Annotated in this window: 56 protein-coding genes and 1 tRNA gene (1 of these 57 running past the window's edge); 34 read left to right on the top strand and 23 right to left on the bottom strand. The window is 73.7% G+C overall.

Annotated elements, in window-relative coordinates; translation table 11 throughout:
* Positions 1-342, top strand: the final stretch of a protein-coding gene (locus tag C229_RS0126645) for a hypothetical protein (RefSeq protein WP_155885070.1). Its footprint begins 423 nt before the window's first position; the window shows 342 of its 765 coding nt (coding positions 424-765); its start codon lies off the left edge, out of view; the stop codon is at positions 340-342.
* A gap of 83 nt (positions 343-425) precedes the next feature.
* Here C229_RS0126645 and C229_RS0126640 read toward each other — a convergent pair whose 3' ends face one another.
* The 7 genes from C229_RS0126640 to ligD (C229_RS0126610) all read right to left on the bottom strand — a co-directional run bounded on the left by C229_RS0126640 (position 426) and on the right by ligD (C229_RS0126610) (position 5591).
* Positions 426-707, bottom strand: a complete 282-nt coding sequence (locus C229_RS0126640; protein WP_026314188.1) for a GlsB/YeaQ/YmgE family stress response membrane protein — start codon at positions 705-707, stop codon at positions 426-428.
* 184 nt (positions 708-891) lie between these two features.
* A complete protein-coding gene (locus C229_RS0126635; RefSeq protein WP_018658179.1) occupies positions 892-1122 on the bottom strand; it encodes a DUF3107 domain-containing protein in 231 nt (76 codons plus the stop codon).
* A 132-nt stretch (positions 1123-1254) separates the two neighbouring features.
* The gene (locus C229_RS0126630) at positions 1255-1881 is read right to left on the bottom strand and encodes a TetR/AcrR family transcriptional regulator (protein ID WP_018658178.1); all 627 of its coding nucleotides are present in this window, start codon (positions 1879-1881) and stop codon (positions 1255-1257) included.
* Between the two features lie 193 nt (positions 1882-2074).
* The gene (locus C229_RS0126625) at positions 2075-2287 is read right to left on the bottom strand and encodes a hypothetical protein (RefSeq protein ID WP_018658177.1); all 213 of its coding nucleotides are present in this window, start codon (positions 2285-2287) and stop codon (positions 2075-2077) included.
* Complete coding sequence (locus C229_RS0126620) at positions 2284-3627, bottom strand: dihydrolipoyl dehydrogenase family protein (protein ID WP_155885069.1); 1344 nt, start codon at positions 3625-3627, stop codon at positions 2284-2286. The genes C229_RS0126625 and C229_RS0126620 overlap by 4 nt, the downstream gene beginning before the upstream one ends.
* A 94-nt stretch (positions 3628-3721) precedes the next feature.
* Entirely contained in the window at positions 3722-4627 is a 906-nt protein-coding gene (ligD, locus tag C229_RS0126615) for a non-homologous end-joining DNA ligase (RefSeq protein WP_018658175.1), read from the bottom strand.
* Positions 4614-5591: a non-homologous end-joining DNA ligase gene (gene ligD / locus C229_RS0126610; protein WP_018658174.1), complete on the bottom strand. Its 978-nt coding sequence runs from the start codon at positions 5589-5591 to the stop codon at positions 4614-4616. Before ligD (C229_RS0126610) ends, ligD (C229_RS0126615) begins: the two co-directional genes overlap by 14 nt.
* Before the next feature lie 92 nt (positions 5592-5683).
* Between ligD (C229_RS0126610) and ku the strand changes: the two genes are divergently transcribed.
* Positions 5684-6520: a non-homologous end joining protein Ku gene (gene ku / locus C229_RS31955; protein ID WP_018658173.1), complete on the top strand. Its 837-nt coding sequence runs from the start codon at positions 5684-5686 to the stop codon at positions 6518-6520.
* A 21-nt stretch (positions 6521-6541) separates the two neighbouring features.
* On the opposite strand, the gene C229_RS33220 is transcribed toward ku, so the two are convergent.
* Both C229_RS33220 and C229_RS0126595 read right to left on the bottom strand, forming a co-directional pair.
* A complete protein-coding gene (locus C229_RS33220) occupies positions 6542-7057 on the bottom strand; it encodes a superoxide dismutase family protein (protein ID WP_018658172.1) in 516 nt (171 codons plus the stop codon).
* 196 nt (positions 7058-7253) lie between these two features.
* Positions 7254-9422 carry an MMPL family transporter gene (locus C229_RS0126595; protein ID WP_018658171.1) on the bottom strand — a complete coding sequence of 723 codons (2169 nt, stop codon included), beginning with the start codon at positions 9420-9422 and terminating at the stop codon, positions 7254-7256.
* Between the two features lie 110 nt (positions 9423-9532).
* Between C229_RS0126595 and C229_RS0126590 the strand changes: the two genes are divergently transcribed.
* Together C229_RS0126590 and C229_RS0126585 are read left to right on the top strand one after the other, a co-directional pair.
* Positions 9533-10249: a TetR/AcrR family transcriptional regulator gene (locus C229_RS0126590; RefSeq protein WP_018658170.1), complete on the top strand. Its 717-nt coding sequence runs from the start codon at positions 9533-9535 to the stop codon at positions 10247-10249.
* Positions 10246-10584 (top strand): hypothetical protein, encoded by a 339-nt coding sequence (locus tag C229_RS0126585; protein WP_018658169.1) that lies wholly within the window; start codon positions 10246-10248, stop codon positions 10582-10584. Before C229_RS0126590 ends, C229_RS0126585 begins: the two co-directional genes overlap by 4 nt.
* Positions 10585-10599: 15 nt before the next feature.
* On the opposite strand, the gene C229_RS0126580 is transcribed toward C229_RS0126585, so the two are convergent.
* The gene (locus C229_RS0126580; RefSeq protein ID WP_026314187.1) at positions 10600-12741 is read right to left on the bottom strand and encodes a hypothetical protein; all 2142 of its coding nucleotides are present in this window, start codon (positions 12739-12741) and stop codon (positions 10600-10602) included.
* A gap of 110 nt (positions 12742-12851) precedes the next feature.
* Positions 12852-14033 carry an adenylyltransferase/sulfurtransferase MoeZ gene (moeZ, locus tag C229_RS0126575; protein ID WP_018658168.1) on the bottom strand — a complete coding sequence of 394 codons (1182 nt, stop codon included), beginning with the start codon at positions 14031-14033 and terminating at the stop codon, positions 12852-12854.
* A 179-nt stretch (positions 14034-14212) separates the two neighbouring features.
* On the opposite strand from moeZ, the gene C229_RS31945 reads away from it, so the two are divergent.
* The 14 genes from C229_RS31945 (at position 14213) to C229_RS0126505 (ending at position 31187) form a co-directional block, all read left to right on the top strand.
* The gene (locus C229_RS31945) at positions 14213-14407 is read left to right on the top strand and encodes a hypothetical protein (RefSeq protein WP_033424826.1); all 195 of its coding nucleotides are present in this window, start codon (positions 14213-14215) and stop codon (positions 14405-14407) included.
* A 45-nt stretch (positions 14408-14452) separates the two neighbouring features.
* Entirely contained in the window at positions 14453-14647 is a 195-nt protein-coding gene (locus tag C229_RS0126565; RefSeq protein ID WP_018658166.1) for a CsbD family protein, read from the top strand.
* Positions 14648-14768: 121 nt separating this feature from the next.
* Positions 14769-15584 (top strand): hypothetical protein, encoded by an 816-nt coding sequence (locus C229_RS0126560; RefSeq protein WP_018658165.1) that lies wholly within the window; start codon positions 14769-14771, stop codon positions 15582-15584.
* Entirely contained in the window at positions 15578-16807 is a 1230-nt protein-coding gene (locus C229_RS0126555; protein WP_018658164.1) for a S8 family peptidase, read from the top strand. The genes C229_RS0126560 and C229_RS0126555 overlap by 7 nt, the downstream gene beginning before the upstream one ends.
* A 96-nt stretch (positions 16808-16903) precedes the next feature.
* Positions 16904-17674, top strand: coding sequence for a hypothetical protein (locus tag C229_RS0126550; protein WP_018658163.1), 771 nt, complete (start codon positions 16904-16906; stop codon positions 17672-17674).
* A 303-nt stretch (positions 17675-17977) separates the two neighbouring features.
* Positions 17978-19105 (top strand): S8 family serine peptidase, encoded by a 1128-nt coding sequence (locus tag C229_RS0126545; protein ID WP_018658162.1) that lies wholly within the window; start codon positions 17978-17980, stop codon positions 19103-19105.
* Complete coding sequence (locus C229_RS0126540; protein ID WP_018658161.1) at positions 19092-19409, top strand: MGMT family protein; 318 nt, start codon at positions 19092-19094, stop codon at positions 19407-19409. The genes C229_RS0126545 and C229_RS0126540 overlap by 14 nt, the downstream gene beginning before the upstream one ends.
* Positions 19410-19490: 81 nt before the next feature.
* On the top strand, positions 19491-20207 hold the full coding sequence (locus tag C229_RS34555; RefSeq protein WP_018658160.1) for a PucR family transcriptional regulator ligand-binding domain-containing protein: 717 nt from the start codon (positions 19491-19493) through the stop codon (positions 20205-20207).
* A gap of 119 nt (positions 20208-20326) precedes the next feature.
* Complete coding sequence (locus tag C229_RS0126530; protein ID WP_018658159.1) at positions 20327-23479, top strand: ATP-dependent helicase; 3153 nt, start codon at positions 20327-20329, stop codon at positions 23477-23479.
* Entirely contained in the window at positions 23476-26796 is a 3321-nt protein-coding gene (locus tag C229_RS0126525; protein WP_018658158.1) for a UvrD-helicase domain-containing protein, read from the top strand. The genes C229_RS0126530 and C229_RS0126525 overlap by 4 nt, the downstream gene beginning before the upstream one ends.
* A 155-nt stretch (positions 26797-26951) precedes the next feature.
* Positions 26952-28301 carry a fibronectin type III domain-containing protein gene (locus C229_RS0126520; RefSeq protein WP_155885067.1) on the top strand — a complete coding sequence of 450 codons (1350 nt, stop codon included), beginning with the start codon at positions 26952-26954 and terminating at the stop codon, positions 28299-28301.
* A gap of 62 nt (positions 28302-28363) precedes the next feature.
* The gene (locus C229_RS0126515; RefSeq protein ID WP_018658156.1) at positions 28364-29143 is read left to right on the top strand and encodes a class I SAM-dependent methyltransferase; all 780 of its coding nucleotides are present in this window, start codon (positions 28364-28366) and stop codon (positions 29141-29143) included.
* Between the two features lie 63 nt (positions 29144-29206).
* Positions 29207-29500, top strand: coding sequence for a hypothetical protein (locus C229_RS0126510; protein ID WP_018658155.1), 294 nt, complete (start codon positions 29207-29209; stop codon positions 29498-29500).
* A gap of 85 nt (positions 29501-29585) precedes the next feature.
* Entirely contained in the window at positions 29586-31187 is a 1602-nt protein-coding gene (locus tag C229_RS0126505) for an AMP-binding protein (protein WP_240487402.1), read from the top strand.
* On the opposite strand, the gene C229_RS0126500 is transcribed toward C229_RS0126505, so the two are convergent.
* The 3 genes from C229_RS0126500 to C229_RS0126490 are packed head-to-tail and all read right to left on the bottom strand — an operon-like array spanning position 31184 to position 35444.
* Positions 31184-32791: an IucA/IucC family protein gene (locus C229_RS0126500; protein WP_018658153.1), complete on the bottom strand. Its 1608-nt coding sequence runs from the start codon at positions 32789-32791 to the stop codon at positions 31184-31186. The two genes, C229_RS0126505 and C229_RS0126500, sit on opposite strands and share 4 nt — an antisense overlap.
* Positions 32782-34314: an IucA/IucC family protein gene (locus C229_RS0126495; RefSeq protein ID WP_018658152.1), complete on the bottom strand. Its 1533-nt coding sequence runs from the start codon at positions 34312-34314 to the stop codon at positions 32782-32784. The genes C229_RS0126500 and C229_RS0126495 overlap by 10 nt, the downstream gene beginning before the upstream one ends.
* Positions 34311-35444, bottom strand: coding sequence for an ATP-grasp domain-containing protein (locus C229_RS0126490; RefSeq protein WP_018658151.1), 1134 nt, complete (start codon positions 35442-35444; stop codon positions 34311-34313). The genes C229_RS0126495 and C229_RS0126490 overlap by 4 nt, the downstream gene beginning before the upstream one ends.
* A 124-nt stretch (positions 35445-35568) precedes the next feature.
* Between C229_RS0126490 and C229_RS0126485 the strand changes: the two genes are divergently transcribed.
* Positions 35569-36177 carry an HD domain-containing protein gene (locus C229_RS0126485; protein ID WP_018658150.1) on the top strand — a complete coding sequence of 203 codons (609 nt, stop codon included), beginning with the start codon at positions 35569-35571 and terminating at the stop codon, positions 36175-36177.
* Here C229_RS0126485 and C229_RS0126480 read toward each other — a convergent pair.
* Complete coding sequence (locus tag C229_RS0126480; protein ID WP_018658149.1) at positions 36158-36439, bottom strand: DUF4031 domain-containing protein; 282 nt, start codon at positions 36437-36439, stop codon at positions 36158-36160. The genes C229_RS0126485 and C229_RS0126480 overlap by 20 nt on opposite strands.
* Positions 36440-36510: 71 nt before the next feature.
* Between C229_RS0126480 and C229_RS0126475 the strand changes: the two genes are divergently transcribed.
* Together C229_RS0126475 and nudC are read left to right on the top strand one after the other, a co-directional pair.
* A complete protein-coding gene (locus C229_RS0126475; RefSeq protein WP_018658148.1) occupies positions 36511-37896 on the top strand; it encodes a dipeptidase in 1386 nt (461 codons plus the stop codon).
* Between the two features lie 8 nt (positions 37897-37904).
* Positions 37905-38816: an NAD(+) diphosphatase gene (gene nudC, locus C229_RS0126470; protein WP_018658147.1), complete on the top strand. Its 912-nt coding sequence runs from the start codon at positions 37905-37907 to the stop codon at positions 38814-38816.
* Positions 38817-38865: 49 nt separating this feature from the next.
* Here the strand turns inward: nudC and C229_RS0126465 are convergent, their stop codons facing one another.
* On the bottom strand, positions 38866-39135 hold the full coding sequence (locus C229_RS0126465) for a mycoredoxin (RefSeq protein ID WP_018658146.1): 270 nt from the start codon (positions 39133-39135) through the stop codon (positions 38866-38868).
* A 132-nt stretch (positions 39136-39267) separates the two neighbouring features.
* Between C229_RS0126465 and C229_RS0126460 the strand changes: the two genes are divergently transcribed.
* Both C229_RS0126460 and C229_RS0126455 read left to right on the top strand, forming a co-directional pair.
* Entirely contained in the window at positions 39268-41343 is a 2076-nt protein-coding gene (locus C229_RS0126460; RefSeq protein WP_018658145.1) for an ATP-dependent DNA helicase UvrD2, read from the top strand.
* A gap of 54 nt (positions 41344-41397) precedes the next feature.
* Complete coding sequence (locus C229_RS0126455; RefSeq protein WP_018658144.1) at positions 41398-41934, top strand: hypothetical protein; 537 nt, start codon at positions 41398-41400, stop codon at positions 41932-41934.
* A gap of 5 nt (positions 41935-41939) precedes the next feature.
* On the opposite strand, the gene C229_RS0126450 is transcribed toward C229_RS0126455, so the two are convergent.
* A complete protein-coding gene (locus tag C229_RS0126450) occupies positions 41940-42488 on the bottom strand; it encodes an RDD family protein (protein WP_033424823.1) in 549 nt (182 codons plus the stop codon).
* 157 nt (positions 42489-42645) lie between these two features.
* Here C229_RS0126450 and tesB point away from each other — a divergent pair, with 157 nt between their 5' ends.
* From tesB to C229_RS35120, 4 genes are all read left to right on the top strand, one after another.
* Positions 42646-43506, top strand: coding sequence for an acyl-CoA thioesterase II (gene tesB, locus C229_RS0126445; RefSeq protein WP_018658142.1), 861 nt, complete (start codon positions 42646-42648; stop codon positions 43504-43506).
* A 257-nt stretch (positions 43507-43763) separates the two neighbouring features.
* Complete coding sequence (locus C229_RS0126440) at positions 43764-44054, top strand: hypothetical protein (RefSeq protein WP_026314184.1); 291 nt, start codon at positions 43764-43766, stop codon at positions 44052-44054.
* 138 nt (positions 44055-44192) lie between these two features.
* Positions 44193-44453, top strand: coding sequence for a WhiB family transcriptional regulator (locus tag C229_RS0126435; RefSeq protein WP_018658140.1), 261 nt, complete (start codon positions 44193-44195; stop codon positions 44451-44453).
* A gap of 53 nt (positions 44454-44506) precedes the next feature.
* The gene (locus C229_RS35120; RefSeq protein WP_155885066.1) at positions 44507-44692 is read left to right on the top strand and encodes a hypothetical protein; all 186 of its coding nucleotides are present in this window, start codon (positions 44507-44509) and stop codon (positions 44690-44692) included.
* Positions 44693-44928: 236 nt separating this feature from the next.
* On the opposite strand, the gene C229_RS0126425 is transcribed toward C229_RS35120, so the two are convergent.
* Positions 44929-46269, bottom strand: a complete 1341-nt coding sequence (locus tag C229_RS0126425; RefSeq protein WP_026314183.1) for an ABC1 kinase family protein — start codon at positions 46267-46269, stop codon at positions 44929-44931.
* Positions 46270-46430: 161 nt separating this feature from the next.
* Here C229_RS0126425 and C229_RS0126420 point away from each other — a divergent pair, with 161 nt between their 5' ends.
* Complete coding sequence (locus tag C229_RS0126420; RefSeq protein WP_033424831.1) at positions 46431-47231, top strand: enoyl-CoA hydratase/isomerase family protein; 801 nt, start codon at positions 46431-46433, stop codon at positions 47229-47231.
* A 15-nt stretch (positions 47232-47246) separates the two neighbouring features.
* Here C229_RS0126420 and C229_RS0126415 read toward each other — a convergent pair whose 3' ends face one another.
* Positions 47247-47570 carry a hypothetical protein gene (locus C229_RS0126415; RefSeq protein ID WP_018658136.1) on the bottom strand — a complete coding sequence of 108 codons (324 nt, stop codon included), beginning with the start codon at positions 47568-47570 and terminating at the stop codon, positions 47247-47249.
* A gap of 327 nt (positions 47571-47897) precedes the next feature.
* Here C229_RS0126415 and C229_RS0126410 point away from each other — a divergent pair, with 327 nt between their 5' ends.
* Positions 47898-48410, top strand: a complete 513-nt coding sequence (locus tag C229_RS0126410) for a M48 metallopeptidase family protein (RefSeq protein WP_018658135.1) — start codon at positions 47898-47900, stop codon at positions 48408-48410.
* A 168-nt stretch (positions 48411-48578) separates the two neighbouring features.
* Here C229_RS0126410 and C229_RS0126405 read toward each other — a convergent pair whose 3' ends face one another.
* Genes C229_RS0126405 through C229_RS0126400 form a run of 3 tightly spaced genes read right to left on the bottom strand, consistent with a single transcriptional unit; the run spans position 48579 to position 50724 of the window.
* Positions 48579-49151, bottom strand: a complete 573-nt coding sequence (locus tag C229_RS0126405; protein ID WP_018658134.1) for an NUDIX hydrolase — start codon at positions 49149-49151, stop codon at positions 48579-48581.
* Complete coding sequence (locus C229_RS34550) at positions 49148-49327, bottom strand: hypothetical protein (protein ID WP_155885064.1); 180 nt, start codon at positions 49325-49327, stop codon at positions 49148-49150. Before C229_RS34550 ends, C229_RS0126405 begins: the two co-directional genes overlap by 4 nt.
* Positions 49324-50724 (bottom strand): zinc-dependent metalloprotease, encoded by a 1401-nt coding sequence (locus C229_RS0126400; RefSeq protein ID WP_018658133.1) that lies wholly within the window; start codon positions 50722-50724, stop codon positions 49324-49326. Before C229_RS0126400 ends, C229_RS34550 begins: the two co-directional genes overlap by 4 nt.
* Before the next feature lie 130 nt (positions 50725-50854).
* On the opposite strand from C229_RS0126400, the gene C229_RS0126395 reads away from it, so the two are divergent.
* Positions 50855-51898 carry an NAD-dependent epimerase/dehydratase family protein gene (locus C229_RS0126395; protein ID WP_018658132.1) on the top strand — a complete coding sequence of 348 codons (1044 nt, stop codon included), beginning with the start codon at positions 50855-50857 and terminating at the stop codon, positions 51896-51898.
* A gap of 52 nt (positions 51899-51950) precedes the next feature.
* On the opposite strand, the gene C229_RS0126390 is transcribed toward C229_RS0126395, so the two are convergent.
* Positions 51951-54842: a UPF0182 family membrane protein gene (locus C229_RS0126390; protein WP_018658131.1), complete on the bottom strand. Its 2892-nt coding sequence runs from the start codon at positions 54840-54842 to the stop codon at positions 51951-51953.
* Positions 54843-54961: 119 nt separating this feature from the next.
* Between C229_RS0126390 and C229_RS0126385 the strand changes: the two genes are divergently transcribed.
* The 4 genes from C229_RS0126385 to C229_RS0126370 all read left to right on the top strand — a co-directional run bounded on the left by C229_RS0126385 (position 54962) and on the right by C229_RS0126370 (position 57171).
* Complete coding sequence (locus C229_RS0126385) at positions 54962-55498, top strand: PPA1309 family protein (RefSeq protein WP_026314181.1); 537 nt, start codon at positions 54962-54964, stop codon at positions 55496-55498.
* Between the two features lie 9 nt (positions 55499-55507).
* The gene (locus tag C229_RS0126380) at positions 55508-55972 is read left to right on the top strand and encodes a molybdenum cofactor biosynthesis protein MoaE (RefSeq protein WP_155885063.1); all 465 of its coding nucleotides are present in this window, start codon (positions 55508-55510) and stop codon (positions 55970-55972) included.
* A gap of 26 nt (positions 55973-55998) precedes the next feature.
* On the top strand, positions 55999-57045 hold the full coding sequence (locus C229_RS0126375) for a YlbL family protein (protein ID WP_018658125.1): 1047 nt from the start codon (positions 55999-56001) through the stop codon (positions 57043-57045).
* Positions 57046-57097: 52 nt separating this feature from the next.
* Positions 57098-57171: transfer RNA gene (locus C229_RS0126370), tRNA-Met, on the top strand.
* Positions 57172-57311 lie beyond the last annotated feature (140 nt).

The raw sequence follows: 57311 nt of genomic DNA, 5'->3' as shown, positions 1-57311 counted from the left end.
GCGCTGACCCCCGAGGACGTCCTGGCCGCGAAGACCCTCACCGCGCCGGGCCTGGCGCAGCTCTGGCAGCGGCTGGACGGTCCGCGCGGCGACTGGGCCGACTGCGAGCTGGAGCCGCTGCGCCGCGCCGACCTGTTCCCCGGCCGCCGCGACGGCGACCCGGCCGACTCCCCGGCCCCGGCCGGGCTGCTGCTCGCCCCGGGCGGCCTCGAACTGATCTGGTCCACGACCGGGACCGACTGCAACAACTTCACCTTCAAGGCGCCCTACGCCAAGGTCAAGGATCTGCTGAACCCGTCCCTGTACGGGCGCCTGGCCGCGTCCGGCGCGACCGGGACGTGAAACGGGAGCGACCCCCCGCCCGGAGTCCGGGCGGGGGGTCGCTCCCCGGCGCCCGCGCGAGGCGGGCGCGTCATGTCTGAACGTCAGTGGCTGCGGCCGAAGCGGCGGCCACGGGCGGCGCCACCGTGCTTCGGACGCTGGAGGGCGGTGAGCGCGGCGACACCGACGGCGGCGATCACGAGCGCGAACACGAACTCCAGCACGTTCCCGACGCCGAGGGCGTTGGCGACGACGCCGCCGAGGACGGCGCCGACGATACCGACGAGGATCGTCAGCACGATGCCGATCGGGTTACGGCCGGGGATGATGAGCCGCGCCAGCGCACCGACGATGGCGCCCACCACGATGAAACCGAGAACCGTCATGACCATTGTCGATCACCATTCCGCGTCGGGGTCGCACCTCGGGGCGGCGCGACCGTTCGGTCGGTGATCGGTATGCCCGTGTCGTCCGGTTGAAACGTGGAGGACCTTCGCGATTCCCGCACGCACCGAGATCCGCGCAGGTCAACGCCGTGGTATCGGGTCTTGAAATCGGCGCCGTAAAGCGCTAGATGGACCCGCCGAAGCCCACCGAGCGGCCCTCGTCCTCGCCGAACTCCAGATAGCCGATCCGCGCGGCCGGGACGACGACGCGCCCGCCCTTGCGGTCCTGGAGGACCAGGACGCCGCCGTCGAGCGCGAGCGCCGTCGTCAGCGCCTGCTGGACCTCGTCCGCGCTCTGCGCGGTGTCGACGACCAGTTCCCGCGCCACGTACTGAACCCCGATGCGCACCTGCACGCGCTCTCCCCTCACCGGCCCGCCGTGGCACGGCGGGGCTCGCCTGCTACCAGAGTGACACGGGGCACAGGCGTCCCGCGCGCCGGCCGGTTCGCCAGAAGCGAACACCGGCGCGTGGCGGGGACGCCCGCGTCAGTTCGTGCGGGGGAAGCCGGAGATGCCGCGCCACGCCAGCCGCGCGATGATCGACTCGGCGGTGTCCTTGGAGATGGCGCGCTGCTGCCCGCCGCCCAGCCAGTACCGGGCCGAGACCTCGGCCATGCCGACCAGGCCCATGCCGAGCAGGTGCGCCTCGTCCTGCGGGCAGCCGGTGTCCTCCATGATCACCTGGGCGATCATCTCGGCGCACTGCTGGTTGGCGCGCTCGACGCGGGCGCGCACCGGCGCCACGTTCCGCAGGTCGGACTCGAAGACGAGCCGGTACGCCTCGCCGTCACCGGCGACGAAGTCGTAGAACGCCTGCATGCTGGCCTGCACGCGCATCTTGTTGTCGGAGGTGGAGCCGAGCGCGTCGCGGACGGCCTTCACCAGCGCCTCGGCGTGCTCGTCCAGCAGCGCCAGGTACAGCTCCAGTTTGCCCGGGAAGTGCTGGTAGAGCACGGGCTTGCTGACCCCGGCCCGCTCGGCGATCTCGTCCATCGCCGCGGCGTGGTAGCCCTGGGCGACGAACACCTCCTGGGCCGCGCCGAGCAACTGCCTGCGGCGCGCCAGCCGCGGCAGTCGCGTGCCACGGGGGCGGGCGTCCGGGGTCGCGGTCACCACACACTCCGATCACCGAATCAGTGCGACGGAAGGGGTACCCGTCGCGCGAACCAACGTGCACAGTCTACGCGCGGGTAACCTCCCGGTCACCAACATCACGCCGGGGTCATCGTCTCAGCCCGCCGCCCGCCCCCGTGGCAGAACCGCAGGAAGAGCCCGCCGCGCGGGCGTTTCCGACGGTTCGCGACGGCTAGCGGTACTCCTCCTCGCCGTCCGCGATCTCGTGGCTCTGCTCGGCCACGTCGCCCTCGTCGGCCTCCAGCGGGACGCCCTCGGGCCAGCGCGCCGGCTCGGCGTCGCCGTTGAGGCCCGCGCGCTGCTCGGCCGCGTCGGCCTCCGGCGCGTCGTCGGCGGGCGGCTCCCGGTCGGCTCCGCCGCGTTCGATCCCGTTCGTCTCGCTCATACGTGTGTCCCCTCCAGACGTTCGGCCAGGTCGCGGAGCGGCGCCTCGATCGCCTCCCCGTAGGTCGGGAAGGCGTGCACGACGTCGGTGAGCAGGCTCAGCGGCGTCCCCGACCTGATCGCGAGCGCGATCTCGCTCATCCACTCCTCGGCGTCCGGCCCGGCCGCGGCGGCGCCCACCAGCACCCCGGCGGCCCGGTCGGCGTACAGCTCCACCCGGCCCCGTTCGTTGTCGTCCACCACCGCGCGGGCGGTCGCTGCCAGGTCGTACCCCGCGCACAGAAGGTCGATTCCCCCCGCCCGCGCCTCGTTCGGGGTCAACCCCACCGCATACACCGTCGGGACCGTGTAGACGACGCGCGGGATCGCCCGGTAGTCGGCGGCGCGCGGCCGTCCCAGCAGGTTCGCGACGACGACGCGCGCCTGGTAGCGGGCGGCGTGCGCGGTGCGGGCGACGCCCGTCACGTCCCCGGCCGCCCAGACGCCCGCCGGGCCGTCGGCCGGGACGCGGCACGCGTCGTCCACCGGCAGCCCGTGCCCCGGCGGCACCTCGATCCCGAGCGTCTCCAGCCCGAACCCGGCGACCCGGGGCCGCCGCCCGGCCGCGACGAGCACCCGGTCGGCGTCCACCCGGCCGCCGTCCAGCAGCCACGTGCGCACACCGGTCTCGCACCGCTCGATCCGCGCCGGGCGGGCGCCGAAGCGCAGATCGACGCCCATCCGGCGCAGCGCGTCGGCCAGGATCTCGCCGGTGAACGGCGCTTCGTGGATCAGCAGCCCCCCGGCCGGTTCCACGATCGTGACGTGCGAGCCGAACGCCGCGTACACCTGCGCCAGCTCGCAGCCGACCGGGCCGCCGCCGAGCACCACCAGGCGGCGCGGCAGGTCGGGCAGCGTCAGCGCCTCGTCGGGCGTCCAGGCGGGGACGTCGGCGAGACCGTCCACGTCGGGGATCGCGGGTTCGCTGCCGGTCGTCACGACCAGGTCGCCGTACGTCCACTCGGCCCCGTCGATCTCCAGCCGGCCCGGTCCGGTGACCTGGCCCCAGCCGCGCACCACGCGGACGCCGTCGGCGGCGAGCCCGGCCACGCCCGCGTCGTCGTCGAGGTGGCCGGTGACCTCGTCGCGGCGCGCGACGGCCAGCTCCCACGTCTCGCCGCGCCGCGCCGAGGCCAGCAGCGACTTGGACGGCACGCACGCGAAGTACGGCGACTCCCCGCCGACCAGCCGGTTCTCCACGAGCGCGACGTCGCGCCCGGCCCGCGCCAGTTCCCCCGCGACGAGCCCGCCCGCCGAGCCCCCGCCCAGCACCACGACGTCGTGATGTCGTCTCTGCGTCACCTGGTCGTCCCCCTCCGTGTGCGTCCCCGCGCCCCCATGGTGGCGGACGGGGACGCCGGAGAGTGGCGCTTTCGTCACACTGGAGTGCCATCGCTCAGGGGACGGCGGCGGTGTGCTCCTCCAGCAGCGGCGCCAGCAGGTCGCCGTCCTTCCCGACGCGGGCGAGCACGTCGGCGGGGGAGAACGTGAGGTCGGCCAGGGTGGACGCGGCCTCCAGCTCGTCCCAGGTGACCGGCGTGGAGACCGACGCGGCGGGCGCCGCGCGCAGCGAGTACGGGGCGACGGTCGTCTTGGCCGGGTTGTTCTGGCTCCAGTCGACGAAGACCTTGCCCTTGCGCAGCTTGCGCTCCATCTTCGCCACGACGAGCGCCGGGTGCTCCTCGGCGAGCCGCTGCGCCGCCGTCTTGGCGTACTCGGACGTGCGGTCGCTCTCCTTGACCGGCACGTACAGGTGCAGGCCCTTCTTGCCGCTCGTCTTGACGTAGGCGGTGAGCCCGGAGGCGGCCAGCACGTCGCGGAGCAGGAACGCCACCTCGCGGGCCTGCGCGATCGTCGCGGGCTCGCCCGGGTCGAGGTCGAAGACGAGCAGGTCGGGGCTGTGCAGCCGGCCGCGCGGGCCGACCTTCCACTGCGGGATGTGCAGCTCCAGCGCGGCCAGGTTCGCGAGCCACACCAGCGTCGGCAGGTCGTTCACGACGACGAAGTCGAGCGTGTCGCGGCCGCGCGAGCTGCCCGGCGTCGGGATCGTGACCGTGCGGACCCAGCCGGGGGTGTGCGAGGGCGCGTTCTTCTCGAAGAACGAGCCGCCGTCCACGCCGTCGGGGTAGCGCTTGCGCGTCGCCGGGCGGGCCGCGAGGTGCGGCAGCAGCACCGGGGCGATCCGGGCGTAGTAGTCGATCACCTCGCCCTTGGTGAACGACGGGTACAGCTCCTTGTCGAGGTTGGACAGCGACAGCTCGCGGCCCTCCACCTCGACGGTCGTCTTCTCACGGCTGCTCACGGGTCACCTCGTGGGGCTCCTTGTCGTCGCGCAGACCCCGCCACGACGGGAAGCGCAGCCGCCCGTCCCTGGTCAGGGCGCTGTAGGCCACGTCCCCGACCAGGCGCGGTTCAACCCACTGGGCGTCGCGGGCGACGTCGGGCGGGACGGCCTCGTCGAAAGGGCTCGCCGGACGGCGAAGCGGCCAGAGCAGGCGGTACAGCTCGTCCAGCCCGCGATCGGTGAATCCCGTGCCGACATGGCCGAGAAAGCTCAGACCGCCCTTGTCGTCGTAGGCGCCGAGCAGCAGGGAGCCGACGCCGCCCTCGCGGCGGCCCCGGCCGGGCTGCCAGCCGCAGACGATCGCCTCCCGGGTCAGGAAGTTCTTCACCTTCCGCCAGAAGTCGACCCGGCGGCCGGGCCGGTACGGCGAGTCGAGCCGCTTGGCCAGCAGCCCCTCCAGTCCCTGCTCGCGGGTGAACCGCAACAGGTCGGTGACCTGCGCGGCGTCGCCGCCGTCCAGGTAGGGGGGCACCTCGACGGGGCCCGCCGCGCCGAGTTCGAGCCCGTCGAGCAGGGCGCGGCGCACGGTGTAGGGCTGGTCGAACAGGGACCGGCCGTCCAGGCCGAGCAGGTCGAAGACGACGTACCGGACGGGCACCTCGCGGACGAGCCGGGCGGGGGGACGTTCGAGGTGCATCCGGCGCTGGAGCCGCTCGAAGCTCGGGTGGCCGTTCCGGAACGCGACGATCTCGCCGTCCAGGACGGCGTCGTAGGCGGGCAGCAGGTCGGCGAGCGAGGACAGCTCGGGGTAGCGGCGGGTGACGTCGGCGCCGGAGCGGCCCAGCGCCCGCACCCCGCCCGGGCCCGCGCGCGCCACCGCGCGGACGCCGTCCCACTTGAGTTCGTAGGCCCATTTCAGACTGTCGTCGGGAAGATCGCCGGCGACGGCCGTCATCGGCTCGACCGGCCACGGCAGGCTCATGCCCGGAGGTGTACCCCGCGCGGGCGTCCCGGAAAAAGGATGCAGAACCAATCGTGGTCTAACCGGGGGATCGGCCCGGGTATGCGGCGATCATGCGCAGCATCTGGAAGGGCGCCATCTCGTTCGGGCTGGTCACCATCCCGGTGAAGGTGTACGCCGCCACCAGCCAGAAGGACGTGTCGTTCCACCAGGTGCACCGCACCGACGGGGGCCGCATCCGGTACAAGCGCGTCTGCTCGGTGGACGGCGAGGAGGTGCCCTACGCCGAGATCGCCAAGGGCTACGAGCTGTCCGACGGCGAGGTCGTCGTGCTCACCGACGAGGACTTCGCCGACCTGCCGCTCACGTCCAGCCGCCAGATCGACGTGCTCCAGTTCGTGGAGTCGCAAGAGGTCGACCCGATCTACTTCGCCAAGTCGTACTACCTCGAACCCGACAAGCAGGGCACCAAGCCGTACGTGCTGCTGCGGAACGCGCTGGACGACTCGGGCCAGGTCGCGATCGTCAAGGTCGCGCTGCGGCAGCGCGAGTCGCTGGCGACGCTGCGCGTCCGCGAGGGCGTGTTCGTGCTGGAGACGATGCTGTGGCCCGACGAGGTCCGCGCGCCCGACTTCGCGTTCCTCGGCGAGGACATCGAGGTCCGCAAGCAGGAGCTGACGATGGCGACGTCGCTGATCGACTCCATGTCGGGCGACTTCGACCCTTCGCAGTACAAGGACGCCTACCGCGAGGCCCTGGAAGCCGTCATCGAGGCCAAGATCGAGGGCCGCGAGGTCACCCGTCCCGAGCCCGCGACCGACGAGGCCCCGGCCGCCGACCTGCTCAGCGCCCTGCGCGCCAGCGTCGAGGCCGCCAAGCAGAGCCGCGGCGACAAGAAGCCCGCCGCCAAGAAGCCGGCGAGCAAGTCCCGCTCCCGCAAGTCGGCCTGACGCCGGGGTTCCGCGCGCCGGTCAGGAACCGAACGGGACGGTGGTGCAGAGCAGGCGGGCGCCCGCGTCGCCGGTGTGGTGGTCGGTGCCGCGCTCGTGCACCACGACGGAGTTGGCCGCGCCCTGGGCGATCGTCCACGGGACGTAGGTGTCGGCGGAGCCGCTGCCGTCCGCGCGGATCGTCAGGTCCAGCCAGATCTCCCGCGCCGCGAGCGGGACGTCCTCCGGGAGGGCCGGGTTCCGGTAGTGCGGGCCGGAGGCGGCCGGGTCCTCGCCGCAGCGCCCGGTGTGCACGTGGGCGCCGAAGCGGCGGCCCGCCGCCGACTCCGGGAAGCCCGTCACCTCCAGGCGGACGGTGCCGACGTCGTGCGGGAGCGTCGTCGTCGTGACGCGGGTCGTGGCCCGGGCGTAGGCGGCGTCGTGGACGAACGTCGGGCCCCGGACGTCCAGGCCGGGCGCGGCGGAGGCGGCGGCCGGGACGGCGAGCGCGGCCCCGAGCACGGCGGCGGACACGACGGCCCTGCTGGTCGGCGACATGGTTCCCCCTGAAGTGGCGTGGGTTCGATCATGCCGCCGCGCGGCGCCGGAACCCGGCTTCCCCGACTCGGGCGATTCACGGCGGTCCCGCCCGGGTGACCGTGGCGGCACGGGCCCTCCGCACCGCGCCGCCACGGAGTCATCACCCCTCAGTCTCCGGGTGGGTCCGCGCAGATCACAAGCACTTTCCGTGATGTCACACCGACACACGGTCCGTGCTGAACGTGCTCTCGGTCCCCGTCTGAGCGGGAGCGGCCGGTTCCTCCTTGATGCCGTACCGCCGGTAGAGGCGGGCCAGCGGGCCGGGCGCCCACCAGTTGAACCGCCCCATCAGCCGCATCGCCGCCGGGACCAGCAGGAGCCGGACGATCGTCGCGTCCAGCGCGATCGCCAGGACCATCCCGATACCGGTCATCTTGATGAACGTGATGCCCGACGTCGCGAACGCGCCCATCACCACGATGAACAGCACCGCCGCGCCGGTGATGATGCGGCCCGTGTGCTGAATGCCCGACGCCACTGACGCCGCGTTGTCGCCCGTCGCGTCGTAGCGCTCCCGGACGCGCGACAACAGGAACACCTCGTAGTCCATCGTCAGGCCGAACAGCATCGCCAGCATGAGGATCGGCATCGCGGGCGCGAGCGCGCCGGTCGCGGTGAAGCCGAGCACGCCCGCGCCCCAGCCCTCCTGGAAGATCAGCACCAGGACGCCGAACGTCGCCGCCAGCGACAGCGCCGTCATCGTCATCGCCTTGAGCGGCAGCACCACGCTCCCGAACGCCAGGAACAGCAGCACGAACGTCGCCAGCCCGATCGTCAGCGCCAGCCACGGCAGCCGCTCCCCGATGCCGGTCAGCGTGTCGGTGAGCATCGCGGTGGAACCGCCGACGGCGGCGTGCGCGCCCGGCGGGGTGGGCAGCGCGCGGACGTCGTCGACGAGCGCGCGCGTGGCGGGCGCGTAGGTGTCGCCGTCGTAGCCGACCGCGACCTCCGCCGCGCCGCCCCGCGACCGGACGACGTTCGCCTCGGTGACGCCGTCGAGGTCCGCCGCGCTCCGCGCGAACGCCGTCGCCTCCTGCGGGCCGCGCAGCCCGGTCAGCACGACGGTGATGGGGGCCGTCGTCGTGGTGAACCCGGTCTCCAGCCGCTCGGCGACCACGCGCGCCTGCGTGCCGTCGGGCAGGACGCGCGCGTCCACCTCGCCCCACGTCAGCCGCAGCAGCGGCGCCGCCATGATCAGCAGCACGGCGGTGAGGCCGACCAGCACGGCGACCGGGCGGCGCATGACCGCGCGGGCCGCCCGCGCCCACCGGTCGGTGACCGGCGCGGGACGGCGGCGCAGGCTCAGCGCGTTGACGCGCGGGCCGAGGACGGCCAGCAGCGCGGGCAGCACGGTCAGCGCGCCGAGCATGCAGACCAGCACGGTGGCCACGCCGCCGAAGCCCATCGAGCGCAGGAACATCTGCGGGAACAGGACGAGCCCGGCGAGCGACACCGCGACCGTCACGCCGGACACCAGGACGGTGCGTCCCGCCGTCGCCATCGTCCGGGCGAGCGCGCCGGAGGTGCCGCCGGGGCCGTCCAGCTCCTCGCGGAACCGGGACACGATGAACAGGCCGTAGTCGATCGCCAGGCCGAGGCCGAGGAACGTCGTGATGTTGATCGCGAAGACCGAGACGTCGGTGACGAGCGTCAGCAGGTGCAGCGCGGTGAACGAGCCGAGGATCGCGACGCCGCCGACGACCAGCGGCAGCGCCGCCGCGATCAGCCCCCGGAAGATCAGCACCAGCAGCACGAGCAGGATCGGCAGCGACAGCATCTCGGCGCGCGCGATGTCGGACCCGACGCGGTCGTTCACCGCCGTCTGCGTGGCGACCTGGCCGCCGAGCGCGACGCGCACGCCGCCGTCGGCGCGTTCGAGCCGGTCGCGCAGGTCGGCGTAGTGGTCGGAGCGGGCCTGGTCGTCGGCGCCCGCGAGGCGGATCGCGGCGTAGGTGGCGGTGCGGTCGCCGCTGACGAACGCCGGGGAGCCGGTGGACCAGAACGTGGCGACGCCGGCGACCTTGTCGCGCGGCAGCCCGGCCAGCGCGCCGGTGACGGCGGCGCGGACCTTCGGGTCGTCGATCGTCGTGCCGTCCGGGGCCGTGTACAGGGCGATGACGTCGACCTGGTTCCGGCCGAGGTGGCGTTCGGCGAGCGCCGTGGCGCGGTCGCTCTCGCTGCCGGGGGTGTCGAAGCCGCCGGCGGAGGTGAGGGCGCCGAAGACGCCGGTGCCCCAGAGGGCGGCGACGACCAGCGCGAGGGCGGAGAGGACGAGGACGGGGCGGCGGCGCCGGTGCAGCAGCCGCCCCCAGGACTCCAGCATGGGGGGACCTTTCGTGAATGCTGTTCGTTTTGGTTAACACCGTTAACTCGTGAACGGTGTTAACCTCGCATGAGCCGCCCCGGTTCGTCAAGCCTCCGAAAGGACGCCGCATGGACACCCGTCGCGACCGCCGCCGCGCCGCGACCGTCGAGGAGATCACCCGCACGGCCCGCCGCATCCTGGTCGAGCAGGGGCCGTCGGCCGTCACGCTGCGCGCCATCGCCCGCGAGATGGGCATGACGGCGCCGGGCCTGTACCGCTACTTCGCCAGCCACGCGGAACTCGTCCGGCACCTGGTGGGGGAGCTGCTGACCGAGGTGACGGCGGCGATGGTCGACGCGATGCACGCGCTCCCCGACCCGGACATGAGCGCCAAGTTCCTCACGGTCTCCCGCGAGTTCCGCCGCTGGAGCCTCGCCCACCCGCAGGAGTTCACGCTCGTCTACGGCGCCCCGCTACCGCCGCTGGGCCGCCCCGACGAACCCGACGCGGCCACCGAGCAGGGCCGGCGGTTCGGCTGGGTCTTCCTGGAACTCTTCCTGGAACTGTGGTCCAAGGCCCCGTTCCCGATCCCGTCCGACGACGAGATCACCCCGTCCCTCCGCGACCAGCTCACCGAGTACCGAACCCGCGTGGCCCTGACCGACGTCCCCCTGGGCCTCCTCCAACTCTTCCTGGAATGCTGGGCCCGCCTGGAGGGCGCCGTGAGCCTGGAGGTCTTCGGCCACCTGGACTTCGCCCTCCAAGACCCGTCCCCCATGTTCGAACTCATGCTCCAGGACGTAGCCCCCCGCCTCCACCTCACCTACCACCCCGAAACGCCGTGACCGCCCGCCACCACGCACCCGAGCCGGTCGTCGTACAGATGCTCGAAGTCCGCGAGCAAGCGGGGGAGAGGGCTGTATGCATCATGCGGGGGCTCGACGGGGTGTTCTCCGTGGGCACGGTCTTCACGGCGGTGGCCCCCGAGATCCGCGTCGCCGGGAATCTGGCGGTCGGTACGCCGGAGCCGGTCGCGTTGCGGGTCGACGGGCTGTGGTTCTACGAGAGACCGCTGGTCCAAGCCGACCCGGGCCTCACCGTAAAGGTCGTGCTGGTGGGCAGGGGCGCCGGGCGTCTCACGGACTACGTCCGACTCTTCACGGGCGGGACCGCCGACTAGAGCCCGCCCGGTAGATCATGGCTGCGCGCTCTGGGACGGATGCCAAACCTCCGCCAGATCGACGTCCCAGAAGGACACGGGCCGTCGAGGATCAGGGACGGGCTTGGCGGGAAAGGCGCGATACGCCGCGTACCTGCGATATTCCTCGTGTGGCACTTCGCTCACCCGGGTGATCCATGTCGTGGGCATGGTGAAGGACAGTCCGTCGATCAACTCGATGGCCAGCACGACGCCACCGGTGACCAGGATGATCTCGGCGAGTGTCGTCCAGGACCGGCCGCGTGGATCACGAACGTCGAGTCTGCGGACGTTCCCGTTTGACAGCTCGGCCGCCGCCGCGCGCAGCACGGCGATCTTGTGCGGTTCCCGAGCCGGCGGGTTCGGGTGGCGGTCGGCCTGACGCCAGGCGTGCACGATCAGCGCACGTTCGGCGTCGTCCGGCTCCCACCGTGGCTCCGGCCGGTACCGTCTGCTCTCCGGTTCCGGCACCGCGTACCGCGAGGCATGGACACGCCGCTCCCGCAGATCGGCGAGCGCGGCGGCCGTGCGCGGTTCCCGTCGTGGGGGGCGCACGATGGCGGGAAGCAGGCGGTCGAGTGCGCGCAGGTCGGTATCGCCGCTCAGCAGCCCGCGTGCGTAGGAGGTCAGGGCATCCCGGCCGATGAGCCCCAGCGCGGCGGCTTCTTGAGCGGCTTGCAGGACACGGGCCGGGGCGTCGTAGCGATAGCAGGTGTTGCGCCAGTCCAGGAGCGCGACGACGCGGCCGGGCGCTGCCGCGTGGCCGGGCAGCAGTTCGGCGAGCACGCCCAGCAGAGCCCGCCGTTCGCCGGGATCAGTGCTGCGAACGGGACCCAGGACCGGCCCCTCGTCATCGGCGGCGGTGCTGTGGTGCGTCGAGCGACGCATGTCGATCCACGTTCGCGCCAGCATGGTCCAGCGGGCCGACGGACGGTCACTCAGCCACGTCTCGTGCGCGGGTGTGGGCAGCCACATCTCCTCGTCGGGTGTCAACGTCAGCAGACCGGCCTCGGCGCATACCTCCAAGAGCAGTGGCAGGACACCCGTGTCGATACCGGTGGCCGCGGCGAGACGGTCCAGTTCCCGTTCGTCGATGCCAGCGGACGGGATGGGCTCCCGATCGTGCGGTCGGCGGCGCCACCTCCGGTTGGTAGGTGGGTCAGACCCGCACACCGCCAGCAACCGGGCGGTCGTCTCCAGCGTCGCGAGGACTTCGGCGGCGCCGGCTCGATCCACGATCCCCACGCCGACGTCCACCGCGTCCAGCGCGGGCGCGCGCGGATGCAGCCGACCGTAGGGGGACGGCCCACGCAACGCCAGACCCACCTCACGAGGGAGTTCCACGTTCAGCAAGCGCGCGCCGAAGTCGGCGACTTTTTCCCCGGAGCCGGGTACGGGCAGCAGCAACGCCCGGTCGGCCAGTTCATCGACGAGTGAACGGGCATCGCGGCCGTCTACCTGGTCGAACAGCGCCTCCTTGCCGTAGTTCGAGAACTCGTCACCGTGGAGCCAGCACGAGGACTGTGCTTCCGTCGTGGCCAAGACCTCCACCAGTTTCCGCGCGCGAGGATCCAGCGCGGCCACCAGACGGCGCACCGCATCGGCGTCGGTGAACGCGATGGCGATCGCGTCCACCGGATCTTCCCCGTGCAGACCTTGGGCGCGGGCGATCCTGTCGAGCCGCTCGCGCGGTTGTACGGCCAGTAGGGCCCTTACCGGACGGCCCAGTCCGGCCATCTTGCGGTCCTGGATCGTAGGGTCGGCGTGGACGTCGAGCAGGTGCACGCCGTCGGCGTCCTCCCAGGCCAGCCCCGAGCCGAGAAGACGGCCGATCACCTCGTTCAGCGCCCGCCGGTCGCAGGTGGGCCCGAGCTCCGCCGCGAGTTCGCCACGCGGTACGCCGCGTGGCCCGAGAATGCGCAGGCAGTCGCGAACCTCCAGTTCGAACCGGTTGAGGCGCGGTTCACTCCCGAAGCTGAGCCCGAGACGGACCATTTCGGCGGCCAGCCTGGGGAACGTCTGTGGGACGGGCGGCGAGCACAGCAGCCAGTGCTCGGCGAGCAGGGCGACGAGCGCCCGGTCGGGGAGCGAGCGCAGATGGTCGATATAGGCGGGCGGAGGCGGGGGCGTCTTCTCCACGTTGCCAGATTATGCAGAGACCGCCGGGCCGCGAAGCCGTTCGCCGCAAGCGGCGGGTGCGGGCGTGCGAGAGCCCCGGCCCTTGCGGGGCCGGGGCTCTCGGGTTTGGGTCAGTAGGAAGGCTGGGACGGGTCGATTTGGTTGACCCAGGCCAGGACGCCGCCGCCTACGTGGACGGCGTCGGCGAAGCCGGCGTTCTTGACGACGGCCAGGGCCTCGGCGGAGCGGACGCCCGACTTGCAGTGCAGGACGATCTTGCGGTCCTGCGGGAGGCGCTCCAGGGCGCTGCCGTTGAGGAAGTCGCCCTTGGGGATGAGCGTCGCGCCGGGGATCGACACGATCTCGTACTCGTTGGGCTCGCGGACGTCCACCAGGAAGATGTCGTCGCCCGCGTCCTGCATGGACTTGAGGTCGCGGACGGAGATCGTCGCGTCCTTGGCGGCCTCGGTGGCCTCCTCGGAGACGGCGCCGCAGAACGCCTCGTAGTCCTCCAGGAGCTCTGTCTGCGTGGGGTTCTTGCCGCACAGCGGGCACTCGGGGTCCTTGCGGATCTTCACCGAGCGGTACGTCATCTCCAGGGCGTCGTAGATCATCAGCCGCCCGACCAGGGGCTCGCCGATGCCCGCGAGCAGCTTGATGGCCTCGTTCGTCTGGATGGAGCCGATCGACGCGCACAGCACGCCGAGGACGCCGCCCTCCGCGCAGGACGGCACCATGCCGGGCGGCGGGGGCTCGGGGTAGAGGCAGCGGTAGCAGGGGCCGTGCTCGGCCCAGAACACCGACGCCTGGCCGTCGAACCGGTAGATGGAGCCCCACACGTACGGCTTGCCGAGCAGCACGGCCGCGTCGTTGACCATGTAGCGCGTGGCGAAGTTGTCGGTGCCGTCCACGATCAGGTCGTACTGACCGAAGATGTCCATGATGTTGTCGCGGTCGAGCGCCGTGTTGTGCACGACGACGTCGATCAGCGGGTTGATCTCGCGGACGGTCGCCGCCGCCGACTCGGCCTTGGGCAGGCCCAGTGTGGACTGGCGGTGGATGATCTGCCGCTGGAGGTTGGACTCGTCGACGACGTCGAAGTCGATGACGCCGAGCGTGCCCACACCGGCGGCGGCGAGGTACATGAGGGTGGGGGAGCCGAGGCCGCCCGCGCCGACGCACAGCACGCGCGCGTTCTTGAGGCGCTTCTGACCGGACATCCCGACGTCGGGGATGATCAGATGCCGCGAGTAACGATTGACCTCGTCGCGGGTGAGCTCCGCTGCGGGCTCGACCAGAGGTGGCAACGACACGGTGCTGGCTCCTGTGCTGGCGCTTGGGGCGATTACGGGGGCGGACTCCATCGTCCTGTCACGGCACAACCTTCCCACGAACCGTCGCATTCCCGAACCCCGTCCGCGCATGTCACAGGGCATCTGCGCATGAACCGCCATAAGCGGGGCACCCCGCCTGCCGAGCGGAAGGAGCGGACATGCGTCTGCGAGGTAAGGGCAAGTCGGCCGAGCGACGAGCGGCGCGGAGCGAGCGCCGGCGGACGCCGAGCCTGCGGGAGATGCGGGCCCGGCTGCGGACCGAGAAGGCCGAGGCCAAGCTGCTGGACACCGAGGTGCAGATCCACACCGAGGCCGCGAAGATCAGGCGCGATCTCCGCTCCGGCGCCCTCTGAGGCGCACCGCGACAGACCGCCGCACGCGAGACAGGGAGAGAGACGATGAGCCTCCTCGACAAGATCAAGAACACCGCCCAGCGCGCCAAGGGCCGCGGCAAGGAGCGGGCCGGCCGCCAGTCCGGCGACCCGTACCTGGAGGCCGAGGGCAAGAAGGACCGGGTGTCCGGCGGCGCCAAGCAGGTCGGCGAGCGCATCAAGGACGCCGGCAAGGAGGCCCGCCGCACCACCGAGCGGTGAGGCGAGCCGAACGCCGTACGCGCGGAGCGGCGGGCCCGGACGGGCCCGCCGCTCCGCGCGTACGGGGTGTGTCATCCGAGAAAGAGAAGATTGGTCTTGCTCACGGCTAATCTTGGTTCTTGTGGCGTTCCTGCCTCCCCCTTCGCAGCTCCCGGCACCCCCGCCCGGAGCCCCGCCGCGACCCCGGCCGCCGACGAACCGGCGCCTCGGCCTGACCGCGCGCGCCTGGGCGCTGCTCGCGGGCGCGCTGGCCGTGCTGCTGCTCGTCACGACGTGCGTCGCGCTCGGCGCCGGATACCGCGAGTACACCCGCGCCCCGACCGCCGCCGAGGTGGAACGCGCCGCGAACGCCGAGGTGGCGCGCCGCTGGCGGACCTGGGCCACCGGACGCGTCTTCCCCGACGTCCTGCGCTACCGCGCCGGTGACAAGACCGAGGAGGCGACGCGGCTCGGCGTCGTCCCCGGCACCGAGTGCGCCGAGGCCGTCGACTCCGAGATCGGGTCCGTCCTGGACGAGAACGGCTGCCGCGCCGTGCTGCGCGCCACCTACGCCGACCGGCTCCAGGGCGTCGTCACGACGATCGGCGTCGTCGCGCTCCCCGACCCGCAGCGCGCCGACCGCGCCCTGCGGGCGCTGCCGCAGCCGGCCGACACGCCGAACGGCGCCAAGGGCCCGGCCGTCCGCGCGGCGGCCTTTCCCGGCACGGCGTCGGCCCGGTTCAACGACGCCGCCCGCCAGGGCCGCACCCAGACCCGCGCCGGCCCCTACCTCGTGCTGACCACGTCCGGCCAGTCCGACGGACGCGCCGCCGCCGCGATCGTCAAGAGCCGCCCGGGCCGTCTGTTCGCGCACGCGGACCAGCTCGCCGCCGGGGTGCTCGCGCCGCTCGCGGCGCGCGGCCTGCCCCGCTGCGGCGCGAAGGAGTGGACGTGCTGAGACGCGCCGCCGCCGGGGCCGTCGCCGTCGCGCTCGCGGTGGTTGCCGCGCCGCCGCACGCCGCCGCCGACGAGGTCCGCGAGGGGCAGCAGGACGCGCTGCGCCGGTTGCAGACCGAGCAGGCGTGGCGGACGACGCGCGGCACGGGCGTGACCGTCGCCGTCGTGGACAGCGGCGTGGACGCGGGCCAGCGCGACCTGGCGGGCGCCGTCACCACCGGCCCCAACATGATCGCCTCGATCGACCGGGGCGCCGCGCCCGCGCGCCTGCACGGCACCGGGATGGCGTCGCTGATCGCCGGGCGGGGTCACGGCCCCGGCCGCCGCGACGGCGTCATCGGGGTGGCGCCGCAGGCGCGGATTCTGGCGATCCGCGCCATCGCCGAGCCCGAGGACGCCGGATACGCCCGGTACCGGGTCGCGGACGAGGCGCGGGACTCGGTCGCGCGCGGCATCCGGTACGCGGTCGACAACGGCGCCGACGTCATCAACCTGTCGCTGGGCAAGCAGCGGGAGGGCCCGGCCGAGCGGGAGGCGATCGGCTACGCGATCTCCAAGAACGTCGTCGTGGTGTCGGCGGTCGGCAACGACGGCGACGAGACGTTCCGCCTCGATTCCGACGGGTTCGCGCCGTACTCCTACCCGGCGTCCTATCCGGGGGTGATCGCCGTCGCGGCGACCGCCGGGCCGGACGACCGCGCGCCGTTCTCCAACCGGAACTACTCGGTGCTGGTGGCGGCTCCGGGCGTGGCGCTGCCCGTCGCGGCGCCGGGGAACCGGTACTTCCGCAGCAGCGGGACGAGTTCCGCGAGCGCCATCGTGTCGGGCGTCGCCGCTCTCATCCGGTCGAAGCACCGCGAACTCGCCCCCGCGCTCGTCGCGCAGGCGCTCGTCGAGGGCGGCCGGGCGGGCGCCGACTACAAGCCCGACCTCGGCTACGGCGAGATCAGCGCGTCCCGCGCGCTCGCCGCCGCCGACCGCATCGCCGCGTCCCCGCCCGACGCGGGCAAGAAGCCCGGCGACCGCTTCGGCGCGACGGCGCCGGGCCCCGTGGCGATCATCGAGCGTCCCGCGTGGACGAAGCCGCTCCTGCTGGTCATCACGATCGGCGGCGTCCTGGGCGCCGCCGCGGCCGTGATCGTCGCGCTGACCCTCGTCCGCCGCCATCCCCGCACCCGCCGCGCGCTCGCGCCGCCGCCGCACGCGGGCGGCCCGCCCCGCTGACCCTCGATCCGTGGTTTTTCATGGGTCTGTGCCAAGTGTCGGGGATGCGGCGGGAGATGGCTGTCCGGGGGACGGCCGGTCGGTTACGCTCCGGTCGTGTCGCGCGTCGAGATCACCGTTCCCCCGCTCGGCCCGGAGGCTCCGCCGGACCAGGACGGACCGGACGGTCGCGCGCTGCCGCGCACGGTGCTCGCGGTGCTCGCGGCGGGCTGCGCCGCCGTCCTCGTCGTCGCGGGCGCGCGGCTGGCCGGTGAGCTGACCCGCGCGCCGACGCCGGGCGAGGTCGCCGCCGCCCGCGTCGCGGAGGTCGCCGCGCGGTACCGCGCCTGGCCCGCCGGCCGCATCTTCCCCGCGACGCTCGGCTACACCCTCGACCTGGGCTCCGCCGAGCACGCCCGGCGCGTCGGCATCGCGCCCGGCACCGGCTGCGCGGACGGCGTGGACGCCCCGCTCGGCGAGTCGCTGACGGCGCGCGGCTGCCGCGCGCTGCTCCGCGCGACCTACCTGGACCAGCCGCAGGGCCTCGCCGTCACGGTCGGCGTGATCGTCTTCCCGGACGGCGGCGCCGCCCGCGACGCCGCCAAGTGGATCGCCCCCGGCGGCGTGCGGCCCGGCCTGCGGGCGCTGCCGTTCCCCGGCACGGCCGCCGAGCGCTTCGGCGACGCCGCCCGGCAGACCGCCGCCGTCCGGCACGCGGGGCCGTACGTCGTCGCCGCGACCGCCGGTTACGCCGACGGCCGCCCGGCCACCCGCGCCCCCCGGCAGGCCGACCTGGCGAGCATCGCCCCCCGGCTGGCGGCAGCCGTCCTGGACCCGCTGGCGACCCCGGGAACCGTCGACTGCGACGCCCGGGAGTGGGCATGCTGAGCGTCCCGCGACCGCTGGCGACGCGGGGCGCCGTCGACTGCGCGGCGGCGGAGCGGGCGTGCTGAGCGTCCTCCGACTGCGGGCGGCGACCGCTGGCGACGCGGGGCGCTGTCGACTGCGCGGCGGCGGAGCGGGCGTGCTGAGCGTCGCGCGGCTGCTGGCGGTGGTCGTCCCGAGAGCGCCGGCGACGCGGGGTGCTGTCGGCTGCGCGGGAGCGGTGTGGGCGTGTTGAGGGTCGTGCGGGTGTTGGCGGCGGTGCTCCTGCTCGTTGGTGTCGGGGCGGTTCCGGCGTGGGGTGATCAGGTGCGCGATGACGCGGCGGCGGTGCTCGGCGCGCTCAGCGTGCCGCGCGCGTGGGGCAGTACGCGCGGCGCCGGGGTGACGGTCGCGGTGCTCGACTCGGGCGTCGACGGCGAGCAGGCCGACCTGGCGGGCGCCGTCACGCAGGGGCCCGACCTCACCGAAGGGGCCAACCCGCCCGGCGTCGCGCCCCGCCGCGTGCACGGCACGAGCATGGCGTCGATCATCGCGGGACGCGGCCACGGCCCCACCGGCGCCGAGGGCATGGTGGGCGTCGCGCCCGAGGCGCGGGTGCTGGCCGTCCGCGTCATCCTGGAGCGGGACGAACCGGGCTTCGCCGCTTTCACCGGTGACCGCCGGTACGAGTCCACCATCGCGCGCGGAATCCGGCACGCGGTCGCACACGGCGCGGACGTCATCAACCTCTCCCTCGGCCGCTCGTATCCGACACGCGCCGAACGCGAGGCCGTCGCGTACGCGATCGGGCGCGGCGTCGTCGTGGTGGCGGCGGCGGGCAACGGCGGCGCCGACGCGACGGTCCGCAAGGCGCGCGGCGGGACGTTCACCTATCCGGCGTCGTTCCCCGGCGTGATCTCGGTCGCGGCGGTCGACGGCCAGGGCCGCCATGCGGGCTTCTCCAACCGCAACTCGGCGGTGAGCGTGTCGGCGCCCGGGGTGCGGATCGTCGGCGCGGGCCCGGGCGGGCAGTACTGGGTCGGCGACGGGACGAGCCCGGCGACGGCGTTCGTGTCGGGCGTCGCGGCGCTGGTCCGGGCGCGGCACCCGAAGCTGCCGCCCGCGCTGGTCGCGCAGGCGATCACGCGCGGCGCCCGGGAGCGTCCCGCCGGAGGCTACGACCTCGGCGTCGGGTTCGGCCGGGTGGACGCCTGGGGCGCGCTGGCCGTGGCCGACCGGATCGCCGCGAACCGCGCCGACGGCGCCGGCCTGGCACCCGGCCGCCGGTTCGCGGCGGGCGAGGCGCCCGCGACGCGGGTCGTGCACCGCTCGCCGGGGCTGATCATCGTGTCGCTGGTGGCGTCGGCGGCGGCGCTGCTCGGCCTGGCGTTCGCGGCGCTGTCCCTGACGCGCCGCCGGGGCGCCGCGCGACAATGGCCCGATGGACCCCGCTGAGGACGAGCTGGACGACTACTCCGACGCCGTCCTGGAGATCGTCGAACAGATCCCGCCGGGCCGCGTGCTCGCCTATGGCGACATCGCCGAACTGCTCGGCAGCGGCGGCCCCCGCCAGGTCGGCCGCGTGATGGCGCGCTTCGGCGGCGCGGTCCCGTGGTGGCGGGTGCTGCGCGCGGACGGCACGCCGCCGCCCGGCCACGAGGTGCGGGCGCTGGAGGAGTACCGAGTGGAGCGGACGCCGCTGCGCCCGGACGGCCGCCGGGTCGACATGCGGCGCGCGCGGTGGCCGGGTCCGTCCTGATTCGCGCGTCTTGTGAAGCATGTTGCACAGGCGTAACAGCTCGGGTGTTTTCGCTGAACATCCGTTCTGTACGTTCCTCCCATGAAGACCGCCGACCTGCTCGCCGACCCTGATCTCCGGCTCCGTCCCCTCGCGTGCGCGGACGCCCTGGACCGTCCCGTCCGGCAGGTCTTCGTCACGGACCTTCCCGATCCGTCCCGGTACCTGGACGGCGGCGAACTCGTTCTCACCGGCCTGATGTGGCGGCGCGGCCCCTACGACTCGGTGCCGTTCGTCGCGGCGCTCGCGGCCCGGCGCGTGGCGGCCCTCGCGGCGGGGGAGGCCGCCGCGCCCGTCCCCGGCGACCTGGTCGAGGCGTGCGAGCGGTACGGCGTCCCGCTCGTGGCCGTCCCCGCCGAGACGACGCTGTCGCGCGTGATGGCGATCGTCGTGCGCCGCCTGGACGCCGAGACCGCCGAGGGCGACACGGCCGTCCCGGCGTCGCACGCGGCGCTGCTCGCCCGGCTCCCCGAGGACGCCCGCCGCCGCTTCCGGCAGCAGGTCCTCGGCGCCGTCATCGGCTACGACCGCCGCCACCGCAGCGACCTGCTCGGCACCCTCACGCAGTTCCTCGCCTGCTCCTGCTCGTGGACGGCCGCCGCCCGCGCCCTCAACCTGCACGTCAACACGCTGCGCTACCGCGTCCGCCGCATCGAGCAGCTCACCGGCCGCGACCTGTCCCGGCTGGAGGACCGCGTCGACCTGCTGCTGGCCGTCTCGCTCGCCGCGTCCGCCCGCGAGGGCGTCCGGGCCTCCTGAAGCCCGCGCGGTAGCGACCGTCACACCGGTACCGATCCGCGACATCCGGGCGATGTGGTCCGACCAACCCCGATGATCTGCTGGAATCATCTGTTGTGCCGGCAGGGTCGTATCGTCTCGTGCGCCGCGCCGGTCCCGCCGGGGCCGGAGCGCCACCGCTCGACGCCCGCCAGCGGGCGGTCGTGGACCATCCGGGCGGGCCGCTGCTGGTGCTGGCGGGTCCGGGCACCGGCAAGACGACCACGATCGTGGAAGCCGTCGTCGACCGCATCGAGAACCGGGGAACCGACCCCGAACGCGTCCTCGTGCTCACGTTCGGCCGCAAGGCGGCGGGCGAACTCCGCGCCCGCATCACCGCGCGGCTGCGCCGCACCACCCGCACCCCGCTCGCGCTGACCTTCCACGGCTACGCCTACGCGCTGCTGCGCCGCGAGGCCGTGGAGGCCGACGGCCCGGCGCCGCGCCTGCTCTCGGGCCCCGAACAGCTCCTGGAGGTGCGGCGGCTGCTGGACGGCGAGCGCGCGGACGGCCCGCACGGCTGGCCGTCCCGGCTGCACGAGGCCCTCGCCACCCGGGGGTTCGCCGAGGAACTGCGCGACTTCATGTCCCGCGCCGCCGAACGCGGCCTGGACGGCGCCGACCTGGCCGCGCTCGGCCGCGTCCACGGCCGCGAGGAGTGGCCCGCCATCGGCGGTTTCGCCGACCGCTACGCCGACCGGTTCGCCGTCGATCCCGTCCCCACGTTCGACTACGGCGAGCTGCTGTGGTTCGCCGCCGCCGTCCTGGCCGACGAGGAGGTCCGAATCCGGGAACGCGACGCCTACGACGTCGTGTTCGTGGACGAATACCAGGACACCGACCCGGCCCAGGAGGAACTGCTCAGACACCTCGCGGGGGAGGGCCGCGACCTCGTCGTCGTCGGTGACCCCGACCAGTCGATCTACGGCTTCCGCGGCGCCGACGTGCGCGGCATCCAGGAGTTCCCGCAGCGCTTCCGCACCCTGGACGGCGAGCCCGCCCCGGTCGTCGCGCTCGACACGTGCCGCCGCATGGCCCCGGCGATCCTGGCCGCGTCCCGCCGCGTCGCCAAGAAGCTGCCCGGCGAGGCCCGGCACCGCGCGCTGCGCCACCCCGAGGACGCCGAGGACGGCGACGTCCGCGCGATCGTCGCGGACTCCGAGAGCCAGGAGGCCGCCCTGGTCGCGGACGAGCTGCGCCGCGCGCACCTGCTCGACGGCGTCCCGTGGTCGCGGATGGCGGTGCTGGTGCGCAGCGCGGCGCGGCAGGTCCCGGCGCTGCGGCGGGCGCTCGCGCAGGCGGGCGTCCCGGTCGTGGTGGCGGGCGACGAGGTCCCGCTGATGGCCGAGCCCGCCGTCCGCCCGTTCCTGCTGCTGCTGCGCGCCGCGCTGACCAAGGGCTTCCTGGACGAGACCGTCGCGGAGGACCTGCTGACCGGCCCGCTCGGCCGCGCCGACGCGCTCGCGCTGCGCCGCCTCAAGCGGGCGCTGCGCGACCTGGAGGAGATCGCCCGCGCGGGCACCGGCGTCCCCGGCCGCCCGTTGGGCGAACTGCTGATCGCGGCGGTGAGCGACGGCCGCGAGCTGACGCTGGTGCACGAGAAGGTGCGCGCCCCCGCCGAACGCGTCGCGCACCTCGTGGCGGTCGCGCGCGAGGGCGCGGCGGCGGGCGGCTCCGCCGAGGACGTCCTGTGGGCGGTGTGGGAGGCGAGCGGGCAGGCCGACGCGCTGCTGGAGCAGAGCATGCGGGGCGGGGCGCGCGGTGCGTCCGCCGACCGCGACCTGGACGCCGTCGTCGCCCTGTTCGACGCCGCCGCCCGCTTCGTGGACCGCCTCCCGCACGCCGGGCCAGAGCTGTTCGTGGACGACATCGCCGCCCAGGACATCGCGGGCGACACCCTCGCGGACCGCGCCCCCGACGGCGAGGCCGTCCGCATCCTCACCGCGCACCGCTCCAAGGGCCTGGAATGGGACGTCGTGGTCGTCACCGGCGTGCAGGAGGGCGTCTGGCCCGACCTGCGGCTGCGCGGCTCGCTGCTCGGCGTCGAGGAGATGGTCGAGCACGCCGCCGGGACGCGGATCGACGGCGACGGTCCGGCGGGCGCGGCGCTGGCCGCCAAGATGCTCGCGGAGGAACGCCGCCTGTTCTACGTCGCGGCCACCCGCGCGAAACGCCGCCTCGTCGTGACGGCGGTCGGCGGCGACGACAGCGAGGAGCGCCCGTCCCGCTTCCTCAACGACCTCGTGCCCGGCGCGATCGAGACGTCCCGGCTGGACGAGAAGACCCGCTGGCTGTCGCTCCCCGCGCTCGTCGCGGACCTGCGCTCGGCCGTCTCCGACCCCGGCCGTCCCGAGCCGCTGCGCCGCGCCGCCGCCGCGCACCTGGCCCGGCTGGCCCGCGCGGGCGTGCGCGGCGCCCGGCCGGAGAACTGGTACGCGATCACGGCCCTGTCGGACGCGGGCCCCGCGTTCTCCGACGACGAGCAGATCACCGTGTCGCCGTCGCAGGTCGAGACGTTCACCACCTGCGGTCTGCGCTGGCTGCTGACGTCGGCCGTCGGCGCGCAGGAGGGCGGCCCGAACGAGTTCAGCACGCTCGGCAAGGTCGTGCACGCCGTCGCGGAGATGGCCGGGGCCGACGAGGGCGTCACCGAGGTGGACGTCGCCCGCCGCCTCGACGAGATCTGGAACGACCTGGACTTCCGCTCGTCCTGGTACTCGGAGAAGCAGCGCGAGCAGGCCGCCGCGATGGTCGACAAGTTCCTCTCCTGGCACCACGACAACCCCAACGAGATCGTCGCGCTGGAGGAGGCGTTCCGCGTCGACCTGGGCCGCGTCGTGATCAAGGGCCGGATCGACCGCGCCGAACGCGACGCGCAGGGCCGCGCGGTGATCATCGACATCAAGACGTCGAACACGGCCGTCCCCAAGGAGGAGGTCGGGCGGCACCCGCAGCTCGGCGTCTACCAGTACGCGGTCATGCTCGGCGCGTTCGAGCGGCACGGGCTGATCGAGCCCGGCGGCGCCAAGCTCGTCCAGGTCGGCAAGGCGTCGTTCACCGCCAAGGCGCGCGAGCAGGCGCAGGAGCCGCCCGGCGACGACCCCGACCCCGACTGGCCGAAGAAGCTGATCGACATCGTCGCGACGGGGATGGCCGGGGACGTCTTCCAGGCCCGCGTCAACGCCAAGTGTCGGTCGTGCCCGGTACGGTCGTGCTGCCCGGTCCAGGACGAGGGGGGACAGGTCGGTCCATGATCACTCCGGCGGAGCTGGCGCGCCTGCTGGGGGTTCCGGAGCCGACCGCCGAGCAGGCCGCCGTCATCGCCGCGCCGCTCGCGCCGATGGCCGTCGTGGCCGGGGCGGGGTCGGGCAAGAGCGAGACGATGGCCGCGCGCGTGGTGTGGCTCGTCGCGAACGGGTTCGTGCGGCCCGAACGCGTGCTCGGCCTGACGTTCACCCGCAAGGCCGCCGCCGAACTGGGCATCCGCGTCCGCAAACGGCTCGACACGCTCGCGGAGTCGCTGCCCGCCGCCGACACCGAACGCCTCGGCGGCGACGCGATCTTCGACGGCGAGCCGATGGTCTCGACGTACCACTCCTACGCGTCCCGCCTCTTCGGTGACCACGCGCTGCGCGAGGCGCTGGAGCCGACGACGCGGCTGATCTCGCCCGCCGTCGCCTGGCAGCTCTGCTCGCGCGTCGTGGACGCCTACGACGGCCCCATGGACCGGATCGAGTGGTCGCCCGACACCGTCACCAAGGCCGTCATGGAACTGGCCGGGGACCTGTCCGAGCACCTGCGCTCCACCGAGGACGTGCGGCGCGTCGGCACCTGGCTGGACGAGCAGTACGCCCACGTCCCCAAACCGCTCAAGGCCCAGCGCGACATCCTCGCCAAGCAGGGCGTGCGCGAACAGCTCCTGCCGATCGTCGAGGCGTACCGCCGCGCCAAGCAGGACCGCGAGGTCATGGACCACGGCGACCAGATGGCGCTGTCGGCGCGGATCGCGTTCCGGCACACCGAGGTCGGGATGATCGAGCGGTCGCGGTTCTCGGTCGTGCTGCTCGACGAGTACCAGGACACCAGCCAGGCGCAGCTCGTCCTGCTGCGGTCGCTGTTCTCCGGCGGCCATCCGGTCACGGCCGTCGGTGACCCCTGCCAGTCGATCTACGGGTGGCGCGGCGCCAGCGCGGGCAACCTGCGCCGCTTCGCCCACGACTTCCCGCGCGCCGAGGCGACCGCGAACCGCCCGCTCGACCCGGCGCCGGTGCGGCAGCTCTCGCGCAGCTTCCGCAACGGGGAACGCGTGCTGCACGCGGCGGCGCGGGTGCAGGCCGAGCTGCGCGCCGACACCGCCGAGGTGCCGGTGCTCGTCCCCGGCACCGGCCGGGAGGGGCGCGGCCGCGTCGAGTGCGCGCTGTTCACGACCGTCGAGGAGGAGGCCGAGACGATCGCGCTGCGCGTCCAGGGCCTCATGTCCGGCTATCCGGGCGTCGCGCCGGACGGCGGGGAGGCCGCCGAGCCGCTGCGGTACTCCGACGTCGCGGTGCTGGCCCGCAAACGCTCGCAGTTCCCGCTGATCCGGCGGGCGCTGGAGGCGCGCGGCGTCCCCGTCGAGGTCGTCGGGCTCGGCGGGCTGCTGACCGTCCCGGAGGTGCAGGACGTCGTCGCGACGCTGCGCGTCATGCACGACCCGAGCGCGGGCGCGTCGCTGGCCCGGCTGCTCACCGGGCCGCGCTGGCGGCTCGGGCCGCGCGACCTGGTCGCGCTCGGCCGCCGCGCCCGCGAGCTGGCCCGCGACGCCGCCCGCGACATCACCCCGCCCGAGGGCGCGGCGGCGCCCGCCGCCGACGCCCCCGCCGACGCTGACCCGCTGCGGCAGCTCGTCACCGAGCTGAACCAGGAGACGGGCAGCCTCGTCGACGCCCTGGACGACATCGGTCCCGCCGAGGGGTTCTCGCCGGAGGGGTTCGGGCGGCTGCGGCGGCTCGCCGCCGAACTGCGCGGGCTGCGCTCCCAGGCCGGGCTGCCGTTGCCCGACCTCGTGCACGAGGTGGAACGCGCGCTCGGGCTCGACATCGAGGTCGCCGCCCGCTCCGGCCTCGACCCGGTCACCGCCCGCGCCGACCTGGACGCCTTCGTCGGCGCCGCCGCCGCGTTCGCCGGCGACGCCGAGGACCCCACGCTCGGCGCCTTCCTGGCCTACCTCAAGGCCGCCGAGTCCGAGGAGTTCGGGCTGGAGGCCGGACGCGTCGGCGAGACCGACAGCGTCAAGCTGCTGACCGTGCACGCGTCCAAGGGCCTGGAGTGGCCGGTCGTGATCGTGCCGGGGCTGGCGTCGGCCGAGCAGCGCAACGGCGCCCCCGCCAAGGGGTCGGTGTTCCCGTCGCCGCCGCAGAACGCGACGCGGTGGACGGCGAACCCGCGCGTGCTGCCGTTCCCGCTGCGCGGCGACCACCGCGACCTGCCCCCGCTGCGCGGCCTCGACAAGGACGACCTGGCCGCGTTCGACGCCGCCTGCACCGAACGCGACCTGCGCGAGGAACGCCGCCTCGCCTACGTCGCGGTGACGCGGGCGTCGAGCCTGCTCATCGCGACGGGCTTCCGGTGGGGGACGTCCGGCCGCGTTCTCGGCCCTTCCCCCTTCCTGGACGAGATCCGCACGGTCTGCCTCGAAGGCGCCGGAACCGTCCTGATTTGGGCGCCGCCCCCCGAAGAGCACGAAGCGAACCCGCTGCTGGAACGCGGCGAGGAGGGCGCGTGGCCGCCGCCGCCCGAGGGCGGCGACCGGTACGACGCGATCGTCGACGCCGCCCGCATGGTCGAGGACGCGATGCTCGGCCGTTCCCGCCCGTGGGCGGGCGACGCGGGCCTCGCCGACGCCGACCGCGCCCGCATGACGGCGTGGGCGCGCGACGTCGAACTGCTGCTCGCCGAACGCGACCGGGGCCGCGGCGGCGACGGCCTGCTCGTCGAACTGCCCGGGAACCTGACCGTGTCGTCGCTGGTGACCCTCGCCCGCGACCCGGCCGCGCTCGCCCGCCAGATCCGCCGCCCCATGCCCCGCCCGCCCGCGCCCTACGCCCGGCGCGGCACCGAGTTCCACACCTGGCTCGAATCCCGCTGGGGCCAGCAGCGCCTCCTCGACCTGGACGAACTCCCCGGCATGACCGACGAGACCGCCGAGGGCACCGAGATCGACGTCCTGAAGGAGCGGTTCGAGCGGTCGGAGTGGGCGTCCCGCGAACCCCTCGACGTTGAGGTCCCGTTCGAGACCCTGCTGGGCGACCGCCTCCTCCGGGGCCGCATGGACGCCGTCTTCCGCGACGCCGACGGCCACTACACCGTCGTCGACTGGAAGACCGGCCGCCCGCCCACCGGCCCCGACGCCGACGCGGCCGCCGTCCAGCTCGCCGCCTACCGCCTGGCCTGGTCCGGCCTGGCGGGCGTCCCCCTCACCCACGTCAGCGCGGCCTTCCACTACGTCCGCGCCAACGTCACCGTCCGCCCCGTCGACCTCCTGGACGCCACCGGCCTCGAAGCCCTCCTGACCACCGTCCCGGCGATCTGACCACGATCTCAACACCGCACGCGCGCGACGACGGCCACTTCGCTCACTTCGCGCGCGGATACATCCCTGACTCTGGCCATGACTCCCGCCCCGGGACATGCTGCGCCCACAAGAGAAACGGGGTGCGGTCCATGGTGCTGCGACGGTTGGTCGTCTTGCTGGCTCTGCTACTGGCGGGTTCGCTCGTCCCCGCCACGGCCACGGCCGCCGCACCGTCGAATCCGCCGAGCAAGCCGGACAGGGTCTGGGCCTATCTCACGCCGCGCACGGCCGACCTGCGGTGGAGCCCGTCCACCGACGACCAGGGCGTCACCGGCTACGACGTCTACCGCGACGGTGCTCTGATCGGCCGTGCCCCGAGTGTGAGCGGAGTGCCGTGGGGGGAGTTCAAGATCACGGGGCTGGCGCCGCGCACCAAGGCGACCGTGACCATCACGGCCCGTGACGCCGACGGCAACACCTCCGCGCCGAGCGACCCGTACACGTTCACGACGCCGGACGGGACGTCGGGCATCCTGGACCAGGTCTACGTCTGCCCGTTCCCCAAGTACGGCGATCAGGAGGTGACCGTCCGGAGCGACGCAGACTTCCCCAGCGCGATCTACCAAAGCCATGAGCGGGTTCCGTTCTCGGCGACCATCGGCCTCGGCGCGGAACTGACCGCGGCACTGGCCCGCGAGGGCGCGCACCGGCTCCGGGCCACCGGCTGGCTCTACAACACGCTTTACCAGCGTTACTGGTCGCGGACCAACTCCGCCGCGATGGCACTCGCCACCTTCGACGTGCCCGCGTCGGGAGGCGCCGAGTTCTCCAGCCCTGTGACGTTCCGGCTGGAGGCGGGTTCCGCGCTCGGAGCGACCGAACTGCACGTGGACGGCCTCTTCCTTCAGCTCCGCGCGCTGGACGCCGAGGGCGAGCCCGTCGGGTCGGCCGGCATCTCCGCCAGGTGCAAGCCCAAGGCGGGGACGCCCACGCTGCTGGCGACCTTCGGCATCGGCTGGGAGGGCACGCCTTGGGAAAGGACGGACGCGTACAAGGCCGTTGGTAAGGCGACGCTGCGCACACCGGCGGCCGACGCGAAGGTGTCCGGGCGCCTCGCCGTCACCGACAAGTTGCTCTCGCTCGAAGGCGAACTGACCATCGACCCGGCCCGTTTCGACTTCAAGCTCCTCGGCTTCCTCCCCTCGACAGCCGGGTTGCACCTCCAGCCGGGCAAACTGACCGGCGAGCGGGATTCGTCACCCCTGACGAAGCTGAGCGGCACCGCGACCGCGCGCGTCACGGAGGTCACACTGTTCGGTTTCGCGATCGCCGTGGGGGAGACGTGCGTCGCGGCGGGACCGGTTCCGATCACGGCCCAGGGCGAGAACCTGGCCTTCCAACGTGACCTCAGCGTCTCGTTCACGTTGCCCGAGCTGACCGGGTGCGGGCCGCTCACGCAGCTCGTGAGCGGCCTGCTGGCCGGGCCGGGCAGCGCCGAACTCCAGCTCACACCGACGGGTTGAGGGCTGGTCAGGGCGACCCGATTCGGGGATGATCCCGGCAAGCACCCCCGGAGGAGGCGCCCGTGGCGGCGACGCACGACGAGAAGATCATCGCGGAGTTCTCCAAGCAGGCCGCGACGGTGGTCGATCCGAAGCTGAATCTGGCGTTCGTGCGGCACATGGACCGGCTCGTCCGGTTCGCGGCGCCGGAGCTGGACCTGGACGACGTCGTGCTGGAGGTCGCCGCCGGTACGGGCCTGGTCGCGCGGGCCATCGCGCCGCGCGTCCGGCACGTGACGGCGCTCGACCTCACGCCCGCGATGCTGGCGCAGGGCAAGCGGGACACCGACCGCGCCGGGCTCACCAACGTCACGTTCACGCACGGCGACGCCGCCGCGCTGCCGTTCGTGGACGCGTCGTTCACCCTGGTCGTGACGCGGTTCTCCACCCACCAGGTCGGTGACCCGGGCGCCATGCTGGCCGAGATGGCGCGGGTGGGGCGGCCCGGCGCGGCGCTGATCGTCGCGGACATCGTCCGGCCGGACGGCCTGGACGGCGACCCCGACCGCATCGAGCGGCTGCGCGACCCGTCGCACGGCGCGCTGCTGACCGAGGCGCGGCTGCGCGAGCTGATCGAGGCGGCGGGCGCGGAGGTGAAGCGGGCGGAGCGGTTCGAGTTCGTCCGCCCGCTGGAGCCGTGGCTGGCGATGGCGCGCACGTCCGAGGAGAACGCGGCGCGCGTCCGCGCCGAGCTGACGGCCGAGCTGGACGGCGGGCCGGTGACGGGCATGCGGCCGGTGCGCGAGCGCGGCGAGATCCACTTCACCCACACCAACCTCTACCTTCAGGCGATCGTGGTGTGAAACGGGTGAACTTCTCGGGCGAACGTTCGACTCCGCTCGCTCGTGTGTTCTATGTTGTCGAACATGAGTTCTAGCACGGCCCTTCCCCTCGACCGCGAACCCGCCGCGCTGGCCCTGCGCATCGGCGTCGTCGCGGCCGAGGCCGCGCTGGCCACCTTCGCCCGCAACCTCGACCTGGACGACCTCGACTCCGGCGACGTCGACTTCCAGGGCGCCATCTCGCCCGCCGAGTGGCCGCTGTTCTCCCTGGTCATCGACACCCTCGCCGAAGCCGCCCCGGACGACTCCCGCACCCTGGACGAACGCCGCGCCGAGGCGCTGAACGACCTCGCGCGCATCTGCATGGCCACCCGCTGACGCGGCGCGTCCGGCGGTGACGCGACATATCTGGTGATGAGCCGGGTATGTCGTTGATCCGCCCCCCGACGCGAGGAGTGCAGTCGTGCCGTTCGAGCGTGTCCGGACGTTGGCCGGTCAGGGAACGCGGGCGGTGCGCGCCGTCGCGGAGGTCGGGGCGCTGCGGCCCGTCCGGCCGGACCGGCTGGTGCGGCTCCCGCTCCAGTACTGGCGGTTCGGCCCGGTTCCCGGCACCGTGAGCGCGATGTCCGCGCTGCGGTTCCCGGGCCGCATCGCGCTGATCGACGAGCGCGGCCCCCTCACGCACGCCTCGCTGGAGGCGAGCGTCGCCGGGCTCGCGACGGCGCTGTGCGACCGCGTCGCGCCGGGCGACCGCATCGGCGTGCTGGCCCGCAACCACCGGGGCTTCGTGCAGGCCGTCCTGGCCGGTTCGCGCACCGGCGCCGACGTCGTGCTGCTCAACACCGACTTCTCCGGCGCCCAGCTCGGCGAGGTCGCCGGCCGCGAGGGCGTCACGCTGCTCGTCCACGACGCCGAGTTCGACGCCGTCGTGGACGACTCCGGCTACACCGGCGACCGCGTCCACGCCTGGCACGACGACGACGGCGGCGCCCTGCCCACGCTGGACGAGCTGGCCGCCACCGACGCCGAGCCGCTGCGTCCCGGACGGCACGGACGGGTCGTCATCATGACGTCCGGCACGACCGGGACGCCCAAGGGCGCCCAGCACGACATCTCGCTCGGCGCGCTGCTGCCCGCGGCCGCGAGCCACCTCATGCGGGTGCCGGTCCGCTCCGGCGCGCCGATCGTCATCGCGCCGCCGCTGTTCCACGTGCTCGGCTTCGCCTACCTTAACGTCGGTCTCGGCCTCGGCGCGCCGCTCGTCCTGCGGCGCCGCTTCGACCCGGCCGCCACGCTGCGCGACCTGGACCGGTTCCGCGCCGAGACGCTCATCGCCGTACCGGTCATGCTGCGCCGCCTGCTGGACGTGCCGGACGGCCCGCGCCCGGCCTCGCTGCGCGTCGTCGTCTGCGGCGGCTCGGCGCTGCACCCGCACCTGTCGGAGGCGTTCATGGACGCGTTCGGCGACGTCCTGCACAACGTCTACGGCGCCACCGAGACCGGCTGGGCCACGATCTCGACCCCGCGGGACCTGCGCGAAGCGCCCGGCACGGCGGGCCGCCCGTCGTTCCGCCTCACCATCAAGATCCTCGACCCGGACGGCCGCGAGCTGCCGCCCGGCGAGAGCGGCGAGATCCACACCGGCGGCGGCCTGAACTTCGCGGGCTACACCGGCGGCGGGAGCAAGGACGAACGCGACGGCCTCTACAGCACCGGCGACCTCGGGCACTTCGACGACGCGGGCCGGCTGTTCATCGACGGCCGCGCCGACGACATGATCGTCTCCGGCGGCGAGAACGTCTTCCCCGGCGAGGTCGAGGATCTGCTCGGCCGCCACCCCGAGATCGCCGATGTCGCCGTGCGCGGCGTGGACGACGAGAAGTGGGGCCAGCGGCTCGCCGCCCACGTCGTCCGCCGCGAGGGCGCGGACCTGTCCGAGGACGACGTCCGGGCGCACGTGAAGAAGAACCTCGCGCGGTACAAGGTGCCCCGCGACGTGACGTTCGTGGACGAACTGCCCCGCACCAGCACGGGCAAGGTCCGTTCCAAGGCCCTCGGCGGCTAGTTCGCCAGCGGGTTCCGCGCCGGGACGTACGTCGCGGCCCGGTCGGCGCTGCGCGCCCACCGGGCCCGCAGGTTCGCCTTGGCGGGGAACGGGACGCCCGCCAGCAGCGCCCGCACCTGCGGCCGGTCGGCGTGCGGCGACGCGTCCAGCTCGCGCCGCACCGTGCCCCACAGCTCGCGTTCCAGCGTCGGGTGCAGGTCGGCGACGGCCGCCGCGACCTCGGTCAGGTGGTTGACGAACAGGCAGTACACGACGCGGTTCCAGCCGCGCTCGGCGTCGTAGGTGAGGGCGTCGCGCACCCCGGCGGGCAGGTGCGCCAGGTTCCAGCGCCCGGCGGTGAGCTTGGTGCCCTCCAGGTCGCGGAACACCGCGCGCACCGGCATACCGCCCGAGTCCATGACCATCAGCACGTTCTGCACGTGCGGTTCGAGCACGACGCCGTGGTCGAGGTACGCGGCCAGGACGGGACGCAGCACGAGCCGCGCGTAGGCGTCCCACCAGGCCGCCGCGCCCTCGGGCGTCGCCAGCGGTGCCAGCGCGGACAGCGCCGTGCCGTACGGGTCCGCGAGCGCGGCGGCGAGCAGCGGCGTCCCCGGCAGATTCCGGACACCCTCCCGCAGGATCACCCCGAAGCCCTCATAGAGCGCACGGTCGGCCAACGCGACGGTCCGGTACGCGGGCTCCGCGAGCAGGGCGGCCCCGTCATGACCGGCGAACACCTCACCGAGCAGCCGGTTCAGATGAACGGCACCGTCCAGCTCGTACCAGGAGTTCTTGCGCACGCAGTTCGTGATGCGCACGTCCAGGCTGAACTTGCAGAAGACGTCCGCCGACGGGACGTACACGGTCCGGACGGACGCGGTCGGGAACACCTCCGGCCCCGCCGTGCCGAGATCCCGCACCCCCCCCGACGCCAGCGCCCGCCGCAGCAGCGGACGCCCGGACAGCAGCGAGAACTGCCACGGATGCACCGGAAGCAGCGTGTACTCCGGCGGCACGGACGGCCCCAGCGCCTCCAGCTCCGCGAACGCCGCCGCGTCCCCGCCCTCGGCGAGCACGTCGGCGCGGACGGCCAGCCAGCGCGGCCGGAACCGCGTCCGCGCCTCGGGCGCGTACGGCAGCCACTCGCCCGGCGCGCCCTGCCGCGCCTTGGGCGCCGGATGGAACCGGTGCCCGCTCACCAGCGACTGCTCCGACGCCAGGAACGCGTCCGCCGAGCCCTCCGCCGTCTGCTCGCGCGCCGCCAGGATGGCGCGCAGCGCCGCGTGGCTGTCGCGGACCTGCGCCGAGAACTCGGGGTTCGCGCGGCCCGTCGCCAGCTCCAGTTCCCCGGCGGCCAGGTCGGCGATGCGTTCCCAGCCCGCCGGAATCCACGCGTCCGCGCGGCGCTCCTCCACCGGCGCCCGCAGCCGGTACGTCGGCCCGACCGGCGGGCGCGCCAGCCCGGCCCGCAGCAGCACCCCGGCGCGCGGCAGCCGCAGCACGAGCCGCCCGCCGCCCGCCCACACCTGCCGGTCGGGCACGCAGACCTCGCGCACCAGGCAGTTGAGCAGCGACGTCGTCGTGGCGTCGTCCGCGGTCACGATCCGGCGAGTCAGGAGCACGTTCCGTCCCGGAGGTAGTTCGGCCCGTCGGGGCCGTAGTGCTTGTTGATGTCGGCGGCGCCGGTGCGGGCCTTGGCGACCAGCGTCCCGGCGGTGAGCATCGCCTTGCCCGGCAGCCGGGCGGCGTCGAGGGTGCGGGCGCGCAGGAACGCGTCGCCGCCGCCCAGCGCGGCGTCGAGCCGGTCGCGGACCATGCCCAGCGCGGCGCGGAGCGGCAGCAGCCCGCGTTCGGCCAGCCCGAAGGCGGGCGCGGCGGCGCACAGGTGCAGGGTGATGGTGACGAAGACGCGCGCCAGCGCCTCGGGGTCGCGGGTGAGCATGCGCGCGTCGTCGAAGCGCACCGGCTCGGCGTCGGGGCCGAGCCGGGCGGCACAGCGCGCGGGGTCCACCATGGCTCCGTCATTGTCCTTGATCAGCAACCGGAGGTCCGGGCCGCGCAGGACGAGTGAGACGTTCTGCTGATGGGCCTCCAGGGCGATTCCATACCGGAACAGCGTGACGTTCCAGGCGAAGAGCGCGTCGAGGTAGCGGCCGAACAGGTCGGGCACGTCCCACTGGGCGATCACCGGTCCGCCGTCCGGATGCTCGGCCAGCAGCGCCGCCACCGGCACGACGTGCGCGCCCAGGGTCTCGGGCGGGAACCGGCGGACGAGGTAGCCGAGCATCGGGTCGCCCGCGTGGCCGTACGTCTGTTCGTCGGCCAGCAGCACGGGCAGCCCCGGTTCGCGTGCCAGGACCGCGCGCAGCAATCGTTCCGCGCGGGCGCCGTCGGCCAGCGTCGCCGGGGCGATCGTGCGGCGGTTGCGCAGGCCGAGGGTGCTGGTCGGCAGCGGGAGCTTCAGATGGGTGAGCGGCCCGGCCGCGACCGTCCGCATCGACAGCGTCGGCCGCACCGCCGGGCCCGGCCACGGCAGGACGCCCCCGACGCGCGGGGCGGTGAGCGGATGGACGGGGAACACGTCGTCGCCCGCGTCCGCTTCCGGCCACCACGCCGGGCGCGTCCCGGCGGTCTCGGCGGCCGAGCGCGGGACGCGCGCCCAGCGCAGCGTGAACGACGGGGCGTGCTCGGGCGCGTAGCGCTCCAGCTCGGCGTCGGACAGGCCCGTGCGGGCGTGGCCGAGCGGGTGGACGGGATGCCCGGCGTACGCGGCGAGCGTCTCGTAGAACACGCCCGGCCCGAGGGGGCCGCCGAGCGCGCGGCGGACCGTCGGCGCGGCGGCGGCCAGGCGCCCGCGCGCCGCCAGGGCCGCGCGGCACTCGTCCGCGAACGCGGCCACGTCGTCGGACGGGTCGGCCAGGGCCCGGACGGCGGCGAGCACGTCGTCCAGCCGCAGCCCGGCGGCGTCGATCTCGCGGTCGCGGACGAAGCCGGGGGAGGGGGTCGTCAGCGCGACGTCGCGTCCGGGCAGCCGCAGGACGTCGCCGTCCACCCGGCTCCGCAGCCCCGCGTAGTCCTCCTGGAGCAGCGTCGCCAGGACGCGCGCGGCCAGCGCCGCCTCACCGGCGGACGGGGGTCCGGTCACGCGACCACCCAGTCGTGCGCGGCGCGGAACGCGGCGACGGCGGCGTCCACCGCGTCCCGGCCCGTGCCGATCGCCCGGATGGTGCCGAGGTAGTCCCGGTTCGTGCGCGTCAGCGGGAAGGCGTCCCCGACGTTCCGCTGCGGCCGGTACATGACGCGGACGCCGCCGGAGTCGAGGTCGGCGGCGTCGGGCGCGGCGACGAGCGTGCCGCCGCGCGTCGCCAGCACGGGTTCGGCCACGGCGTGCAGCCCCGGGTCGGAAACCGGCGCGGGCAGCGGCTCGCCCAGATGCACGCGCAGCACGTCCGCGAACAGCGGGACGCCGAGCAGGTCGGCGAGCAGGAAGTCGCAGTGGTCACCGATCAGCCGGTAGTTGACCTCGATGATCCGCGCCCGGCCCGCGTGCACGACGAACTCGGTGTGGCAGGCGCCGAATCCGACGCCGAGCGCCGCCAGTTGCTCCAGCACCTGCGGCGTCTCCGGCGGCGGAGGCGTCCACTCCAGGCGTTGCTCCACGAAGTGGGGCGGCGGGCACAGCCGGGTACGGAACGACCCCAGCACCCGCGTCTCGCGGCCGTCGCCCAGCGTCTCCAGCGTGTGCAGCTCGCCCGGCAGGTACTCCTCGACGATCAGCGGATCGGGCCGCCGCGCGGCGATCTCCGCCCGCCGCGCCGCCAGCTCGCGGGCGTCACCGACCAGGAACACGTCCTCGCTCGCCACCCCCTCGCGGGGCTTGAGGACGAGCGGGTACGGGGCGTCGTCCGGGACGCGCGCGGCGTCGGCGGTGAAGACGGGATCGAGCGCGCGCAGGTGGCGCCGCGTCAGCGCCTTGTTCTTCGCCCGGGTCGCCGCGCGCCAGTCCTTGCCCGGCAGCCCGAAGTAGCCGGCCGCGAGCGCCACCGGCGCCTGGAGGAAGTCGCTGTTGGTGAAGACCGGCGCGCCGTCACCGAGCGCCGCCACGATGGCCCGGTAGTCGGTGACGTCGCATTCCACGACGTTCCCGGTGTACTGGCCGGGCCGGTCGGTGAGCAGCGTGACGTCCAGGCCGAGCCGCGCGGCGGCGGGCAGGAAACCGTGCGTCAGCGCGTCGGTCGGCTTGCCCGTGGCGATGAACAGCGCGGCGGGGGCCACGGGCGCATCCCTTCCCATCAAGTGAGGTAAGCCTTGCCTAACTCTGCGTGAGAGTGTTCATCTTGGCGCGGCCTCCCGGTGCGCGCAAGGACGGCGGGCGCGGCGTGTCCGCGAGGATGGGGGCATGGATCTCGTCGAACGGTGGATCGCGCTCGCCGGTGCGCAGACCCGGCACATCGGCGTCGAACTCGACGCCCGCTACGGAGAGCCGCACCGCCGCTACCACACCCGCGCGCACCTGGTCGCCGTCCTCGACCTGGTGGACGAACTGGCCGCCCACGCCGCCGACGCCGACACCGTCCGGCTCGCCGCCTGGTTCCACGACGCCGTCTACGACCCCGAGCGCGCCGACAACGAGGAGCGCAGCGCCCGCCTCGCCCGGCGCATGCTCGCCGACACCGACGTGCCGCCCGCCGTCATCGACGAGGTCGCCCGGCTCGTCGTCCTCACCGTCACCCACGCCCCGGACGCCGACGACCGCGACGGCGCCGTCCTGTGCGACGCCGACCTGGCGATCCTCGGCGCCGAACCGGCCGTCTACGCCGCCTACGCGGCCAGTGTCCGGGAGGAGTACGGCTTCGTCCCCGAGGAGATCTTCCGCGCCGGGCGCGCCGAGGTGCTGCACGGCCTGCTCGGCCTTCCCGCGCTGTTCCACACGCCCGAGGCCAGGACCCGCTTCGAGGAACGGGCCCGCGCGAACCTGCGCACCGAACTCACCCTCCTGCGAGCCTGACCGGCACCGACGCCTTGCGGCGGCGCAGCCCCGCCGCCGTGAGCCGCCGCAGCAGCTCCTGGCAGCCGACCGGGTCGGCTCCGGCGGCCAGCGCGGCCGCGTACAGTTCCTCCGGCACGTCGTAGTGGTCGCGCTCGAACGCGCGCGGCGGCATGCCCAGCTCCGCCGCGAAGGCGTGCAGCTCGGCGAACGAGACGTCGCTGACCATGTGCGACCACACCCGGCCGCGCGCGGGCCACAGCGGCGGATCGATGAGAATCACGGCACCTCCGAGGCGGTCCGGCGGGACCTCCTACAGTGCCATAGGCAACGAACTGCGAGGGAGCAGTGCACATGACGGACGTGCGGGGCTATATCGCCGAGCACCGGGACGAGTTCCTGACGGACCTCAAGGAATGGCTGGCGATCCCGTCCATCTCGGGCGACCCCGCCCACGCGCCCGACGTCCGCGCCAGCGCCGATTGGCTCGCCGCCCACCTGCGCCGCATCGGCTTCCCCGTCGTCGAGGTCTGGGACACCGGCGGCCACCCCGCCGTCTTCGCCGAGTGGACCGCCGCCGACCCCGGCGCGCCCGCCGTCGTCGTCTACGGCCACCACGACGTGCAGCCCGTCGAACCCCTCGGCCAGTGGGACACCGACCCGTTCACGCCCGTCGAGCGCGGCGACCGGCTCATCGGGCGCGGCACGTCCGACGACAAGGGCCAGGTCTTCTTCCACACCCTCGGGCTGCGCGCCGGAATGGCCGCCACCGGCGCCACCGCGCCGCCCGTCACGATCAAGCTGCTCGTCGAGGGCGAGGAGGAGTCCGGCTCCGTCCACTTCGCCGACCTGCTGCGCGCCCGCCGCGACCGCCTCGACTGCGACATGATCGTCATCAGCGACACCACGATGTGGTCCGCCGACGTCCCGTCGATGTGCACCGGCATGCGCGGGCTCACCGAGGCCGAGCTGACGCTGCGCGGCCCCGCCTCCGACCTGCACTCCGGCTCGTTCGGCGGCGCCGTCCCCAACCCGCTGCACGCCATGGCCGCGATGCTCGCCGGGCTGCACGACGCCGACGGCCGCGTCACCCTGCCCGGCTTCTACGACGACGTCGTCCCGCTCACCGCCGAGGAACGGGCGCTGTTCGCCAAGCTCCCCTTCGACGAGGACGCCTGGCTGCGCACCGCCGGGGAGAGCCGCGCCGCCCACGGCGAGGCCGGATACACCACGCTGGAGCGCATCTGGGCCCGCCCGACCGCCGAGGTCAACGGCCTGTGGGGCGGGCACACCGGACCCGGCGGCAAGACGATCGTGCCGAGCGAGGCGCACGCGAAGCTCTCCTTCCGGCTCGTCGCCGGGCAGGACCCGGCCACCGTAGAGGATCAGTTCCGCGCCTGGGTCGCGCAGCGGACGCCCTCGGGCGTCGAGGCCGAGGTGCGCACCTCGGGCGGTGGCGTGCGGCCCTGCTTCTCACCGATCGACGCGCCCGGCGTCCGCGCCGCCCGCGCCGCGCTGGAGAAGGCGTTCGGCACCGAGGTGCTGTTCACCCGCGAGGGCGGCAGCGGCCCCGAGGCCGACCTGGCCGACATCCTCGGCGCGCCGCTGGTGTTCCTCGCCGTCGGCCTCCCCGGCGACCGCATCCACGCGCCCAACGAGAAGGTCGAGATCCCGCTGCTGCTCAAGGGCGCCGAGGCCGTCGCGCTGCTCTGGGAAGACCTCGGGAGCGCGCCGCGTTGACGCAGCCCATGGACGACACGCCCCTCGAATGGCTCGCGCTCGCGCGCGGCACCCTCGACCGGGCCGCGCAGCACCGGCGCGACCCGGCGTGGACGGCCGCGGCGTGGAAGGACCCGCGCGCCCGCGTCGTCGTGGTGCGCGACGGGCAGGCGCTCGTGACGTTCGAGCCCGAACCGCGCCTCGTGCTCGTCCCGGCCGCGCGGGCGCCCGAGGGCGACCCGTGGCTGCTCGGCGTGGACGAGACCGGAACGCCCTACTTCGGCATCGCCGGTGACCTCCCGGCCGTCGACGGCGCGGAGGCGGCGGGCCTGCGCCGCGTCGGCGCGCTCCTCCCGGACCGCGATTCGGGCCTGCTCACCGAGGCCGTCTCGCTGGAGCACTGGCACGGCACCCACGCGTTCTGCCCGCGCTGCGGCGCCCCCACCGAGGTCACGGCGGCCGGGCACGTCCGCGTCTGCCCGCGCGACGGGTCCGAGCACCATCCCCGCATGGACCCGGCCGTGATCATGCTGGTCCGCGACGACGCCGACCGCGTCCTGCTCGCCCGCGGCCCGCAGTGGCCCGCCGACCGGCGCTCGATCCTCGCCGGGTTCGTCGAGCCGGGGGAGTCGCTGGAGCAGGCCGTCGCGCGGGAGGTGCACGAGGAGGTCGGGCTGCGCGTCCGCGACGTCCGCTACCTCGGCAGCCAGCCGTGGCCGCTGCCGCAGAGCCTCATGCTCGGGTTCTTCGCCCGCGCCGACGATCCGTCCGCGCTGCGCCCCGACGCCGAGGAGATCGTCGACGCCGCCTGGTACACGCGCGACGGGCTCGCCGCCGAGATCGGCGACGGACGGCTCGTCGCGCCCGGCCCGCTGTCGATCGCCGCGCAGCTCATCATGCGCTGGTACGGCGGACCGCTGCCCGGGATGCCCGCCTTCTGACGCGACGCGAGGAGCGCCCGGCGCGGGCGCTCCTCGTCGTGGGCCGTGGTCAGGCGCCGAGGGCGGCCAGGTGCGCCTTGACCTCCTTGGCGCTGGGGTTCGTCAGCACGACGCCGTCGCCGATGGTCACGGTCGGGACGGTCTGGTTCCCCCCGTTGACCTTCATGACGAACTCGGCGGCGGCCGGGTCGCGCTCGATGTCGACCTCCACCATCTCGATGCCGTCGCGGGCGAGCTGGGACTTCAGGCGGCGGCAGAAGCCGCACCACGTGGTCGTGTACATCGTGAGCCGGGCGGCCTCGGGGCCGGTCGTCGCCATCGGTGCGTCGTCTCCCTTGTCGCGTTCGGTGGGGCAGTCGGGTCAACACGCGGAATCCGTGCCGCATTCCGAAGTTATCCACAAGCGTCACACGCGGCTTGCCCAGCCCCGTCCGGCTGCCAGGATGGACCCATGGACGTTCAGGCGGTGCTCGACGGGCTCGACCCCGAGCAGCGCGCGGTCGCCGAGGCCGTGCGCGGCCCGGTCTGCGTGCTGGCCGGGGCGGGCACCGGCAAGACCCGGGCGATCACGCACCGGATCGCCCACGCCATCCTCACCGGCCACGTCACGCCGCAGCGCGTCCTCGCGGTGACGTTCACCGTCCGCGCGGCGGGCGAGATGCGGTCCCGGCTGCGCACGCTCGGCGCCCCCGGCGTCCAGGCCCGCACGTTCCACGCCGCCGCGCTGCGGCAGCTCCTGTACTTCTGGCCGCGCGTCGTCGGCGGCGAGCCGCCCGCCATCATCGACTCCAAGATCCGGCTCGTGGCCGACGCGGCGGCGGCGTGCCGGCTGTCGTTCGGCCGCACCGAGCTGCGCGAGATCGCCGGTGAGATCGAGTGGGCCAAGGTCACCCAGCACCGCCCCGAGGACTACGCCGACGCCGCCGCCCGCACCGCCCGCCGCACGTCCGTCGACGTCGCGCACGTCGCCGGTGTCTACACCCTGTACGAGCAGCTCCGCCGTGAACGCAACCTGCTCGACTTCGAGGGCATGCTGGAGCTGACCGCCGCCGTCCTCACCGAGCATCCCGAGGTGGCGCACCAGGTCCGCGAGCAGTACCGCTACTTCGTCGTCGACGAGTTCCAAGACGTCAACCCGCTGCAACGGATGCTGCTGTCCACCTGGCTCGGGGACCGCGACGACCTGTGCGTCGTCGGCGACCCCAACCAGACCATCTTCTCCTTCACCGGCGCCACCCCGTCCTACCTGCTCGACTTCTCCCGCGACTTCCCCGCCGCCAAGATCGTCAAGCTCGTCCGCGACTACCGCTCCACCCCGCAGGTCGTCGCGCTCGCCAACGGCGTCATCGGGCAGGCGCGCGGCGCTGCCGCGCAGCGGCACCGGCTGGAGCTGGTCGCGCAGCGCGCCGACGGCCCGGCGCCGCAGTTCACCGAGTACGCCGACGAGGTCGCCGAGGCCGAGGACGTCGCCCGCCGCGCCCGCGCCCTGATCGACCAGGGCGTCCCCGCCCGCGAGATCGCGGTGCTGTTCCGCATCAACGCCCAGTCCCAGACGTATGAGGCGGCGTTCGCGCAGGCGGGCGTCCCGTACGTGCTGCGCGGCGCCGAACGGTTCTTCGAGCGGCCCGAGGTGCGGCAGGCCGTCGTGCAGTTGCGCGGCGCGGCCCGCGCCGGTGCCGACGCCGACACCGACGGCACCGGCTTGATACTGACCGTCCGCCACGTGCTGTCGGGCGTCGGGTTCAGCGACACGCCCCCCGAGGGCTCGGGCCCCACCCGCGCCCGCTGGGAGTCGCTGGCCGCGCTCGCGCAGCTCGCCGAGGACATGGCCGCCGACCACCCCGGAGCCACCCTGCCCGACTTCGTCGCCGAGCTGGAGGAACGCGCCGCCGCCCAGCACGCCCCGCCGCTCGAAGGCGTCACGCTGGCGTCGCTGCACGCCGCCAAGGGCCTGGAGTGGGACGCGGTCTTCCTCGTCGGCGTCGTCGAGGGCACGCTGCCGATCATCTACGCCGAGAGCCCCGAGCAGGTCGAGGAGGAACGCCGCCTGCTGTACGTGGGCGTCACCCGGGCCCGCGCGCACCTGCACCTGTCGTGGGCGGTGGCCCGCTCGCCGGGCGGCGGGCGGCGGCGCAACCCGTCCCGCTTCCTCGACGGCCTGACGTCCAAGACGTCCACTCCCACGCCCGGCCGCGCGCCCCGCGCGGCCCGCCGCACCGCCAAGGGCCCGCAGCCCTGCCGCGTCTGCGGACGTCCCCTGACGGCCGCCGTCGAACAGAAGCTCGGCCGCTGCGAGGACTGCCCCGCCGAACTCAACGAGGACGTCCTGCTCGCCCTCAAGGACTGGCGCGCCGGGATCTCCGCCGAGCAACGCGTCCCCGCCTACGTCGTCTTCACCGACGCCACCCTCCAGGCCATCGCCGAACGAGCCCCCGAAACCCTGGAAGACCTAGCCCAGATCCCCGGCGTCGGAAAACGCAAACTAGACCGCTACGGCCCCGAAGTCCTCACCCTCTGCACCTCCTGACGCCACAGACCAGGCACAGGATTCGACGCGCTTCGCAGGGGTAGCCGGGGCGTCATGGACATCACCCGGTTCACGACCGCGCGGAAGACGGCCGCCGTCATCGTCGTCGAAGCGCTCGTGGCCGCCGGGTTCGCCGCCGTGGCCCTCGCGTCGTTCGAGAAGGACCTTCCGGTGGTCGGCGCGCTCCTGACGGCCGTGGCCGGCGGGCTGTTCATCCTCGCCATCGCGCAGGCGGTGCTCACCCTCCAGCCCACGCCCGCGCTGCGCGCCGCCGGAGTGCCGCAGGACGCGGCCCGGGAACTGGACGAGGCCGCCCGGCGGGGCCGCAGGTCGGAGGACGCCGCCCACGTACCGGCCTACGTCCGCGTCCATCGGTCGTTCGCCCGGCTGCGCATGGCGATCCAGGCTCCGGTGCTGCTCGTCGTCGTCGCGCAAGTCTGGGTCGTCGTGTCCGGCGAAGGGGGCTGGGGCGCGCTCTCGACGCTGTGGATCGCCATCCTCGCCGGTCTCGGGCTGCTCTCGGAACGCCGTCGCATGCGTCGGCTCGCCGCTTTGGAGGCCGCCGTGGAGCGCACCGCCTCCCGGGTCTGACCGGGTCAGGCTTCGATGACGCGGGTTCGGGCTACCTTGTCGTTGAGGGACTGGTGGAGGGGGCGGTCCCAGAGGGGGAAGAGGGCGTTCAGGAGGCTGAAGAGGCCGAAGATCCAGCCGATGAAGGCCAGGTTCGACAGGTTGCCCGGCAGGTACCAGGTGAGGGCGCGCACGAGGGCCGTGTCGGTGCGCAGGCCCGGGCCCTGGATGCCGTCGAGCGGGACCACGCGGACCTTCACCGCCATCTTGCCGAGCGTGGCGCCGCGGCGGTGGAGGAAGTACGTCTCGTAGGCGACGCTGATGACCAGCCCCGCGATCGTGATGAGGAACTGCGCGAGCGGACGGCCCTCCTCGACGTTCCCCGACCGGACGCCGGGCAGCGGCGTCGCGCCCGTCGCCGTCCCCATGACGACCGCCGCGATGACCAGGCTCAGCAGCGCCGTCGGAATGAACACGATGACGCCGTCGATGATCCGCGCGAGGACGCGGCGCCACCATCCGGCATGCCGGACCTGCGCGCCCGCTCCCAGACGCTCGTCGCCCGTCCGCGTCATCCGTCCCACCCCCGTGAAGAACAGTGATCGTGTGAAGATCAGCATTTCCGCCGCGCGTGCGCGGAAACCCGCAGGTGGGGCCGGGTTCTCCGCGCCGCCGCCGCTGCCGTGGGGGCGGCCGCTCACCGAGAGATGATCTTTTGGGAGACTGGCGCGTGTGAAGGAGTCTCTGAAAGCACTGCTCGACCTGCTGGACCTCGAACAGATCGAGAACGACATCTTCCGGGGCCGCAGCCCCGAAGACCGCCAGCAGCGCGTGTTCGGCGGCCAGGTCGCGGGCCAGGCGCTCGTCGCCGCCGGACGGACCGTCCCGGTGGACCGTGCCGTCCACTCCCTGCACGCCTACTTCATCCGGCCCGGCGATCCGCTCGTCCCGATCGTCTACACCGTCGACCGCGTCCGCGACGGACGCTCCTTCACCACGCGGCGCGTGCTGGCGATCCAGCACGGCAAGGCGATCTTCAGCCTGTCGGCGTCCTTCCAGATCACCGAGGACGGACCGTTCCACCAGGCGCCCATGCCGGACGCCCCCGCCCCCGAGACGCTGCCGACCAGCATGGAACGCTTCACGCCGCTGTTCGGCGAGCGGTTCGCGCGCGAGTGGGTGAGCCGCCGCCCGTTCGACGTCCGGCACGCCACCCCGCTGACGTGGGAGGCCGCCAAGGACCCGTCGCTCACCACCCCCGAGTCGCGGGTGTGGCTGCGCGTGGACGGCGAGCTGCCCGACGACCCGCTGCTGCACGTCTGCCTGATGACGTACGCGTCGGACATGACGCTGCTCGACACCGTCCTGCTCAACCACGGCCTGGCCTGGGGCGACAAGCGCACGATGGGCGCCAGCCTCGACCACGCGATGTGGTTCCACCGCCCGTTCCGCGCCGACGAGTGGCTCCTGTACGCCCAGGACACCCCGTTCGCGGGCGGCGCCCGCGGCCTGGCCCGGGGCCAGGTCTTCACCCGCGACGGCGATCTCGTCGTCTCGGTGATGCAGGAGGGGCTCGTCCGGGTCACCGGCTGACGCCGTGGGCCGACCCGTGACTTGGGACGCGGATCGGGGCCGGGAAGTTCGCCGCGACGCCGGTGAAACGGACCACGAAACCGCAGGTCAAAAATAGCTTGCCGATCTTGCGCCGGGCGCCGTACGCTCGTCGCGAGCAATCAACCGGCCGAGCCGTCCGAGCGACGACCCGGCCCGACACGCGAGAGGTGGTGTGCAGTCCGGTGAAGAACACGATGTTCCAGACGGGACGTTCCCTGACGTGCGCACGCCCTGGCGTGTCCGCCTTCGCCCTGTACGCCGGGCAGCCCAGCGCTGACACGGCGGTCCTCGGCGGCACGGACGTCCGCGGTCTGACGTACGGCGAACAGCGGTGGCGGGGTCATGTCCCCACCGTCGCCACGTCCGAGCGCGACTGCGCGCAGCGAATCCAGGACCGTCAGGGGCGTAGTGGGCCCGGCGGCGCCGTCATCGGCGTCCTGCCGCTCATCGCTCCGGTCATGGCCGACTTCGGCAAGCCGTCGAATGACGGGACGTCGGGTCCGCGCCCCTGGAGGCATCCGGTCTAGTTTCAGCACCGGCAAGCCCCCAGGCCGCGGATTCCGATACCGGAACCCGCGGCCTTTTGCATTGCCCGACACCAACGACACACCCGTTGAGATCCACCGAGAGGACACAGGGTGACCGCGATACAGGGGGCTCTCGCCATGAGCGAGGAGGACCTGACCCTTCCCTGCCGGACCGAGCCGGAGCTGTTCTTCGCCGAGGCCCCCGCCGACGTCGAGCTGGCCAAGGCGCTGTGCCTGGAGTGCCCGCTGCGCAAGCAGTGCCTCGCGGGCGCCGTCGAGCGGCGCGAGCCGTGGGGCGTCTGGGGCGGCGAGCTGTTCGTCCGCGGCGCGATCGTCGCCCGCAAGCGGCCGCGTGGCCGTCCGCGCAAGCACCCGCTTCCCGACGACGTGACCGTCTGATGATTCCGGCCACGACGCGGGGGCACGGCCCCCGGACCGGCGAGGAGACCACGATGACCAGGCTCGATCTGGAATACGGGACGGGGCGAAGACCCGACCCGGCCCGGACGGCGCCCGCCGTCCGGGCCCTGGCCCGGCGCCGGGCCGCGCACGCCCGCGCGGCCCGCGTCCGCCGGGTGCTGCTCGCGCCGACGGCTCCCGCGCCCAGCGGGGGAAGGGGCCGCCGGGCGCGGCACTGACCGGTGCGGACGGTCCGGGAATGCGGGGGCTTCCCGGACCGTTCCACCAGAGCACTACGATCCCGGCCTCGCCCGGCCGGTCGCAGGCGCCGCCCGCCCTTCTTTGGATGGTTTGGCGGGGGTTCGCGCGCCTCCCGGCCGGGCGTCCCCGCGCCGCACGGATTCCCTCCCGTCGGCGCACGCACAGGGCCCGCGCACCTCACCCATGCGCGGGCCCTGTCACGTTCACGCGGAGATCAGCCGGACGGGGCGACGAGTTCGCCGTCCTCCTCGTCGGCGAAGCCCGGAATCCAGCGCAGCGACTCGGCGCGCGCCGGGATCTCGCATTCGAGCTGGCACAGCACGCCCGTGCCCGCCGACAGCACGCGGTGGACGATCACGTACTCCGGCGGCAGGTTGAGCTGCCGGACGACGTTCGTCGGCCGCAGGTCGGTGACGCGGGCCGCCATGTCGCGCAGCCACTCCCGGTTGAACCGGAACGTCTCGGTGACGAACGGCTCGGTGATCGGCGCCAGGAACGCCTGGAGCGCCTCGGTGTCGATCGCGACGTCGGCGCGGATGAAGTCCTCGTCGCGCAGCGCGTCCTCGACGGCGTCGATCTCGGCGAGCGTGCCGATGCGCAGCAGGCGGCCCATGCGGTACAGGAACTCGGGCGGGATGCGGTCGACGGCGCCGAAGTCCAGCACGCCGAGGCGGCCGTCCTCCATGAGCCGGAAGTTGCCGGGGTGCGGGTCGCCGTGCAGCATCCCGGCGCGCTTGGCGCCCGACAGCAGGAAGCGGCAGTACAGCAGGGCGGCGTGGTCGCGCTGCTCCTGGTCGCCCTCGCTGATGACCTTGGACAGCGGGATGCCGTCGATCCACTCGGTGACGAGCACGTCACCGGCCTGCGCGATGACCTCGGGGACGTAGAAGTCGGGGTCGTCGGCGGGGTACGCGGCGCGCATCGTCGTCTGCGACTCGGCCTCGATCGTGTAGTCGAGTTCCTCGACGACGCGTTCCTTCAGCTCCGCCAGCATCGACTTGACGTCGAGGCCGGGCATGAGCACGCCGAACAGCCGGCCGAGCCGCGCGAGCTGGTTGAAGTCGCTGATCAGCGCCTTGCCCGCGCCGGGGTACTGCACCTTGACGGCCACCGGGCGGCCGTCCTCCCAGACGGCCTTGTGCACCTGCCCGATCGACGCGGCGGCGGCCGGGCGGTCGTCGAACGAGACGAACCGGTCGCGCCAGCCGGGGCCGAGCGCCTTGGCGAGCACCTGGTGGACGGACGAGGCGGGCAGCGGCGGCGCGGCCTCCTGGAGCTTGGTGAGCGTGGCCCGGTAGGGCCCGGCGATCTCCGGCGGCAGCGCCGCCTCGAAGATCGACAGCATCTGGCCGAGCTTCATCGCCCCGCCTTTCAGCTCCCCGAGGACCTTGAAGAGCTGTTCGGCGGTGCGCTGCTGGATCTCCATCGCGACGGCCTCGGCGGGCCGGCCGAACGTCCGTTTCCCCACACCCAGCGCTGTTCGCCCCGCGAACCCGAGGGGGAGGGACGCCAGCTTGGCTGACCGCGTCACCGCGCGGCGCGGAAGATCGCTCACCCGTTCATTCTCAATGATCGGCCGCTCCACCGCCACAGCCGACCCGGACAAAACCGAGCGGCCGCTTTGGTGGCGGTCCCGCCACCTGGGACTCTGGAGTAAGTGTGCGCTTTCTCACCCTCGTCGCGGGGCGGTGCGACGGCGCGCGGTACCGTGCGGCCATGCCAGATGACCGCACCGATGTGCTGACGGTGGAGCGCCGCGACTACGGAATCGTCGTCCTCACGCTCAACGACCCGGACCGGCGCAACCCCATGACGGACGCGATGACCGCCGCGTGGACGGCCGCGCTCGCCGGGCTGCGCGCCGAACCCGGGCTGCGCTGCGTCGTGCTGACGGGTGCGGGCAAGGCGTTCACCTCCGGCGGCGACCTCGGCTGGCTCGCCGAGACGGGCGAAGGCACGGTCCCGGCGACGCGCGACCGGATGCTCGCGTTCTACCGCGCCTGGCTGGCGATCCGCGACCTGGAGGTGCCGACGATCGCCGCCGTCAACGGCGCGGCCGTCGGCGCGGGCCTGTGCCTGGCGCTCGCCTGCGACCTGCGGTACGCGGCCGACGACGCCAAGCTCCTGGTGCCCTTCACCTCGCTCGGCCTGCACCCCGGCATGGCCGCCACCTGGCTGCTCCCCGAGGTCGCCGGGCTGCCGCTGGCCCGCGAGATGCTGCTGACCGGCCGCGTCCTCACCGGGACCGAGGCCGAGCGGTACGGGCTCGTCAACGGCGCCGTGCCGCGCGAGGACGTCCTCGGCACGGCGCTGGCGGCGGCCGAGCGCGTCGCCGCCCAGGCCCCCGTCGCGACGCGCCTCACCAAGGTGGCCCTGTCGGGCGGCGGGCACGCCGACATGGAGTCGGCGCTGCGCTGGGAGTCGCTGGCGCAGCCGGTGACGATGGCGTCCGCCGACCTCCAGGAGGGCATCGCCGCGGCCCGCGAGAAGCGACGCCCGGACTTCACCGGCACCTGACCCCCGGGCGCGGGGTCAGTGGTGGTGTTCGTAGGCGCGCGTCCGGCGGGCGTTCGCGTAGTCCTCGTGCGGTGCGTCGTCCGGGGTGAGCGCGACCGGGCCCGGCGCTTCGCTGCGGGCGCGACGGCGCCGCGCCGCCCAGGCCATCGCCATGCCGAGCGCCACCGGCGCCAGTGCCTCGACCACCCGGGTGGCGGCGCGCGTCCTGACCCGGCCGCCGCCGGACGCGCGGCGGACGAGCGGACGCGACGCCCGCGCGGCCACCGAACCGGCCACCGTGCCCGCGACGCCGCCGAACAGACGCCGTGCGCCGGAACGGCCGCGCGGACGGGACGACACGCCCTTGGATCGGTTTCTTCGCAACCCCACGGCAACCCCCGTCGTACAGTTTTCCGACCGTCACGTTGCGTACCCGAATGGATGCCGAGAGAAACGACGGAGGCCGTGTGCGACGGCGCTAGCTGGGCGGACGGCGCGTCCGGGCCCTGACCGGCCGCGTGGAAAGCATGTGATGATTTTGTGGAATCAGCCGGTACAAAAGTAAAAAGATGCGGGTTGACCTGGGTCTATGCTAAATGCCCTCTATGGCGGCGGCCAATGATTGGGTACGGTTCAGATGTGCCCCCAAACGTTGAGGTCCGCCGTAGCAGCCGACGCCGGCGGACGGTGTCCGCCTACCGCGACGGGGAGAAGGTCGTCGTGATGCTGCCGTCCCGGCTGAGCAAGGCCGAGGAGGAGCAGTGGATCGAGACGCTGCTCCACCGGCTGGCGGAGCGCGAACGACGGCGGCGTCCCTCCGACGCGGACCTGCACGCCCGGGCGCTCGACCTGTCCCGCCGCCACCTCGGCGGCCGGGCCGTCCCCGCCAGCGTCCGCTGGGTCGACAACCAGCACGCCCGCTGGGGCTCCTGCACTCCCGACGACCGCACGATCCGCCTCTCCACGCGGTTGCGCGGCATGCCGTCCTGGGTCCTGGACTACGTGCTCGTCCACGAGCTGGCGCACCTGCTGATCCCCGGCCACGGCCCCGACTTCTGGGCGCTCGTCGGCCGCTACCCCAAGTCCGAGCGGGCCCGCGGCTACCTGGAGGGCGTCGCCGCCACGGCGCACCTCCCGCTGGCCGCCGCCGACGACGAGCCCGACGTCCTGGCCCCCACCCACCACAGCGCCGCCGGCTGACCCGTCCCGAGCCCGCCACCGATCACTCCGCGTGCCCATCGCCCGGCCGGCGACGCGCCGAGCGCGAGCCCGCCGTGGTCGCGCCGGACGGTTGCGAGCACCCGAAGAGTGCGCCGGATCGGGCGTTCTACGTGTTGAAATCCGGTACCGGCAGGACCGTGCGGACGGTCAGTCGTGCGCGAGGGGCGCGGTGTGGCGTTCGCGGGCCGCGCTGGCCAGGCGGCGGACGGAGTCGTCGGTGTCCGGGGGAAGGGCGTCGAGGGGGAACCAGCGCAGGTCGTCGGACTCGTCGCTGATGACCGGGACCGCGTCCGGCGGGGCGAACACCGCGAACTGGACGTCCAGGTGCCAGGAGCCGCCCGGATGACACGGCACCGCGTGCCGGTCCAGCAGGACGGGCGACGGGTCCGCGCGCAGGCCCGGAATGCCCGACTCCTCGGTGGCCTCGCGCAGCGCCGCGTCCGTCAGCGTCGCGTCGCCCGGCTCCAGGTGCCCGCCGAGCTGGAGCCACATCTTCAGCTTGCGGTGCAGCGTCAGCAGAATCCGGGCACCGGACGCGTCCAGGACCGCCGCGCTGGCCGTGACGTGCCCCGGCGCGCACGCGCGCCACACGCCGTCCGCGTGGCGCGCCAGGTGGTCGAGGTAGTCGGCGCGCAGCGCGTCCTGCGCGGGCCCCGGCGCGGTCCACCGCGTCAGGGCCCGCACCACGTCGGCGTGCAGCGTCGCGTCGTCCGGCGTCACGTCCGGCCGACGCGCGGATAGCGGGAACCGTCCGGGTGGCGGCGGCGGCGCTCGTGGTCGGTCGGGCGCTGCCAGCACAGCGCCCGGCGCGCGACCCGGCGCCGTACCGCGACCGACGCCGAGGCGGGGTGGAGCTGACAGCAGCCGAGCCAGGTACGCCTGCGCGGCGCCCTCATGCGCGGGTCTCCGGGCCGTTCTCGCCCGGCTCGTCCCCGTCGCTCCCGGCGTCGGACGGCTTGGTGTCGGCGTCCTTCGCGTCGGACTCGGCCGCCTTGTCGCGGGCGGCGTCCGACAGCAGCGAGTCCAGCCCGGCCGCGATCTCGTCGCCCTTGCCGCCCCGCGCGAACCCCTCGGGGTCGGCGAGGTCGTCGGCGGACGGCATCAGGTCGGGGTGCTCCCAGAGGGCGTCGCGGCCCTCGGCCCCGCGCTCCTTGGCCAGCGCCCGCCACAGCGACGCCGCCTCCCGCAGCCGCCGGGGCCGCAGCTCCAGCCCGACGAGCGTCGCGAACGTCCGCTCCGCGGGACCGCCGGTGGCCCGGCGCCGCCGCACCGCCTCGGCCAGCTTCACCGCCTCGGGCAGCCGCCCCTCGGCGACGTCGTTGACGATCGTGTCGACCCAGCCCTCGACCAGCGCGAGCACCGTCTCCAGCCGCGCCAGCGCCGCCTTCTGCTGCGGCGTCTCCTCCGGCTGGAGCGACAGCTCGCCGCCCAGCGCGTCCTGCACGGCCTCGGGGTTGGACAGGTCGAGGCCCTGCACGGCCTGCTCGATGCCCGACAGGTCGACGGTGATGCCGCGCGCGTACTCCTCGACGGCGCCGAGCAGGTGCGACCGCAGCCACGGCACGTGCGCGAACAGCCGCTGGTGCGCCGCCTCGCGCAGCGCCAGGTACAGCCGGACCTCGTCGGCGGAGACCTCCAGGCCCTCACCGAACGCCTCCACCCCGGCGGGGAGCAGCGCGCCCACGCCGTCGGGCGCGAGCGGCAGCCCGACGTCCGCCGAGCCGACGACCTCGCGGGCCAGCGCGCCGAGCGCCTGCCCGGCCTGGCCGCCCACCATCGCGCCCGCCATCTGCTGGACCATGCCGATCAGCGGCCCGGCCATCGCCTGCATCTCCGGCGGGATGTCCCCGCCGGACAGCGCGCCGCCCATCGACTCGACCATGCGCGTCGCGATCGGGTCGCAGACCTTCGACCACACCGGCAGCGTCTGCTCGATCCACTCCGACCGGCTCCACGCCTTCGGGCTGCGGATGCCGGCGGGCAGCGTGGTGCCCTCGTCGAGCCAGAGGTCGGCCAGGCGGAGCGCCTCCTCGACCTGGCGGCGTTCGGCGTCCACGATCGAGGGGTCGCCCTGCTCGACGACGGCGTGCCGGGCGATGTTCTTCGCCATGTCCCAGTTCAGGGGACCTCCGGCCGCGCCGCCGGTGCCCTGCGCACCGATCATGTCCGCGAAGCGGTGCAGCATGTCGGCGAACTGCCGCATGTCGCCGCCGCCCAGGCCGAACGGGTCCTGCGGCCTGTCGTCGTCGCCGTCGCCGCCCGGACGGTTGAAGCCGAAGGGAGTGTCACTCATCGGTGGCCCCCGGGATGCATGATGGGCTCATGTCCGCAACGTTAGCCGGTCCCGGCGACGTCGCGTACCCGAGGAAGGGGGCACCTCCGTGGCAACGGCCAAGGTTCGCCCTCGGCGTAGCAAGGGCCCCGTGGTCGCCGTCACCGGCGCGGCCGACGGGGCGGGGCGCCTGCTCGCCGCCCGGCTCGCCGAGAATCCCGCGATCGGCACGGTCGTGGCGATCGACGCCCGGCGCGGCGACGTCGCCGACGTCGTCTGGCGCGTCGCCGACGTGCGCGATCCGCTGCTGTCGACGCGACTCGCGAACGTCGACGTGATCGTCCACCTGGACGTGCTCCAGTCGCCCGACCTCGACGCCCGCGAGCGCCGCGCCCACAACGTGCGCGGCGCGCAGACCGTCGTGCTGGCCGCGGCGGCGACGCGGGTGCGGCGGGTCGTCCTCGTCACCAGCGCGATGGTCTATGGCGCCGTGGAGGGCAACCCGCTGCCGCTGCCCGAGGACGCGCCGATCGCGGCGGAGCCGAGCGACAGCATCGCCGGCGACTTCCTGGAGATCGAGGACCTGGCCGCCACCGCGCCCGCCGTCCATCCGGGGCTGGACGTCACGGTCGTGCGCCCGGCGGCGCTGGTCGGCCCCGGCGTCGACACGGTGATCACGCGGCACTTCGAGGCGCCCCGGCTGCTGTCGGTCAAGGGCGCCGAGACCGGCTGGCAGTTCTGCGCCCTGGACGACCTGGTGAGCGCGCTCGACGTCGTCGTCACCGAGGGCCTGCCGGGCCCGGTGGCGGTCGGCTGCGACGGCTGGCTCAGCACCGCGCGGGTCGCGGAGCTGGCGGGCAAGCGCACCCTGGAGCTGCCCGCCGCGCTGACGTTCGGCACGGCGCAGCGCCTGCACCGGCTGGGCATGACGCCCGCCCCCGCCACGGACCTGCACTACGTCGCCTATCCCTGGGTCGTGGACTGCGCGGCCCTGCGCACGGCGGGCTGGCGACCCGCGCACGACAACGCGGACGTCCTGGCCGCGCTCATGGACGAGACGTCCGGCCGTCACGCCGTCGTCGGCCGCCGCGTCGGCGGCCGCGAGGCCACCATGGCGACCGCCGCCGGAGCCACCGTCGCCGCCCTGGGCGCCGCCGCCGCCATCCGCCGAGCCCGCCGACGCCGCCGCCCCTGACCACCGAGGGCGGGCCACCGGTTGGTGGCCCGCCCTCGGTGGTGCGGGACGGTCAGCTCGTCGGGGACGGGCTCGGGGACGGGCTGGCCGTGGGGGAGGCGGCAGGGGCCGCGTTCGCCCGGTTGAGGGCGTCGCGGGCCTCCTTGATGCGCTGCCACGCCGTGCCCATGGCCGGGTAGTCGCCCTTCTTCTGGGCCTCCTCGTACTCGTTGACGGCCCGCTGGAGGTCGGCGATGGCCTTGCGCGCCTCCGCCGTCAACTGGACGTTGCCCTGTTGCGGCGGCTGGTCGCCGCCGTCGTCGGGCGGTGGCGCCGCCGACGCCTCACCGAAGATGCGTTCCAGCGCGTCCGGCAGGTTGTCCGCCGAGGCGATCCGATCGCCGAAGCGCACCAGCACCTGCCCGAGGATCGGGTACGGCTGCTGCTCGGCGCCGCCCGCCGCCTTGGCGTACATCGGCTCGACGTACAGCAGGCCGCCCGCGAACGGGATCGTCAGCAGGTTGCCCGCCACCGTCTGCGTGTTGCCCTGCCGCAGCCGGAACAGCGACTCCTTCACCTGGGCGTTCGTCTCGAACGAGTTCTGCACCTGCCCCGGGCCCTGTGTCGGTGGCGTCCGGGGGAGTTGCAGCACCTGGATCTTGCCGTGGTTCGGCCCGGGCGCCGAGTTCACCGCCATGAACGCCGCCAGGTTGGGGCTGTTGCGCGGATTGAACACCGTGGTGAGCGAGAAGTCCTTGGTGGTGGAGCCCGGCATCTGGAGGCTCTGGTAGTACGGCGGCTGCCGCTTGCCCTGGGCGCCCGGGTCCTCCGGGACGTCCCAGAAGCCCTCGCCGTTGTAGAACGCGGCCGGGTCGGTCACGTGGTACTTGGCGAGGATCTGCCGCTGGACCTTGAAGATGTCCTGCGGGTAGCGGAAGTGGGCCTCCAGCTCCTTCGGGATCGCGTTGCGCGGCTCGACCGTGTTCTTGAAGACCTTCATCCACGTCCGGGCGACCGGGTCCTCGGTGTCCCACTGGTAGAGCTTCACGGTGCCGTCGTAGGCGTCGACCGTGGCCTTCACCGAGTTGCGCATGTAGTTGATGTTGTCGTTGGCCTGCCGCGCGACCGCCGAGCGCGTGTCGGTGATGGTGTCGCGGGTGGCGTCGCCCAGGCTCGTGTTCTCCGAGTACGGGTAGCCCGACGCCGTCGTGTAGCCGTCGACGATCCACTGGATCTTGCCGTTGATGACGGCGGGATAGGGGTCGCCGTCGAGCGTCAGCCACGGCGCGGCGCGCTGGACGCGCTCCCGGGGCGTGCGGTCGTACAGGATCTTGGCGCCGTCGTTGATGGCGCCCGACAGCAGGATGTTCTTCTCCTGGAACTTGGTCGCGTACAGCAGCTTGTGCAGGAACGAGTCGACGGGGACGCCGTCGCCCTCGTACGTGCTGTTCTGCTGCCCGGCCTCGCTGTTGTCGGGATAGTCCAGCTCCTGCTGGCCCCGGCCGCCGACGATCGAGTACGACGGCGACCGCTCGCCGAAGTAGATCTGCGGCCGGTCGACCTTGATCTTGGACTGCGGCGTGACCGGCATGTCGCGGGTGAGGAAGTTCGGCACGCCGCCGTTGGCGAACTCGTCGCCGGTGGCGGACACGAAGCCGTAGCCGTGGGTGTAGACCATGCGGTCCTTCACCCAGCTCTGCTGCCCGGCGGGGGCGCCCGACAGCTCCCGCAGCGCGACGATGGTGTCGACCATCTTCCCGTCGATCTGGTACCGGTCGACGTCGAGCGTGTCGGGGAAGCGGTAGAACGGCCGCACCTGCTGGAGCTGCTGGAACGTCTCACCGACGACGTTGGGGTCGAGCAGCCGCACCCCGTCGATCGTGCCGGACGCCTGCTGGAGCTTCTTCTCGTCGGTCTCGACCTGGGTGCCGTACCCGGCGACCTGCGCGTTCGCGACACCGTAGGCGTCACGCGTCGCCTTGATGTTGCGCTCGATGAACTGCCGCTCCTTGGCCAGCTCGTCCGGGCGGACCTGGAACTGCTGGATCAGCAGCGGGTACACGCCGCCGAGCAGGATCGCCGACAGCACCAGCAGGGTGAACCCGACGCCCGGCAGCATCATGCCGCGCCGCAGGATGTTGCTGACGAACAGCCCGGCGCAGATCAGCGCGATGATCGCGAGGATCGTCTTCGCGGGGAGCAGGGCGTTGATGTCGGTATAGGACGCGCCCGTCGAAACACCCCGTTCGGAATGGACGAGCCCGTACCGGTCGAACCAGTACGCGAACGCCTTCAACAGCACGAACAGGCCGACCAGCACCGACAGGTGCGCCCGCGCCGACGGGCTCGCCTTGTCGCCCGGGCCCTGGAGCCGCAGCCCGCCGTACAGGTAGTGCACCATCACCGCGGCGAGGATCGACAGGATGACCGTCGCGAACACCACGCCGAGGACCAGGCGCAGGAACGGGTAGGTGAACACGTAGAACGAGACGTCCTTGCCGAACTGCGGATCTTCGACGCCGAACGGCGTGCGGTTGAGGAACGCCAGCCACGTCGGCCACTGGCCCGCCACCGACGAGCCCGTCAGCAGCGCCAGCAGCACCAGCGACGCGGCCGCGATCAGCTTGCGGCGCGGATCGATGATCAGCCGGTAGCGCTCCAGGCCCTGCTGCTCGACCGACAGCGGCCGGTACGCCGGGCGGAGCCGGTAGGCGATCATCATGTTCGCGCCGACGACCAGCGCCATCAACGCGCCCGCGCCCAGGAACAGGATCACCTTGGCGGAGAGCTGCGTGGTGTAAACGCCGGAGAAGCCGATCGAGCGGTACCAGAGCAGGTTCGTCCACACGGCCGTGAACACCAGGAAGGCGATCAGCAGCACGCCCAGTGCGACCAGCACGGGCAGCACGAGCCTGCTCCGGCCGGTCCCGAGCCTGCGCCCGGTGCCGGGGGTCCGGAAGGTCAAGGGGCTCTCCGTTTCAGCGTTGGGCCACCGGCGGCCCCGCCGGTTCCTGTCTATGCAACTTATCGACTCGGCCGGGGGTTCCCGCACACACCCGATCCGTCTGTGGAAAAGATGGAGCGGTGAGCCATCTGGAAGAAGTCGTCCTCGATCTCGAACGCCACTCCGCACAGGAAGGATGGGACGCGCCACCGAAACTCTATGCGCTCGTGCGCTCGGCCGAGCTGCGCGCCGCCGAGCCGAACCTGGCCGACGACCTCGGCCTGGGCGAAGCGCCCGACGCGCTCGCCGCCCTCGAACAGCCCGAACTGCCCGACCAGGGCAGCGTCGAGGAATCCCTGGCCGGTATCGCCTGGCCGGACGCCGTCACCGGCTGCGCGATCATCCTCGAACGCGTCGTGCTGCCCCCCGAGGCCGAGGGCGACATTCCCGAGGACGAGGCGGAGGCCGCCGCCTGGGTCGCCCAGCACCCGCAGCGCGACGACGTCCGCATGGTCGTCGGGGTCCTGCGCGACGGCACCCGGCACAGCGCGCTGCGGCTGCGCCGCCACGACGCCGACGACGAGGTCCTGTCCGGCCCCGACCTGGTCCCCGCGCTGGCCGACGCACTGGAGGCCACGCTGGAGCCGGACGAGCCGGACGGCCCCTCCGCCGGGTAGCCTGCGGGCGTGAGCCACGCCAACGCGACCCCGCCGGGAACGTCCGCGCCAGCGGAGGTGATCCGGCTCGCGACCGTCCGCGAGACGCCGCTGTCGGTCGACGAGGTGTACGCCGCCGTCGGCGATCCCGCCGCCGGCGGCACCACCGTCTTCGTCGGCACCGTCCGCGACCACGACCACGCGCGCGCCGTCGCCCGCCTCTCCTACAGCGCCCACCCGAGCGTGGTCGCCGAGCTGGAGACGGTGATGGCCAGGGTCGCCGGAGACGTCCCGGTACGGGCGCTGGCCGCCGCCCACCGCGTCGGTGACCTGGAGATCGGCGACGTCGCCGTCGTCGTCGCCGCGTCCGCCGACCACCGCGCCGAGGCGTTCGACGCGTGCCGCCGCCTCATCGACGACCTCAAGGCCCAGGTGCCGATCTGGAAGCACCAGACCTTCGCCGACGGCGGCGACGAGTGGGTCGGAGCGTGCTGAGCGCGGCACTCGCATAGAGTTCCGGCATGTCCCGACGCGCCCTCACCCTGACCGTCGCGAGCACGCTCGTCCTGCTGCTCGCGGTGGTGGGTTCGGTCCTGCCCGTGCCCTATGTCGCGCTGATGCCGGGACCGACGACCGACACCCTCGGCGCCAACGCCAAGGGCGAGCCCTACGTCAAGATCGAGGGGCGCGAGACCTTCCCCGACGACGGGCACCTGAACTTCACCACCGTCACCTACCGGGGCGGCCCCGAGAACCGCATCGACCTGTTCACCGCGCTGCGCGGCTGGCTCCAGGACGACGTCGCGATCGTCCCCGAAGAGACGATCTTCCCGCGCAACGAGTCGCAGCAGCAGGTGGACGAGGAGAACAGCCGCCAGATGCGCGACTCGCAGTACAACGCGGAGGCCGCCGCGCTGCACCACCTCAAGATCCCCACCACGACGCAGGTCGTCGTGGACGCCGTCCAGAAGGGCAAGCCCGCCGACGGCCACCTCAAGCCCGGCGACGAACTGCTCAACCTCGACGGCACCAAGGTCACCAGCGTCTCCGAGGTCACCCGCCGCATGGGCGACCGGCGCCCCGGCTCACCCGCCGAGCTCGAATACCGGCGCCAGGGCAAGACCGAGAAGGTCACGCTCACGACGACCCCGTCCGACGACGGCAAACGCGCCGTCATCGGCATCGTCCTCACCGAACGCCACAAACTCCCCTTCAAGATCGACATCAGCGTCGGTGACGTCGGCGGCCCCTCCGCCGGCCTCATGTTCTCCCTCGCGATCATCGACAAGCTCGACCGCGCCTCCCTCACCGGCGGCAAGTTCATCGCCGGCACCGGCACCATCACCGCCGAGGGCGTCGTCGGCCCCATCGGCGGCATCCAGCAGAAGATGCGCGCCGCCGCCGACGCCGGAGCCACCGTCTTCCTCACCCCCAAGGACAACTGCCCCGCCGCGGCCGCCGCCCGCCCCGACGGCCTCCGCCTCATCCGCGCCGACACCCTCGACGGCACCGTCGGGGCACTCCGCGCCCTCGCGGCGGGCCGCACCGACCTCCCCGCCTGCTCCTGACCCACAACCGATTTGCACACGCCACCCCCACCCCATACAGTTAAGACATCACCGCGGGGTGGAGCAGTTCGGTAGCTCGCTGGGCTCATAACCCAGAGGTCGCAGGTTCAAATCCTGTCCCCGCTACTGGTCCGAGGGTCGCCTGTTCGCAAACGGTTGTTTGCTCCCAGGCGGCCCTTTCGCATTTTGCCCGGGGGGACGACCCCCCGGAGCCCCCCGGGGTGGGGGCTCTTCGCCCCCACGCCCCCATCGTGCGTGGTGCTGTT

This window comes from Actinomadura flavalba DSM 45200, assembly GCF_000374305.1.
In the GTDB taxonomy this organism is placed as follows: domain Bacteria; phylum Actinomycetota; class Actinomycetes; order Streptosporangiales; family Streptosporangiaceae; genus Spirillospora; species Spirillospora flavalba.
Note: the sequence above shows the minus strand (reverse complement) of the source record. Positions and strands in the feature narration are given on the sequence as shown.

Coding starts and splice junctions, on each gene's coding strand:
- C229_RS0126455 (WP_018658144.1), top strand. CDS start 41,398: ATGGACATCACCCGGTTCACGACCGCGCGGAAGACGGCCGCCGTCATC.
- C229_RS0126510 (WP_018658155.1), top strand. CDS start 29,207: ATGAGTTCTAGCACGGCCCTTCCCCTCGACCGCGAACCCGCCGCGCTG.
- C229_RS0126375 (WP_018658125.1), top strand. CDS start 55,999: ATGTCCCGACGCGCCCTCACCCTGACCGTCGCGAGCACGCTCGTCCTG.
- C229_RS0126450 (WP_033424823.1), bottom strand. CDS start 42,488: ATGACGCGGACGGGCGACGAGCGTCTGGGAGCGGGCGCGCAGGTCCGG.
- C229_RS31945 (WP_033424826.1), top strand. CDS start 14,213: ATGCGTCTGCGAGGTAAGGGCAAGTCGGCCGAGCGACGAGCGGCGCGG.
- nudC (WP_018658147.1), top strand. CDS start 37,905: ATGGACGACACGCCCCTCGAATGGCTCGCGCTCGCGCGCGGCACCCTC.
- C229_RS0126485 (WP_018658150.1), top strand. CDS start 35,569: ATGGATCTCGTCGAACGGTGGATCGCGCTCGCCGGTGCGCAGACCCGG.
- C229_RS34550 (WP_155885064.1), bottom strand. CDS start 49,327: ATGAGGGCGCCGCGCAGGCGTACCTGGCTCGGCTGCTGTCAGCTCCAC.
- C229_RS0126565 (WP_018658166.1), top strand. CDS start 14,453: ATGAGCCTCCTCGACAAGATCAAGAACACCGCCCAGCGCGCCAAGGGC.
- C229_RS0126460 (WP_018658145.1), top strand. CDS start 39,268: ATGGACGTTCAGGCGGTGCTCGACGGGCTCGACCCCGAGCAGCGCGCG.
- C229_RS0126420 (WP_033424831.1), top strand. CDS start 46,431: ATGCCAGATGACCGCACCGATGTGCTGACGGTGGAGCGCCGCGACTAC.
- C229_RS33220 (WP_018658172.1), bottom strand. CDS start 7,057: ATGTCGCCGACCAGCAGGGCCGTCGTGTCCGCCGCCGTGCTCGGGGCC.
- C229_RS0126540 (WP_018658161.1), top strand. CDS start 19,092: ATGGACCCCGCTGAGGACGAGCTGGACGACTACTCCGACGCCGTCCTG.
- C229_RS0126595 (WP_018658171.1), bottom strand. CDS start 9,422: ATGCTGGAGTCCTGGGGGCGGCTGCTGCACCGGCGCCGCCGCCCCGTC.
- C229_RS0126400 (WP_018658133.1), bottom strand. CDS start 50,724: ATGAGTGACACTCCCTTCGGCTTCAACCGTCCGGGCGGCGACGGCGAC.
- ligD (WP_018658174.1), bottom strand. CDS start 5,591: ATGAGCCTGCCGTGGCCGGTCGAGCCGATGACGGCCGTCGCCGGCGAT.
- C229_RS0126435 (WP_018658140.1), top strand. CDS start 44,193: ATGAGCGAGGAGGACCTGACCCTTCCCTGCCGGACCGAGCCGGAGCTG.
- C229_RS0126640 (WP_026314188.1), bottom strand. CDS start 707: ATGACGGTTCTCGGTTTCATCGTGGTGGGCGCCATCGTCGGTGCGCTG.
- C229_RS0126525 (WP_018658158.1), top strand. CDS start 23,476: ATGATCACTCCGGCGGAGCTGGCGCGCCTGCTGGGGGTTCCGGAGCCG.
- C229_RS0126625 (WP_018658177.1), bottom strand. CDS start 2,287: ATGAGCGAGACGAACGGGATCGAACGCGGCGGAGCCGACCGGGAGCCG.
- C229_RS0126465 (WP_018658146.1), bottom strand. CDS start 39,135: ATGGCGACGACCGGCCCCGAGGCCGCCCGGCTCACGATGTACACGACC.
- ku (WP_018658173.1), top strand. CDS start 5,684: ATGCGCAGCATCTGGAAGGGCGCCATCTCGTTCGGGCTGGTCACCATC.
- C229_RS34555 (WP_018658160.1), top strand. CDS start 19,491: ATGAAGACCGCCGACCTGCTCGCCGACCCTGATCTCCGGCTCCGTCCC.
- C229_RS0126475 (WP_018658148.1), top strand. CDS start 36,511: ATGACGGACGTGCGGGGCTATATCGCCGAGCACCGGGACGAGTTCCTG.
- C229_RS35120 (WP_155885066.1), top strand. CDS start 44,507: ATGACCAGGCTCGATCTGGAATACGGGACGGGGCGAAGACCCGACCCG.
- C229_RS0126590 (WP_018658170.1), top strand. CDS start 9,533: ATGGACACCCGTCGCGACCGCCGCCGCGCCGCGACCGTCGAGGAGATC.